General features: G+C 70.7%; 34 protein-coding genes and 1 pseudogene (2 of these 35 cut by a window edge). 25 read left to right on the top strand and 10 right to left on the bottom strand.

Going from position 1 to position 57,671, the window contains the following annotated elements:
- From ACFWRO_RS20500 to ACFWRO_RS20515, 4 genes are all read left to right on the top strand, one after another.
- On the top strand, positions 1 to 18,282 hold the 3' portion of the coding sequence (locus ACFWRO_RS20500) for a hypothetical protein (protein WP_384512166.1). Its footprint begins 3,108 nt before the window's first position; the window shows 18,282 of its 21,390 coding nt (coding positions 3,109–21,390); its start codon lies beyond the left edge, outside the window; its stop codon occupies positions 18,280 to 18,282.
- 84 nt (positions 18,283 to 18,366) lie between these two features.
- Positions 18,367 to 18,798 carry a hypothetical protein gene (locus tag ACFWRO_RS20505; protein WP_384512168.1) on the top strand — a complete coding sequence of 144 codons (432 nt, stop codon included), beginning with the start codon at positions 18,367 to 18,369 and terminating at the stop codon, positions 18,796 to 18,798.
- An 80-nt stretch (positions 18,799 to 18,878) separates the two neighbouring features.
- Positions 18,879 to 20,279: a hypothetical protein gene (locus ACFWRO_RS20510; RefSeq protein WP_384512170.1), complete on the top strand. Its 1,401-nt coding sequence runs from the start codon at positions 18,879 to 18,881 to the stop codon at positions 20,277 to 20,279.
- Between the two features lie 79 nt (positions 20,280 to 20,358).
- Complete coding sequence (locus ACFWRO_RS20515) at positions 20,359 to 23,826, top strand: right-handed parallel beta-helix repeat-containing protein (protein WP_384512172.1); 3,468 nt, start codon at positions 20,359 to 20,361, stop codon at positions 23,824 to 23,826.
- Here the strand turns inward: ACFWRO_RS20515 and ACFWRO_RS20520 are convergent.
- Positions 23,768 to 24,091 (bottom strand): hypothetical protein, encoded by a 324-nt coding sequence (locus ACFWRO_RS20520; RefSeq protein WP_384512174.1) that lies wholly within the window; start codon positions 24,089 to 24,091, stop codon positions 23,768 to 23,770. The two genes, ACFWRO_RS20515 and ACFWRO_RS20520, sit on opposite strands and share 59 nt — an antisense overlap.
- Before the next feature lie 25 nt (positions 24,092 to 24,116).
- On the opposite strand from ACFWRO_RS20520, the gene ACFWRO_RS20525 reads away from it, so the two are divergent.
- The 6 genes from ACFWRO_RS20525 to ACFWRO_RS20550 all read left to right on the top strand — a co-directional run bounded on the left by ACFWRO_RS20525 (position 24,117) and on the right by ACFWRO_RS20550 (position 32,453).
- Positions 24,117 to 25,163, top strand: a complete 1,047-nt coding sequence (locus tag ACFWRO_RS20525) for a S8 family serine peptidase (protein ID WP_384512176.1) — start codon at positions 24,117 to 24,119, stop codon at positions 25,161 to 25,163.
- 193 nt (positions 25,164 to 25,356) lie between these two features.
- The gene (locus tag ACFWRO_RS20530; protein WP_384512178.1) at positions 25,357 to 26,145 is read left to right on the top strand and encodes a sigma-70 family RNA polymerase sigma factor; all 789 of its coding nucleotides are present in this window, start codon (positions 25,357 to 25,359) and stop codon (positions 26,143 to 26,145) included.
- 13 nt (positions 26,146 to 26,158) lie between these two features.
- Positions 26,159 to 27,352, top strand: a complete 1,194-nt coding sequence (locus ACFWRO_RS20535) for an AAA family ATPase (protein WP_384512180.1) — start codon at positions 26,159 to 26,161, stop codon at positions 27,350 to 27,352.
- An 88-nt stretch (positions 27,353 to 27,440) separates the two neighbouring features.
- Positions 27,441 to 28,028: a hypothetical protein gene (locus tag ACFWRO_RS20540; protein WP_384512182.1), complete on the top strand. Its 588-nt coding sequence runs from the start codon at positions 27,441 to 27,443 to the stop codon at positions 28,026 to 28,028.
- A 336-nt stretch (positions 28,029 to 28,364) separates the two neighbouring features.
- Positions 28,365 to 31,148 carry a BTAD domain-containing putative transcriptional regulator gene (locus ACFWRO_RS20545; RefSeq protein ID WP_384512184.1) on the top strand — a complete coding sequence of 928 codons (2,784 nt, stop codon included), beginning with the start codon at positions 28,365 to 28,367 and terminating at the stop codon, positions 31,146 to 31,148.
- Positions 31,149 to 31,211: 63 nt separating this feature from the next.
- On the top strand, positions 31,212 to 32,453 hold the full coding sequence (locus ACFWRO_RS20550) for a cytochrome P450 (RefSeq protein ID WP_384512186.1): 1,242 nt from the start codon (positions 31,212 to 31,214) through the stop codon (positions 32,451 to 32,453).
- Between the two features lie 42 nt (positions 32,454 to 32,495).
- On the opposite strand, the gene ACFWRO_RS20555 is transcribed toward ACFWRO_RS20550, so the two are convergent.
- The 8 genes from ACFWRO_RS20555 to ACFWRO_RS20590 all read right to left on the bottom strand — a co-directional run bounded on the left by ACFWRO_RS20555 (position 32,496) and on the right by ACFWRO_RS20590 (position 43,241).
- Positions 32,496 to 34,058 carry a GMC family oxidoreductase gene (locus ACFWRO_RS20555; RefSeq protein ID WP_384512188.1) on the bottom strand — a complete coding sequence of 521 codons (1,563 nt, stop codon included), beginning with the start codon at positions 34,056 to 34,058 and terminating at the stop codon, positions 32,496 to 32,498.
- 68 nt (positions 34,059 to 34,126) lie between these two features.
- Positions 34,127 to 35,674, bottom strand: a complete 1,548-nt coding sequence (locus ACFWRO_RS20560; RefSeq protein WP_384512190.1) for an APC family permease — start codon at positions 35,672 to 35,674, stop codon at positions 34,127 to 34,129.
- Positions 35,671 to 37,140, bottom strand: a complete 1,470-nt coding sequence (locus tag ACFWRO_RS20565; RefSeq protein WP_384512192.1) for an aldehyde dehydrogenase family protein — start codon at positions 37,138 to 37,140, stop codon at positions 35,671 to 35,673. The genes ACFWRO_RS20560 and ACFWRO_RS20565 overlap by 4 nt, the downstream gene beginning before the upstream one ends.
- A gap of 623 nt (positions 37,141 to 37,763) precedes the next feature.
- Positions 37,764 to 39,014 carry a tyrosine-type recombinase/integrase gene (locus tag ACFWRO_RS20570; protein WP_384512194.1) on the bottom strand — a complete coding sequence of 417 codons (1,251 nt, stop codon included), beginning with the start codon at positions 39,012 to 39,014 and terminating at the stop codon, positions 37,764 to 37,766.
- Between the two features lie 84 nt (positions 39,015 to 39,098).
- Positions 39,099 to 39,278: a helix-turn-helix domain-containing protein gene (locus tag ACFWRO_RS20575; protein ID WP_384512196.1), complete on the bottom strand. Its 180-nt coding sequence runs from the start codon at positions 39,276 to 39,278 to the stop codon at positions 39,099 to 39,101.
- 544 nt (positions 39,279 to 39,822) lie between these two features.
- Positions 39,823 to 40,923 (bottom strand): AAA family ATPase, encoded by a 1,101-nt coding sequence (locus ACFWRO_RS20580; protein WP_384512271.1) that lies wholly within the window; start codon positions 40,921 to 40,923, stop codon positions 39,823 to 39,825.
- Between the two features lie 296 nt (positions 40,924 to 41,219).
- Positions 41,220 to 42,122, bottom strand: coding sequence for an aminoglycoside phosphotransferase family protein (locus ACFWRO_RS20585; protein WP_384512198.1), 903 nt, complete (start codon positions 42,120 to 42,122; stop codon positions 41,220 to 41,222).
- 33 nt (positions 42,123 to 42,155) lie between these two features.
- A complete protein-coding gene (locus ACFWRO_RS20590; RefSeq protein ID WP_384512200.1) occupies positions 42,156 to 43,241 on the bottom strand; it encodes an XRE family transcriptional regulator in 1,086 nt (361 codons plus the stop codon).
- A 580-nt stretch (positions 43,242 to 43,821) separates the two neighbouring features.
- Between ACFWRO_RS20590 and ACFWRO_RS20595 the strand changes: the two genes are divergently transcribed.
- From ACFWRO_RS20595 to ACFWRO_RS20640, 10 genes and pseudogenes are all read left to right on the top strand, one after another.
- Complete coding sequence (locus ACFWRO_RS20595; RefSeq protein ID WP_384512202.1) at positions 43,822 to 44,406, top strand: ATP-binding protein; 585 nt, start codon at positions 43,822 to 43,824, stop codon at positions 44,404 to 44,406.
- Positions 44,407 to 44,478: 72 nt separating this feature from the next.
- Positions 44,479 to 45,051, top strand: coding sequence for a GntR family transcriptional regulator (locus tag ACFWRO_RS20600; RefSeq protein WP_384512204.1), 573 nt, complete (start codon positions 44,479 to 44,481; stop codon positions 45,049 to 45,051).
- The gene (locus tag ACFWRO_RS20605) at positions 45,048 to 45,908 is read left to right on the top strand and encodes a helix-turn-helix transcriptional regulator (protein WP_384512206.1); all 861 of its coding nucleotides are present in this window, start codon (positions 45,048 to 45,050) and stop codon (positions 45,906 to 45,908) included. The genes ACFWRO_RS20600 and ACFWRO_RS20605 overlap by 4 nt, the downstream gene beginning before the upstream one ends.
- Positions 45,901 to 46,059 (top strand): DUF5999 family protein, encoded by a 159-nt coding sequence (locus tag ACFWRO_RS20610; protein WP_384512208.1) that lies wholly within the window; start codon positions 45,901 to 45,903, stop codon positions 46,057 to 46,059. Before ACFWRO_RS20605 ends, ACFWRO_RS20610 begins: the two co-directional genes overlap by 8 nt.
- Positions 46,056 to 47,258 (top strand): tyrosine-type recombinase/integrase, encoded by a 1,203-nt coding sequence (locus ACFWRO_RS20615; protein ID WP_384512210.1) that lies wholly within the window; start codon positions 46,056 to 46,058, stop codon positions 47,256 to 47,258. Before ACFWRO_RS20610 ends, ACFWRO_RS20615 begins: the two co-directional genes overlap by 4 nt.
- Entirely contained in the window at positions 47,251 to 49,710 is a 2,460-nt protein-coding gene (locus ACFWRO_RS20620; protein WP_384512212.1) for a tyrosine-type recombinase/integrase, read from the top strand. Before ACFWRO_RS20615 ends, ACFWRO_RS20620 begins: the two co-directional genes overlap by 8 nt.
- Positions 49,707 to 49,856 (top strand): DUF5999 family protein, encoded by a 150-nt coding sequence (locus ACFWRO_RS20625; protein ID WP_384512214.1) that lies wholly within the window; start codon positions 49,707 to 49,709, stop codon positions 49,854 to 49,856. Before ACFWRO_RS20620 ends, ACFWRO_RS20625 begins: the two co-directional genes overlap by 4 nt.
- Before the next feature lie 62 nt (positions 49,857 to 49,918).
- Positions 49,919 to 51,741: pseudogene (locus tag ACFWRO_RS20630) on the top strand (glycoside hydrolase family 15 protein).
- A gap of 53 nt (positions 51,742 to 51,794) precedes the next feature.
- On the top strand, positions 51,795 to 52,664 hold the full coding sequence (locus tag ACFWRO_RS20635) for a hypothetical protein (RefSeq protein ID WP_384512216.1): 870 nt from the start codon (positions 51,795 to 51,797) through the stop codon (positions 52,662 to 52,664).
- Positions 52,661 to 52,966 (top strand): hypothetical protein, encoded by a 306-nt coding sequence (locus ACFWRO_RS20640; RefSeq protein ID WP_384512218.1) that lies wholly within the window; start codon positions 52,661 to 52,663, stop codon positions 52,964 to 52,966. Before ACFWRO_RS20635 ends, ACFWRO_RS20640 begins: the two co-directional genes overlap by 4 nt.
- Before the next feature lie 329 nt (positions 52,967 to 53,295).
- Here ACFWRO_RS20640 and ACFWRO_RS20645 read toward each other — a convergent pair whose 3' ends face one another.
- On the bottom strand, positions 53,296 to 54,708 hold the full coding sequence (locus ACFWRO_RS20645) for a Twin-arginine translocation pathway signal (protein ID WP_384512220.1): 1,413 nt from the start codon (positions 54,706 to 54,708) through the stop codon (positions 53,296 to 53,298).
- Between the two features lie 296 nt (positions 54,709 to 55,004).
- Here ACFWRO_RS20645 and ACFWRO_RS20650 point away from each other — a divergent pair, with 296 nt between their 5' ends.
- The 5 genes in view from ACFWRO_RS20650 to ACFWRO_RS20670 are tightly spaced (at most 53 nt apart) and all read left to right on the top strand, a layout consistent with a single transcriptional unit that may run on beyond the window.
- Entirely contained in the window at positions 55,005 to 55,415 is a 411-nt protein-coding gene (locus tag ACFWRO_RS20650) for a 6-pyruvoyl tetrahydropterin synthase family protein (RefSeq protein ID WP_384512222.1), read from the top strand.
- Positions 55,412 to 56,143: a 7-carboxy-7-deazaguanine synthase QueE gene (locus ACFWRO_RS20655; protein WP_384512224.1), complete on the top strand. Its 732-nt coding sequence runs from the start codon at positions 55,412 to 55,414 to the stop codon at positions 56,141 to 56,143. Before ACFWRO_RS20650 ends, ACFWRO_RS20655 begins: the two co-directional genes overlap by 4 nt.
- A gap of 53 nt (positions 56,144 to 56,196) precedes the next feature.
- On the top strand, positions 56,197 to 56,820 hold the full coding sequence (gene folE / locus ACFWRO_RS20660; RefSeq protein ID WP_384512226.1) for a GTP cyclohydrolase I: 624 nt from the start codon (positions 56,197 to 56,199) through the stop codon (positions 56,818 to 56,820).
- Complete coding sequence (locus tag ACFWRO_RS20665; RefSeq protein ID WP_384512228.1) at positions 56,820 to 57,641, top strand: hypothetical protein; 822 nt, start codon at positions 56,820 to 56,822, stop codon at positions 57,639 to 57,641. Before folE ends, ACFWRO_RS20665 begins: the two co-directional genes overlap by 1 nt.
- On the top strand, positions 57,638 to 57,671 hold the beginning of the coding sequence (locus ACFWRO_RS20670; protein ID WP_384512229.1) for a hypothetical protein. 1,046 nt of this gene lie beyond the right edge of the window; 34 of the gene's 1,080 nt are visible here — the first part of the coding sequence; its start codon is at positions 57,638 to 57,640; its stop codon lies off the right edge, out of view. The genes ACFWRO_RS20665 and ACFWRO_RS20670 overlap by 4 nt, the downstream gene beginning before the upstream one ends.

Raw genomic sequence — 57,671 nt, forward strand, 5'->3', positions numbered from 1 at the left:
CCCCTCAAGGCCCTCGCCGCCAACGCGCCCGTCTGGTACGTCCCCACCACCGGCACGACCGCCGGCGCCGACGCCCCGACCGCCTCCAGCACCGGGGAACTCATCACGGCCCGGCACCTCGGCATCACCCCGGACGGCAAGCCCGCCGTCCTCACCGAGGACGCCGCCTGGCACGAGTACGCCGACGACGGCGACGCCGAGCACACCGCCGTCCACGAGGCCACGTTCACCGACGAACTCCCGGGCCACTTCGTCCCGCTGAACCTCGTCACCCCGGCCACCGAGAGCCCGTACCCCGGCTCGGTCAGGTTCGGCACGGGCCCGGACGACGGTGGCATCCGTAAGGACGCCGACTTCAGCTGGGACGACGTCAGCGACGGAGCGAGGTCCGACGCCGGGGAGTCCGATACCGGGGAGTCCGACGGCCCGGCCCCGGCCGTGCGCCGGGACGAGACGTTCGACTGGGACGCGCTCAGCGACACCTCCGAGGCGGCGCCGACGAGCCGTACGGAGGCAGCCGCCGTACCCGTCGACGAGAACGCCATCAACCCGCCGCCCGTCTGGCGCGAGGACGACGGACCGCTGTACCGCGTGGACGAACGGCTGCCCGAGCAGATCTTCACCGACGGCTTCGTGCCGCGCGACGCGACGTCCCTCGACCTGTTCGACTTCGTCGCCTTCGGAGCCGACGGCAACGCCTCGTACGGATTCGTCAGCACGACCCAGTCCCGTGACTGGGCGGTGGACTGGCGCTCCACCGGACACGTCTACGAGATCGAGGCCCCGCACGGCATCGACGTCGCCGAGACGCTGGCCCGATACAACACGCCGTACGAGTTCGGCGAGCAGGAGGAGATCGCCTTCCCCGGCGGTGTGGCCCCCGAGTACGTCAAGGGCGCCTGGCCGGTGGTCGCCGCGGAGCAGCCGGGCGATCCCAACTCCCTCGGCCCGTGGATCCCCAACCCCGACTTCGCAAACACCCGCGACCCCGGCGACACCACGGCCCGGCCGGACACGCCGCTCGGCACCATCCCGGCCGGTATCACCGTGGGCAGCCTGAACGACGCCCAGACCAAGGCCCTCCAGGCCCTCCCGACCCGACCCGGCGTCTTCGTCGTCGGCATGCACACCGGCCCCAACGGCACCCCCGACACCGCCACCACCCTCAAGGCCCTCACCGAAGCCCACGACATCGGCCGCCTAAACGGCATCACCCACATCCAGTTCACCGCCTGCGACCTCGCCACACCCATCAACGAGGCCACGGTCAAGACCGTGATGAGCGGCCTCTGGAAACACCGCACCGCCGACCAATCCACCAACACCCCCGACCCCCTCAAGGCCCTCGCCGCCAACGCCCCCGTCTGGTACGTCCCCACAACCGGTACGGACACCAACGACGGCCACCTCCTCACCGCCCACCACATCGGCATCACCCCCGACGGCAAACCCACCATCCTCACCACCGACAACGCCGCCTGGCACGAATACAGCGACGGCGGCAACACCGACCACACCCCGGTGCACTCCGACACCCGCCCCAACAACCTCCCCGACGACGTCTTCACCGCCGTCACCGAACCGGGCACGCCCCACCCGGGAGCCGTCAAGTTCGGAACCAACCCCACCGAAGCCGTCCCGCTGTCCCAGGTGCTGGCCAAGGAGTCCTGGGCGATGCTGCTGGACGGCCCGGACGAGGGGATGATCACCCTGCTCGGGGAGGTACTCGACGGGCAGGACGGCGCCCGGCGGACCCTGGACACCGAGGCGTACTTGGAGCTGCGGGCCCGGATCGCGGGGAACGAGGCCGTCGAACAGGCCGACGACTCGGTACGGGAACAGATCGGCGAGGCCCTCACCTTCTGCGACGCGTCCATCGACGCGACCGACAGCGACGCCACGCGGCTCAAGACCATCGGCGAGGCCGTCCAGCTGCTGCACACGATCGAGTCCCTGGAGCCCTCGCCCACCGCCGACGTACGGTTCGTGGCGCAGCGGCTCCTGCTGGACCACGGCTATCTGCCGGTGCTGCTCCCCGCCGAGCAACTCGACACGGACTTCTGGCAGGTCTTCGAGGACCGCTCGTACGAACTGGCCCTGGGCATGGCCACGTTCGTACGCGAGACCTCCTGGCGACCGCGGGGGACGGACGCGTCGGGAGGCCCCCTGTCGCGGGCGCTGCCGAAGGAGTCCTGGTCCCAGTTGCTTGACGGCCGCGACGAACAGCTGACGCCGCTGCTCGGTGAGGTGTTGAACGCGGAGCACACCCCGGGCGGCGACGACTGGCGGACGCTGGACGCCGACTCGTACCTGAGGCTGCGGGCCCGGATCGACGGGACCGAGCCGGCGGCGGACGCCGTGGACGGCGTACGGTCGCAACTCGACGCGATCTTCGAGACCTATCACCGGTCCGTGGGACGGGCTTCGGGAGAGCTGGAGCGGCTGGGGGCCGTGGCCAAGGCGGTCAAGGACCTGCAGAAGGTGCAGGGGCTCACGCCGTCGTCGGAGAGCCGGTACACGGCCGACGTACGGTTCGTGGCCCAGCGCATGATGCTGGACCAGGGCCACCTCCCGTCGAAGCTGCCGGACAGCGCCTTCGGCAAGGCCTTCTGGCAGCGGCGACGCGACGACCGGATCGCGCAGGAACTGGCCCTGGGCATGGCGCCGTTCATCCGCCGCGCGCCCGAGCCGTCCTCGACGGACGCGCCGTCCGAGGCGTCCACCGGCCCCGCCACGACGAGCTCCGAGGGACCCGGCCCCGGCGCCCCGGTCTCTCCGCCCGTGCCCACTCCGCCCGTGCCCGCTCCGGACACCGGCGCCGTACAGGAGTCGGAGCCGGAGACGCAGGGGCCCGACGACTGGCGGGCGGAGCTGGACGGCCTCGGTACCCGGACGCAGACGCCGACCACGGCCTATCTGGTGCTGCCGAACACGGCGCACCACACGGCGGGCCGCTCCGACGCGTTCCTGCGGACCGGGGACAAGCCGTGGGCCACGCTGACGACGGAGCGTCCGCAGCACGGACAGACCCTGCTGGAGGTGACCGTCGATGCGGGCCGCGCCGTCGACACGGGTGACGGCCGGCTGCTGGTCGGCAAGGACGATCTGGTCGGCGCGAACATCTCGGGTGTCTTCACCGAGGGCGACGGGCTGCAGCCGTGGCAGGCACAGATCGAGGCCGACCTGCTGGGCCGGCCGCTGACGCTGCTGACACGCCTTGGGCAGATGCTGGACGCCAATCCGGGCAGGGGTGCGGACAGCCCGGTCGGCCGGCTGGCCCTGCGGATGACCTACGCGGAGGCATCCCGCCTGGTCGAGCGCCCGCTGGGTGAGCACATCGCCCGCAACGAGAAGGTGAGGGAACAGATCCAGCGGCTGGTCAGGGCGATCTGGGACCGGGCCGACGAAGCTCAGCGGCTCACGCTGGGCACCCTCGCGAACTCCGGGAGCGGCTCCGTCGGCGTGCGCCTCGCCGATCTGGAACAGGTCGTCACCGAGGGGAACCTCCGCGAGCTGATGCACATGCTCGGCACCGCCGTGCACGGCCCTGCCCTCAAGGACTTGCTCAACTTCAAGAAGAGCAAGCCGCCGGTCCTCCAGGATGAGTGGAACCAGCAGGGCCCGCCCGAACCCGCCCGGCGGCGCGACGAGATCCAGAAGCTGCTCGACGCGATGGCAGACGGGCCCGACAAGGAAGCCCTGGAGGCCGAACAGAACGAGGTGATGCGGACCGATCTCCACGGGGACGACGTCGTCCCGCCGCTGAGTCCCCGCGAGCGCCGTCATTCACTGGACGGCGACCGGCTGACCTGGATCCCCGGTGAGAACCACCGCTCGATCCAGATGGTCAGCTGGGGCCAGGCACTGGCGCAGGAGACCGGCGGCCTCATGACCGCCGGGACGTCCAACACGACGTACTTCGTCCTTGAAGCCGTCCACAAGCTGAGCCGGCAGTGGGGCGTGGAGGTCGACTACCAGCTCGTACGCCTTGCCCTCCTCGCCGACATGCTCCCGGTCCACCACCATTCCCTCCACGAGATCATGCGGGCGGCCGCGGCGTTCGGGCGCAATGTCCTGCACGACGATTCGCTGGAGTACCACGACAACTGGTCCAAGTTCCGCTCGCTGCCGCCCCTGACCGAGAGCGAACTCCGCTCCGTCATGCCCGGGGGAAGGTTCCCCGACGAGGTCGCCCTCGGGATGGAGGCCCGGGAGACGATGCCGCACTCCGTCTCGCTGCTGAGCCCCGACCAGCACCCGAGGAACACCGGCCGCCGGCTCTCCGGCGTACTGCCGCAGCCGTCCTGGCCGATGCTCCTTGAGCACGTCACCACCCCGCGGGACCGGATGGTCCCGCTGCTCGGCGAGATCCTCGACCGGCAGCCGAGCGCCACCAGGGACTGGCGCCGGCTGCACGCCGACTCCTACCTGGAGCTGCGCCGCCGGATCGAGGACGGCCCGGAGCCGCAGGAGCCCGGGCCCGAGACCTGGACCGGCGACCCCGTTCCGGAGCCGGATCCGCTGCGGACGGAACTCGACTTCATCTTCGACCGTTACTACGACACCATCGCGGTGTCCGCCACGGACCGCGAGCGCCTGGTGGCCGTCGCCGATGTCGTCCAGCGGCTCCAGCGCATCGACGAACCGCAGCCGTGGTCCTCCGACCCCACGCTCACGGCCGAGCAGCGGGCCCAGTTGCTCCACAAACCGGAGCCGTGGTCGTCCGACACCTCGCTCACGGCCGGTTCCGGCGTCCTGGTCCAGCGCTTCCTACTGGACCAGGGCTACACCCCGGCGCTGCTGCCGGCCGACGCCCACACCGCGGACTTCTGGCAGCGGCCCCCGGACCAGATCGCGGCCGACCTGGTCACGGGCATGGAGGCGTTCGCCGAACGCAGGCCCGTGCGCGACATCCCGGCCGGCATCGCCGTCGGCGGCCTGAGCCCCGCACAGACCAGAGCACTGTCCGAACTGCCGCCCCGACCCGGCGTCTTCGTCGTCGGCATGCACACCGGCCCGGACGGCACTCCCGACACCGCTACCACCCTCAAAGCCCTCACCGACGCCCACGACACCGGCCGCCTCGACGGCATCACCCACATCCAGTTCACCGCCTGCGACCTGGCCTCGCCCGTCAATGAGGCCACGGTCAAGACCGTCATGAGCGGCCTGTGGAAACACCGCGCCACCGACCAACCCACAGGCACCCCCGACCCCCTCAAGGCCCTCGCCGCCAACGCCCCCGTCTGGTACGTCCCCACCACCAGTACGGACACCACCGCCGGCCACCTCCTCACCGCCCACCACATCGGCATCACCCCCGACGGCAGGCCCACGGTCCTCACCGACGGAGCCGCCTGGCACGAATACAGCGACACCGGCGACACCGACCACACGCCCCTGCACTCCGACACCCGCCCCGACAACCTCCCGGAAGGCACCCTCACTCCCGTCACCGAACCGGGCACGCCCCACCCCGACGCCGTCAAGTTCGGCGACGACGATGAAGCCGACGACGACGCGACCGGCGCGCCTCAGGACGCCGCGGACGCCGACTCCCTCTCTGTCTCCGTGTCGTTGGACGGCGAGCCGTTCAAGACGCATGAGCTGACGCTGTCGTTCGCGAAGGGCGCCAAGGTCGTCGATCCGAACGACGGCCCGCGCATCCACGGCTTCGCCCGGGACCTGGTCCCCGAACTCGCCCGTCGCCTGCGCCAGCAGGAGGACAAGCTCGTGATCACCGTGCACGCCGGTGGCAACAGCTGGTTCTCGGCAGACCGCACCGGTACCGAGCGGGCCGCGTCGATCGTCGAGGCGCTCCGGAGCAGCATCAGGTCTGCGGCGGACGCGGCGAACGTCCCGAAGGCCTCCGAGAAGGTCGACTTCGCCGTCGTACCGCGCGGCCGGTCGATCGACGAAAGCGAGGCGATGCGCGGGGAGGCCGGGTCCAAGGCCACGCTGCGGCGGCGGAGCACCATCTCCACGCAGTTGCGGATCCCCCAGATGCGCGACGAGTACGAGCCGTTCGTCAGCGACGCGCTGAGGGTGCACGCGCAGTTCCCGGACAACGACGTCAACCTCTCGGACCTGGCGATGGCGATCGGCCACGCCAAGGGCAACGAGAGCCTGCTCGAAGAGACCGCCGACCCCCACCACCCGACCACGGCGGCGGTCAAGAAGGGCCAGGAAGCGCTGCCCCGCTTCCAGCTGCCCGTGCGCAGCAGCGCCCTGCTCAACCTGGCGGAGCTGCGGTCGTTCCGGCAGCAGGCGGACAACCGGGGCGCCGAGCACAGCGCGCTGCCGCTGCGCGAGCTGATCGGGCAGGATGCGAAGTGGCGGCCCGCGACGGAGCACCGGTCCGGCGCCCTGCACAACGTGGTCTTCGAGGTGCTCCCGCTGAGCGCCCGTGACGCCCGCAGGTTCCTCGGCGAGGACCGGGTGGTCTTCGCGCCCGACGCCCGGTTCGAGGTCGTCTCGCTGGAGCGCGTGGAGTCCGGCCGGACCAAGGTCACCCTGCGCGAGGTGAACGTCCGGGCCCTCGCCGGTTCCAGCCAGGGCCCGTCCCTGCCCCCACAGGGGGACACACCGGTCATCGGCCTTCCCGGTGTCGTCTACCCGGGCCCGAACCGTCCGCTGGACTCGACGCTGGTGTACGACGCCGCCCAGCAGAAGTACGTCTTCCGGGGGCCGAAGTACATCCACCGCGGCGAGGTCGAGGTGGAGATGGTCGACGGGAAGCCGTTCGCGCGCTTCTACACGGCGGTGACCAACGAGACGGCGCTGACCGTCGACCCGCACACCCCCGGGCGGGCCGTCTCCGCGGCGTACAAGGACATCCAGCAGGACCCCGTCACCGGCAAGGTCGTCCTGAGCACCGGCGGGGTGAACGACTCCCTCATCTGGACCAGTGTCGGCACTCCGGGACGGGCGATCGCCTGGGCGATGAAGTACGGGGCGGAGAACCCGGGCGTCAACAAGCCGCTGATCAGGTCCTATCTCGTCCCGATGGACGTCTTCCACCGGATCACCTCGACCGCCGTCCCGGAGCAGGACGCCAACGCGCCCGGTGACGTCTTCCGCGGCTACGCGTCCCACGACGGCGTGCCCGAACCCGGCATCGCCCGGGACAAGGAGGCGTACGCCGAGAAGTACCGCGCGCAGACCGATGGATCGGCCCCGACGCCGGTCGAGGGGGGCCCGACCCCGCTGACAGGCCGCACCATCAACACCGACCAGCCGGGCGACCGCAACCAGTTCGGAATCCGCGGCGAGCACCTCGCCCTGCTGCGCGCGAGCATCCTGCCGGAATCGCTGATCACCTACTACCAGCACCCGGACGGCGCGAGCCAGGACGCCCCGGACGCGCAGTACTCCAAGCACGGCCGTGTCGTGCACGTGAACGAGCTGCGCCGCCGGCTCGACATCCCGGACGTCGAGAGCCGCCAACTGCTCCCCCGGTACAACCCGTGGCTGGACGGCGGCAGGCACCGCAACAACCCCGACCAGCTCAAGAAGATCTCCACCGAGCTGCGCCAGCACTACGTGACCTGGCAGCACTTCCAGCAGGAGCCCTCCGCACGCATGCCGCATCCCCTGCTTGAGGAGACGGTGGGCAAGTTCGACAAGCGACTCGACCAGCTGAAGACCTTCCTGCGGGAGCACGCCGAACAGTTCGCGGACGACGACACCCTCGCCGCCGACCTGCGGATCCTCGACCACGACATCGAGAGCCCGGAGCACGACAAGGAGTCCGTGGACCGCTTCATGACGGAGACGGTCCTGTCGTGGGCGTCGCACGCGGAGATCGCCCATCTGCTGGCCCGGCAGGCCGAAGAGGTGTCCGCCGACCGGAACCTGACGGATGCTCCGGTGCCTCACGACTTCCACGACATGCGTCACCAGCACGCCGACAACGTCCAGCTCCAGATCCGGGCGGGCGAGAAGATCACCGAGCTGTGGCGCAACGGCGCGCCACCGTACCGGATGATCGACCGCTTGATGCGGGACTACCCCGAACTGTCGATCCTGTACGGCCAGATCTGTGCCACCAGCGAGCGGTACAGCTTCTTCGAGCACGCGCAGATGGTCGTGGGCCAGTACCTCAAGCTCGCCTCCGTCGACGCCGACGCAGACCACCGCGTGGTCCCGGTCGACGCGGTCGTCAAGGCGATCCTCTTCCACGACATCGAGAAGCTGAACTCGAAGGTCATGTACGGCAAGGAGAAGGCGAAGCACGACGCCGAGCCCGAACACCGCGGCGCCGTCGAGCTGATGAAGCGGTACCGCTATCTGTGGGGCGATTCGGACGAGGCCAGGCGCGGGTTCGAGGCCGCGGTCATGATGGTCGACTCCGACCCCTTCGGCTTCTACTACCGCACCATGCACAGCGGTACGGAGGAGGCCAACCGGGACGCCACGTTCCTGTGGCTCGCGAAGGCCGCGCTGAAGCTGACCGGCAAGCCGGCGTTCGTCCACGACGGCACCCGGCGCGGCGTCGTCGAGCTGACGGACGCCGACACCGAGGTGATCGCGAAGCTCTTCCACGAGTTCCACCAGTACTACCTGGCCGACTATTCCTCGTACACGAACTACACCCAGTTCATCCGCCGGCGCGACCTGCCCTGGACCCCGTACGGCGATGTCCCCAAGGGTGTCGGGGAGCTGGCGCGGAGGAACGCGCTGCCCGTTCCCGACGACGCCGACGGCGCGTCGATCGTCTCCGAGCGCTCCAAGGAGTCGGAGGAGTCCAAGGAATCCGGCGAGTCCGGCGAGTCTCGCGCGACCAGCGCCGGAGAGCGCCGGCCGGGGGACGAGAAGCTCGACGCCAGGGCGACCCGGGGCAAGGCGACGTTCAACAAGAGCTTCCTGCCTCCCGGCGACCAGCAGGGGCCCGCCAAGAGCCCGTACCCCCTCGGCCCCGGACCGAAGCTGGCCGAGACCCAGTCGGGTGAACTCGAACGGCCGCTGCGGTTCGCGTTCCAGAACCACTACGAGCAGATGTACCGGCAGTTGGCGGAGATGTTCGCCTCGCCGGAGGTCATCCGGGAGAAGTTCAGGAGCATCGGCGAGGACGAGCTGAAGTCCGTGGTCCGCAACCTCGACCCCACCGTGGTCACGGGCGGCAGGAAGAAGCGGGAACAGCTCGACGTCGACGACATCCTCGGCGACATGTGGCTCCTGGACGAGGTCGCGACGAACGACCGGACTCCCGGCGTGGGGTCGGGTCCCGATCTCGGCCTTGGCCTTGGCCTCGGCCTCGGGGAGGACGGCTACTTCACGGTGCACACGACCTCCGGGTCCGAGGGCGGGTCTCCGAGTGGCGACGCACTGACGGGCATGTCCGGCAGCCAACAGTTCGGGGCTGAGGGCGGGGCCGACGAGGCCGGCGCGGCCACTCCGCCGGACGGATCGCCGGCCGACCAGGCCCGCCGGATCGACGAGATCGCCGAGGCGATCACCCGGTCCCGGCAGGAGAACGAGACCCACCACCTCATCGATCCGGGCACCGATCCCGCCGAGGCGGGCAAGCTCCGGGACACCATCGGCCGGTTCCCGCGCGACGACCGGTTCTTCACCCTGGCCAGTCATGTCGTCGGCACCGACGGCGCGCCCACCTGGCGCGGCCGACGGGTCTCCCCCGCCGAGCTCGCCGCCGTCCTGTCCCGCCTCGCCGGGAGCGGCGTCTGGGACACCGCCAAGCCGCTGCAGTTCGCCGCCTGCGACCTCGGCCGCGGCCTGGACCGGTCGTACGCCGCGAACACCCTGCGGGAACTGCGCGCCCTGCTCCCCGAGCTGCCGCTGACCGCCCTCGCGCCGCAGTCCACGCTGTGGTTCGTACCGCAGGTGACCGGGCCGTTCACCACCGATCCCACCGGACCCGGGCACACCGTCGCCGCGCACAAGGTCGGCTGGGACGCCAGTGGCAGGCCCCGGCTCGAACCGGACCACTGGGTCCGGCTGTCCCTCCCCGTCGGGGAGGGAGCCGTGGTCGAGGCCGAGGCCCTCGACGCCCACATGCCGCCGGACGGCACCCTGCCCGCCGACGCCGTACCGGTCACCGTCCCGGCCCCGCACGGCTACGTCACCTCCGGGCCCACCGACACCGAACCCCTTCCGGACGACGGCCCCCTTCCGGACGCGGTGCCGTTCGGCGGGAACGACAACGGCGAGGGCTCCTCCTCGCAACCGCCGCCGGTCGCCGCTCCCCAGGCCGCGGCCCCGCCGGTCATCGTCGTCACCCCACCCGCCACCGACCCCATCCCCCAGGTCCCCTGGCACGTCGCGGACGGGGCGCTCGGCGACGGGTACGTGACGTCCGTGCACCCCTGGGCCGACGCCGACAAGAAGGCGTGGCTGGCCTCGGCCGAGCGTTCGCTGGGCGAGCGCGGCCTGGACGCCAGGACCGTCACGAAGATCATGCACCGGCTCGGCCCCATGGTCACCGGCGACGACCCGAAGGCCTGGCAGCGGTTCCTCGAGAACGGCCTGGTCTTCCGGGCCAACGGCAAGCGGGTGACCCTCACCGCCTGGCCGGAGAACCTGAACCACCACGGACCGCAGCCGAAGGAGGAGTTGGCGGGCTTCGCCTCGCGCAACCAGCCCGTGAGCAACCGCACGGTGACCTCGGGCGGCAACCTTTCGGTCGCCGCCACGGCGGACTACGCCGTGAAGCTCCTTGACGCCGGCGCCCTGACCGGGGTGACCCCGTCCGTCAAGGTGACGGCGGGCACCACGACCGGCACGTCCCGGACGGCCACGGTGGACACCCAGGGGGCCGGCCGGACCGTGATCAAGGAGATGGTCGAGTTCAACGGGGACGTGGACGTCACCGTACGCGTCGAGGGCAAGGCCCCCGTCGTCCTGCGCGCTCAGGACCGGCTGCGCATGGCCTTCCCGGAGGCTTCCGTACCGGTGACCGGGACGGCCTGGACCGGTCCCCGGCCCGTGGTGAACCCGAACGGCCTGAAAGCGGTGCTCTCCACGGTCAACGCGGTCGCGTCGAAGCAGCTCGTGGCCGATCTCGCCGACCACCTGGCGGCGGCGAAGGTGGCGCCGCAGGTGGCCGCGAAGTTCCTCAACGAGGTCACCGAGGACCTCCTCAACGAGAAGACGCTCAAGGACAGCAACCAGTGGTGGACCAGCGGCAGTTGGACGTCCAAGGTGTTCACCGCCGACGCCCGCCCCGGCAGCCGCTCGCTGGCCGGCCACTTCCAGGTCGGCGCCCGGCTGACCAGCCTCGAACGCAAGGGTGACACCGGCGGCAAGCTGCGGGTGCGCGAGGACTTCGCGGACTCCTTCGGTGTGAAGGCGAGCGGTAAGCACAGCGGCAAGGCGGGCGTGACCGTCAGCACCTCGGCCGTGATCTCGCTCAGCCCGTACCTGGTCGTGCCGAGCGTGGACTTCGCGGTGAACACCGCCCGCGCCCACAACCTGGACGCCGGCGGCTCGGACAAGAGCAAGCAGAAGCTGAAGTTCGCGAGCGAGAAGCAGGCCGACTACCGGGCGGAGGCGGACTTCCGCGTGGAGTTCACCTCCCTGTCGAAGAACCCGATCCCGCCCTTCGAGTCCCGGCTCGTCCTGGCCGTGGGTGTACCGACGTCGCAGTCGTCCCGGTTCGAGGAGCTCATGCTGGGGCCCGCACCCTCGGACCCGGCGGCCACGTCCGTCCAGGCACCTCCGGTGCCCCCGCAGCCAGTCCCCGGCCCGGTGCCTGCTCCTGCCCCTGCTCCTGCTCCTGCTCCTGCCCCCACGCCGGTGTCCCGCTTCCGGGCCGCGACGCAGGCCATCCGCGGGCTGCTGCGCATCGCCCGCCAGGAGCCGGCCGCCAACTTCGACGTAGGCGTACGGCGCCCCTTCCCCAGCGGCGGGATGCCCAGCGCCGAGGGCCTGCTCAGGATCGTGAGACGGCAGCCGATCGAGATCGCCGTCCCGCGAGGCGGCGTACCCCGGACGGATGCCTGGGACCGGCTGCGGGCCCACCCCCACGTGACCCTGGTCGACGACGCCGACTCCTACTCCTTCCAGGGCCCGCAGCCGTCCCCGGACGACGCCCACGGGCCGTTCTTCCGCTACTTCGCGGACGACCAGGGCACCATCACCGCGGCCCAGCGCCTCGGTACCACGGACTTCACGGGGCTGTTCGGCCCCATGTCCAAGGCGCACGAGGGAGGCCTCGCCGAGCTCACCGCGTTCCTCGGCGCGCACTCCGAGATCTCGCTGGTGGTCGTACCGGACCCGCAGTTCGTCCTCGACCACCCGGAGGCGGCGGCGGACTTGCAGGACCTGACCGGTCATCCGCAGGTCTCCCCGCAGGCCGTGCCCGGTCGGCACCGCACGGTGGTGGTCACCGACATCACCGCCGACGGCACGATCGAGGTGCCCGGCACCTGGCGCCACGGGGTGGAGCAGGCGACCTTGAACCTCGCCGCCGCCACCGCCCAGACGCCCCCGGCGCAGTTCTCCCGCTCGCACGAGCCGCCGCGGATGCAGGAGCGCGGCGTGGCCGAACTGGAGGACTTCGCCACCCGGTACGGCCCGGTCGAGTTGCAGATCAGTCCCGAGTGGGCGCAGGCGCAGGAGCTCGCGGACTCGTTCCGGGACGACGGCCGGGTCCGTCTGCTGGACGTGACGGGTACGCGCGAAGCTCCGTCCCAGCCGGAGAGTTCGGCCGCGGCCCGTCCGGAGCCGCCGGCGACGTACCTCATGGTGGTCGACGGCAACGGCGCCCTCCTCGGCCCCTTCCCACCGCGCGAGTTCACCCTCGACCCCCGTGAACCGCTGTCCCTGGCCTCGCGCAAGGGCCTCGGCCCCGGCCTGGTCGGGGAGCTGCCCGGGGCGGAGAAGGTGCTGCCCGCGGCGCGCGACTGGCTGGACGCGCACCTGACGGCGGCCGGCCTGAAGAGGCAGCTCGGCGAGGAGGAGTACGGCCAGTTCCAGCGGGATCTCGCGGCCGCCTTCGGTACTCCGGGCATGCGAGCGCGCTTCTCCAAGCTGATGGGTTCGGGGGTGCCGGTCACCCTCAAGGCGGGCAGCCACGAGATCCGGCTGCACCTGCGCACCGACCTCAAGGAACTGCGGGAGACGTCCGAGGAGAGCGACGTCACGCTGGGCCGCTCCGCGCAGCGCAGCACCAATTACGGAGTCGGCCAGAGCGACCAGGTCTCGTTCTCGGTCAGCGGGGGCGCCACCCTGCGGATCGGCACGGGCGGCGGGGTCCGCGTCGAGGTGCCCGGGGTCAAGGTCACGGGCGGCGCGTCGCTCTCCAACGTCAAGGAGTCCGTGAGCTCCACGGTCAAGTCGTCCCACGGCGAGGAGTCCACCGGTACGCACACCTCGTTCACGTACGCCGCCGTCCACCGCCTGACCGCCACCGTGCACGACGGCGGCGGCACCCTCGTGTCCGGGACGTCCCTGGAGTTCGGCGGGGACGGCACCTCCGCCGTGGTGCGCGTGAGCAACGAGCACCTGGCGACCTCCCCGCACGACCCTGCGCGGTTGGTGACCGTGGGCACCACGACGGTCTTCGGGGGCCCGGACGAGCCGGGCTGGGTCGGCGACGGCCCGGGCCAGACCGCGGAGTCCGTCCTGCCGTCCTCCGGACTCGGCGGTCTGCACCCGGAGTTCCTCGGCACCAAGGAACTCGCTGCGGCCGCGGCCGCGTTCGTGGCCGAGCGCGGCGGCGGCACCCCGCCGACCGACCTCGACACCGCGTTCGGCGAGCGCTCGGGCGACACGGTCGGCGCGCTGCGCCGTGGCCTGACCCCGGAACTGGAGGAGATCTTCTCCCCCAACTTCCTGCGGTCCGAGTTCGAACAGCTCACAGGACCGGAGGGCGCGGTGTTCCCGCTCCCGCCGAACCCGGCCGGGCATCCGCAGGCCCTCGTGGTCAAGCTGAAGTTGGCGGGCCCGGAGCACGAGACGACGGGTACGGAGACGAGCCTGTCGCACAGCACGGAGACCGGCACCAAGGCGAGCGTGGCGGACACCTCCTCGCGCAACATCGGCGGCACGTTCAGCGCGGGTGTCACCGCCAACCTCAACGGCGACAACACCGGTGGTGCGACCTTCATCGCCGGCGGCTCGGTGGAGGGCACCCGTACGTTCACGGACGTGTCCACCCGGGTCTCGAACAGCACCATGTCGTCCACGCTGACGTACCAGGGCACGAGCCACCGCTTCCGCGCCGACGCCCACTTCGAGATCACCCATCACACCTGGGTGCCCGCCGGGAAGTTCAAGGCGGTCTCCGACACGGCGACCCTGTACGCGAAGGTGACCGGCGGCGTGGAGCTGGCCGTACCGGACCAGCAGGCGCGCGACCTGGGACTGCCGCTGCCCGCGGAGGCGGGCCCGAACCCGGGCGCGGGACCCCACCCCGAGCGCTCGTACGTCAACGCCCATCTGGCGAACGCCGTCTCCCACGTGGAGAAGCTGGACGCGGACCAGATGCTGCCCACGATCAAGAAGACGCTGCACGAGCTGAAGGTGATCCCGGACGCCCTGCGCGACACCCCGACGGAGCTGAACCGGGCCCTCGCCGCCGTGTTCTCCAAGGAGTCGCTGCGGGCCAACTTCGCCGGCCTCAGCACGACGTCGTTGCGCCAGCTGCTCAAGCTCCAGTTGCCGGGCGGCGGTACGCGCCTGATCGGCATCCGGGCCACCGCAGACGTGGGCGAGGCCACGTACGAACGCCCCCGGGGCGACGTCATCATGGCCGTGGGCGACTCGGCCACCACCTCGCTCGGATCCTCCAAGGGCACCTCCGACAAGATCGGCGGGCAGGCCAGCGTGGCGTTCAAGGGGAGCGCCGGCGCGAGCGGGCCGCGCGGTGGCGTGAAGGTCGGCGGCGGCCTGGAGTCCACCTCGGGGCGGACCGCGACCGAGACCACGAACGTGAAGGACCAGCACGGTCTGGAAGTCACCGGGCAGGCGCAGGAGTTCTCGCACCCGGTGCGGTACCGGGTGGAGGTCTTCGACGCCGGCGAGCCTCACCAGCTGGTACGGCTCGCGGGCACGGCGCTGACCGCCCCGGCGCAGCTGATCGACTGGGCCACGGACGGCCGGGCCGGCCGGTGGTTCACGGACCAGTGGGGTGCCCAGTGGGACGCCCTTGTCCCCTCGGGCCACAAGCCGAAGCGGACGCTAGACGTCCCGGGCGGCCAGGTCCGCCTGCTGGTCCCGGACCACCTGACACAGGAGGGCCCAGGCACGCACACCCCACCCGTACCCGTGTCCGGTCACGTCCGCCCCAACGGGCCGACGCCGCTCCCCGACCCGATCCAGAAGCTGACCAAGTCCCTGGCGCCGGCCGTACAGGCGCTAGGGATGCCCGGGTTGGACCGGGTGCTGCCGTGGCTGTCGGCGGCGGCTTCGCTCCCGCACCGGGTGGCCGCGGACGACACGACGCCGCCACGCCGACGGGACCTCGCCCCGACCACCCTGGCGGGTCTGCGGACGGACGTACTGACGACGGAGCGGAACCTACGGGCCAACATCGGCACGCTGCTGGGCGACGGCTACCCGGTGCCGGTGGCCGACGGCAAGAAGGTCACCGTACGTCTGGTGGTGCACCGGACCCGGCACCTGACGTCGGCGGAGTTCGACACCGGGATCGACACCGGCGTCGTGGAACGGGAGAAGGAGAGGGAACGGGAGAAGAACTCGGGAGCGTGGTCGGGTTCGGTCACCCCGGACTTCGGCAGCGGCCCGGCGAACACGAGCGCGCCGGTGTCGTTCGGCGGCGAGTGGGGCGGAAACGGCAGCGCGTCGCAGGGCGAGACGGTCGACGAACGGGAGAAGAAGAAGGGCGTCCAGCACTACTACGAGGCCGACGTGACCTGGGTACTCACAGGAAGCGACGGCACCACGGCCGAGGTCAAGGCCGACGGCGGCCTGATCGGCCTGATCCACGAGTCGTTCGTGGACGAGTTGACGACGTCCCACGCGGGGTTGTTCGGCCCGAAGCCGACTGTCGTGGGCTTGGCGAGTCCGGCGGCTCCGGAGGCCCCGGTGGGCCAGGGGGCGTCGGGGACGGCGGCGGCTCCGGTGGCCCAGGGAGCGACGCGGACGCCGGCGACTCCGTCGGATACGGCGGCTTCGGCGACCGCGGACGCTCCGACGACCCCGGCGGAAGCGGCGGCTTCGGTGGCCCCGGGGACGGCGGGAGCCCTGGGGACTCCGGGGGCACCACAGGTGCCGGCAACCCCGGACACCCCGACACCCCCGGCGGATACGGGGATTCCGACTCCCCCGGAGGCTCCGGCGACCTCGGCGGAAGCGGTGGCTTCGGTGGCTTCGGTGGCTTCGGTGGCCTCAACGACTGCGGGGGCTACGGACGCTCCAACGACCCCGGGGACGACCGGAAACCTGGCGGCTCCGGAGGTCCCGACGACTCTGGCGACCTCGGCGGATCTGGCAGCTCCGGTGACTCCGACGATACCGGGGAGGATCGGGAACCCGGCGACTCCCGTGGCCCCGAGGGCCCCGGCGACTCCGCTGTCTCAGCCGACTCAGCCGACTCCGGACGTTCCGACGACTCCGGCGGATACTGCGACTCCGGTGGCGCCAACGACCCCGACGTCTGCGGCGAACCCGCTGACGTCGGCAGCACTTAGTACCCCGACAACCCCAGAGGCGCCGGTAGCCCCCGAGGCCCTGACGGCGCCAACGACCACGACCGCCCCGACGCTCCCGGACGCTCCGAACCTTCCGGTGGCTCCGGTGGCTCCGGTGGCCCCGGTGGCCCCGGTGGCCCCAACGACGCCGGGTGCGCCAGCGGTCCCGGGCGCCCCGACGGATTCGGGAGCGCCCACGACCCCGACAGCAAGGGCGAACCCGCTGGTTCCGGTACCACCTACTAACCCGACAACCCCGCAGGCTCCGGCGGCCCCCGAGACCCCGACGGACACGGGAGCCCCCGCGACTCCGGCGACTGCGGCGAACCCGCTGACTCTGGCAACCCCGGGCGCCCCGACGGCTCCGACAACCACGGGGGTTCCGCCGACCCCGGCGGCTCCCTCGGTGGCGCCCGTCGTCTCCTCCGAGACGGGTTTGGACGCCACCGTTGTGGTGGAGCTGGACCCGGTGACCGGCGTCCAAGCCGACGTGGCCCCCGCCCCCGCCATCCCGCCGGATCCGACCCCGATGGGTCCGCCCGCGGAGACCGGGGACCCGGCTAGCCCGGTCCCGGCGCCCGACGACGTCCAGGTCCCCGGCCCGACGCTCGTCGTCACGCCGGAGAACTCCGACCGCGCGAACTCGGGCGGGGACTCCGGCGATCCGTCGGTCACCACCCCGGTGGAACCGGGCACGGAGAACGCCACCGTGGCGACCCAGGCGTCCGTCCCGACCGTCTCCGTGACCTCGCCCGACGGCGACGTCCAGCCGGAGCCGCCGGCGGGCGCGGCCGTGTCGGTCCCCGCACCGCCCGCGCCGCCGGTCATGCCGTACGACGTGAGCCGGTACGAGCGGGGCGGAACCAACCCGCCCCGCTTCCGGGAGCCGACGGTGCACATCGAGCCGTCCGCGGACGTGGACCCGTACGAGCTCGTGCTGAACGGCGGCCTGCCCAAGGACGCCGCGTCCTTCCCGGTCTACCGGCCCGTCAGGCCCGTGCACACGGTGGACCGACCCACGCTCACCGTGTCGGGCGACAACGGCTTCGCCCTGCCCCAGCACGACGGCCGGTCCCGGGAGTTCTACGCCACCCCGCAGGTCGTCCAGGAGGCCCAGGCCGGCCTGGCCGCGGCCGGCCGCACGTTCCGGCTGACGGTGGACGACACGTCGTACGTCCGCTTCGGCGGGCCCGGCGGCGAGCACACCCTCCGCCAGGTCACCGTCGAGGGCAGCGGGTCCGATGCCACCGGACCCGTCGTCCTGGTCGGCAGCCCCCAGGGCCACCACCTCACGCTGCGCAACGATTCCCGCGCCAACCAGCGGGAGGCGGACATGCGCGAGGCGGTGGAGACCAACCTTCGGCACTACGGCGACCAACTACCCACGATCGTCCAGCAGTTGCGCCAGCTCGAGCCGGACTCCGGCCGTACGGAGCTGGCCCGGGCCCTGGCCGACCTCCACCAGGCGCGCACGGAGCTCGCCGCTACGGACAGCGATCCGGCGGAGCGGGCCCGGCTTGAACAAGCCGAGGCAGCCGCCCTCGCCGCCGCGGTCCGCGCGCTGGCCGACTCCACCGGGGACGAGTACGGCACCTCGGACGAGGACTGGTACCTCCACCTCGCCCCGGGCTCTTCCCTCACCCTGCCCACCGTCGACTGGTCCCTCTGAACCGCGCCCGGCGGTCCGTACGTTCTCCCGGGAGCGTACGACCGCCGGGCCGTCCGCCCCGGCCCCCAAGGACAGGACCTCGCCATGACCGACCCGACCGCCCCGGAGTTCCGGCTCGCCGCCGTCTTCGACCACGTGGACCCGGAGACCGGGCCCGGCTTCGCCGTCGACCACCCGGCGGTCGAGGACCCGGAGCTGCTGGGCCTGCTCGTCGAGCGCCTCAACGCGGGCACGCCCGTGCTGGTGACTCCGGTGCTGATGGACGACGTACTGAACCCCGAGCGGCGCTCGGAGGTGCCGATGAACTTCCGGACGGACGGCACCTGGGTATGGACGGACACGGTCACGTACTACCTGGAGCAGTACGCCCTCGCACCGGAGCCGGGCCTCCTCGCGCACCTGAGCGGCCCGGACTACGTGATCCCGGGGCCGCTGGACCAGGAGGCCGTCGAGCGGGCCGTCGCCTTCGTGCTCACCCCGGCGCCGGAGGGCGAAACGGTTCACGTGCTGAGCTGACCGGCCCCGCTGAACCACGGGCCGGTGCCGGTCCGTTCGAACCGGTTGCGGGAGTACCGCGCAGACCGAGGGGAAACACGGTGGACAACAACGAACAGCGGCACGGGACCGCCGGCGGGGCGCCGGCGGCCATCGCCCTGCCTGCGGTCGCCTGGCAGGCGGCCGGCGAGGAGCCGGCGACGGCCACCGGCCCGGCGAGCCCACCCCTGCCCGTACCCGCGCCCGCGCCCGCCCCGGAACCCTCGGCTTCCGAAGCGGCGCACCCCGATCCCGAGCCCGATGCCGAGGCCAATCCCGAGCCCGAGCCCGCGACCGCTCCGGTCGCCGGGGCCGTAGCGGCGGTCCCCGAAGCCACCCTGTCCGGACAGCCGGACCAAGCGGCCGAGCCCTCAGCAGCTTCCGAGGAGACGGCCCAGGAAGCGGCCCAGGAAGCGGCCGCCGACACCCTGGCCGCCGCAGCCGTCGCGGCCCCCGCCACGCCCTCGCCCCCGCGCCCGACGCGGCGGATCTCGAAGCCGATGATCGCGGCGGCGGCCACCTCGGGCGTGGTGCTCATGGGCCTGCCCCTGCTGCTCTCCCAGCTCGGCGGCGACTCCACCCCCAGCCGCGTCCCGCCCCGGCCCACGGGCTTCAACCAGCCCGACGGCGCCCCCGACGGCTTCGTACCGGGGGCCGACGCGCCGGACAAGGGGTCGCTACTGCCCGGTGTCGCCGCCCCGGGCGCGGCCGCCGCTCCGACCAAGGGCACCTCCAACTCGAACACCCCCGTGACCAACACCGGCACCGGCACCGGCAAGGGCGGCAGCCCCAGCGGCAGCCCGGCTGCCGGCCCCCGTAACGCACCCGCCACCGGGCAGGGCTCCGGCCCGGCCGGATCCCCCACCACCGCGCCCGGCCAGAACAAGCAGCAGCCGGCCTCCGACCCGCGTACGACGGCCCCCTCGGCCCCGCCCAAGAAGGAGTACACCGCCGTGGCCGGCCCGGGGTGCACCGGCGCGGGCACCGGCTTCAGCCGCCGCGGCTGGTACACCGACGGCAAGGAGGGCTGGAAGCAGTTCGGAACCGGCGGCTACGGCAGCAGCGGCTGCAACGGCGACTTCTTCGCCATGCCGATGTCCGGCCACAACGGCTCGGACGCGAAGAACTCCATGCTGTGGACCTTCCGCACCGGCGCCGTCACCACCGGCACCTGCCAGGTCTCCGTACACATTCCGAACAACAGCGACATCAAGGCGGTCGGCGGGAAGCCGTCGTACTACACCGTGCACGCCGGTGACTCGGGCAGCAGCCCCTTCCTCGGCTCGTTCACCGTGAACCAGCCCTCCCAGCTGGGCCGTTGGGTCGGCGCGGGCACGTTCCGGATCACCGGCGGCCGGCTGGCCGTGAAGCTGCACGACCGGGGCCAGGACTGGTCGGGGTCGACCAAGACGTACGCCCATCACGGGGGCGACGCCGTGCGCGTCCAGTGCACCTCCTCCTGAACCGCCCCGAACCGGACTGCCCCTGACCGGACCGCCCCGAACCACCACCACCGGCCCACGACGAAGGGAACCACCAGCCATGTCGCGCCATGTGCTGACCGTGTGCGCGCAAGAGGCGCAGAGCGGCGGCGGCCCGTCCGGCTCCGGCGGGCCGAACGGCCCGTTCCGCACGATTGGAGCGGCGCTGGAGGCGGCGCGCAGCGGGGCGGTGATCTCGGTGCGGGCGGGCCGGTACGAGGAGAACCTCGTGATCACCAAGGTGGTGACGATCACCGCAGAGGACCCGCAGGGCACCGTACGGGTGGTCCCGCGCAAGGGCACGGTGGTCCAGGTGGTGGCCGAAGCCGTGCAGTTGACCGGTCTCGTCCTGCAGGGCCAGGACGAGGAACTGCCCGCGGTGGACGTGCCGCGCGGTCAGGCGGCGCTCCAGGACTGCGAGGTGGTGGGCAACGCCTGGACGGCCGTGCTCACCCGGCAGCAGGGCTCGCTGGCGATGCGCGGCTGCCGGGTGACCAATCCCGGCGGGGCGGGCATCGTGGAGACCTCCACGGGCACCAGCGTGATCGAGGACTCCATCGTGGAGCACCTGGGCACCTCGGCCGTGGTCATCGGGGAGCGCGCCAATCCGACGTTCCGCAACTGTGTGCTGCGCGACGCCCGCGGCAACGGCGTGGTCGCCAACGGCGAGGGCCGGGGGGTGATCGAGGACTGCGAGATCTCCGCCACCGACAAGCCCGCGATCGCCCTGGAGCAGAACTGCGCCACCCGAGTGGTGCGGACGTCCGTACGGGACTGCCTGCTGGGCGTGTACATCAGCTCGGCGGACCGGGTGGTGCTTGAGGAGTGTTCGGTGACCGGCACGAAGGTGCACGGCATCGCGCTCGCCGAGGGGACCGATCCGGTGCTGCGGCGGTGCCGGACCTCCCGTACGAAGGGCAACGGCATCCACGTCACCGGCCGGTCCCGGGGCACCTTCGAGGAGTGCGAGGTCAGCGCGGCGGAAGCCAACGGCATCTGGGTGGAGGAGAGTTCGGGTCCTTCGTTCAGCAGGTGCTCGGTCCGCGACGCCAAGGAGGCGGGGGTCCAGCTGACCGGGGACAGCTCGCCGGACTTCGACCGCCTTGAGGTCCGGGACTGCAGCGGGACTGGGGTGCGCGTCGCGGAGGGCGCGAACCCGATGCTGCGGCGCGTGACGGTGTCCGACGTACGCGGGTTCGGTGTGGAGGTGACCCGCGACGGGCGGGGCCGGCTGGAGGGTTCGGAGATCTACGGCACCGGACAGGCCGGCGTCCGGATCGCCGACGGCGGCAACGCGTACGTCGGCAACACGGCGGTTCGGGACACGGGCGCGGCCGCGATCACGATCGGCGACGGCGGTGTGGCCACGCTTCGGGACTGCGACGTGGCCGAGTCGCCGCAGGAGGGGGTGCTGGTCGAGGCGGGTGGTGAGCTGACCGCGACCCGTACCCGGGCCCGGTCCTCCCGGCGGCACGGCTTCCAGGTCGCGGCGGGCGGGCGAGCGACTCTGACCCGGTGCGAGGCCGTCGACAACACGGCCGACGGCATCCGGATCGACTCCACCGAAGCGGTACGGGTGCACGACTGCGCGGTCTCCGGCAACCGGGGCTCGGGGCTGCGCCAGTCGAAGCCCTCGACGCGCCTTGCGGTCGAGAACCTCACCAGCGTGGAGAACGGGTACCCGGACGCGCACGGCGAGCTCGGCGCCGGGACCTCCGGCGGCGGCTCCCGCCCGGGCGACCGGTCCGCCACGGACGGCCCCGAGGGAGGTGAGGGGGCCGAACGAGGTCTCGCCGACGAGGAGTCGGGGGCGGTCGGGGCGGCGGAGCCGGGGGCCCGCTCGGGCCCGGCCCAGCCGAAGGGCCCGTTGGAGGCCCTGCAGACGCTCGTCGGTCTGGACGGGGTGAAGGATCAGGTCGACACCCTGGTCAATCTCAACAAGCTGGCGCGGCGGCGCGAGTTGGCCGGCATGCCCGCCCTGCCGATGAGCCGCCATCTGATCTTCGCGGGGCCGCCCGGTACCGGTAAGACGACGGTGGCCCGGCTCTACGGCTCGATCCTCGCCGAGTTGGACGTCCTGCCGTCGGGCCACCTGGTCGAGGTGGCGCGCGCGGACCTGGTGGCGTCGATCATCGGCGGTACGGCGATCAAGACCACCGAGGTCTTCCAACGGGCGCTGGGCGGCGTGCTGTTCATCGACGAGGCGTACACGCTCTCGCAGGGCAGCGGCGGCACGGGCCCGGACTTCGGCCGGGAGGCCATCGACACGCTGGTCAAGCTGATGGAGGACCACCGCGACGAGGTGGTGGTCATCGTGGCCGGCTACTCGGAGCAGATGCAGGGCTTCCTCGACTCCAACCCCGGTCTCGCGTCCCGCTTCAGCCGGACGGTGGAGTTCGAGAACTACTCGGACGACGAGCTGACGACGATCGTGGCGATGTCCGCGGCCTCGCACGGCTACCAGCTCGGCGACGGTACCCGTGAGGCGCTGACGCTGCACTTCGAGACCGTGCAGAAGGGCGCCGACTTCGGCAACGGCCGGGCCGCGCGCAAGGTGTTCGAGGAGATGGTCGACCGCCAGGCGTCCCGCCTGGCCACCCTGCCGGAGATCGGCAACGCGGACCTGGCACTGCTGACACCCGAGGACGTCGGGCCGACGGCCGCCGCCGCGGCAGCCGCGGCCGGCACTCCGGCGGCCGAACGGAAGACGGAACTGCTGGACGAGCTGCGCGGGATGATCGGTCTGCCGGCCGCCAAGGAGCAGGTCGAGGACCTGGTGAACCTGATCAAGCAGGTCAACCGGCGCAAGGAGGCCGGGCTGCCCACCGCCACCATCAGCCACCACCTGGTGTTCTCGGGCCCGCCCGGTACGGGCAAGACGACGGTGGCCCGGCTCTACGGGCAACTGCTCGCGGAGCTGGGCGTCCTGCCGGGCGGGCAGTTGATCGAGACCGCCCGGGCCGATCTGGTCGGCCGATTCGTCGGCCACACCGCCCAGTTGACGAAGGAGGCGTTCGACAAGGCGCGCGGTGGCGTGCTGTTCATCGACGAGGCCTACACGCTGACCCCGCGCGGCGGCACGGGCAACGACTTCGGCCAGGAGGCCGTCGACACCCTGATGAAGCTGATGGAGGACCACCGCGACGAGGTGGTGGTCATCGTCGCCGGGTACGCCGACGAGATGCGGGGCTTCCTTGACTCCAACCCCGGTCTGGCGTCCCGGTTCTCGCGGTCGGTGTCGTTCGAGCACTACACGGACGACGAGTTGGTACGGATCGTGGAGGTACTGGCCGACAAGGCCGGGTACGTGTGCCCGCCCGAGACCCTGGCAGCGCTCGGGGAGATGTTCGGCGCTGTACCGCGCGACCGGACCTTCGGCAACGGCCGCTTCGCCCGGCAGACGCTGGAGTCGATGATCACCCGGCAGGCAGGGCGGCTCAGCAAGCTGGACATCGACGACCTGGCCGAGCTCAGCCTGCTGCTGCCGCAGGACATCCCGTGGGACCGGGTGCCGGAAGGCGCCGCATGACCCCGGGCGGGCGGGCCGCCGCCGTGACGGCGGCTCTGGTGTGCGGGGTGTTGGTCGCGACCCCGGCGGCGACGGCGGCGACGGCGATGCCCTTGGCGTCGGCCGCCACGGGTCCGGGCACGACGCCGTCGGCGGAGTCGGGATCGGGGTCGGGGTCGGGGTCGGGATCGGCGTCGGGGTCGGGGTCGGGATCGGCGTCGGGGTCGGAGCCGACCTCGTTGCCCGGGCTCTCGCAACGGCTCGTCGGCGGCGACGCGTGCCTCAAGGCGTCGGACCGTACCGTCACCCGGATGCCGTGGCCGCAGGCACACCTGCGCCCCGACACCATCTGGCCGTTGACCGAGGGCGCGGGGGTGACGGTCGCGGTGGTCGGCTCGGGCGTGGACGACGCATCCGGGCTGCTGGCCGGCCGGCTCAGCCGGAAGGCCCGCCTGTTCGACGGCGGCCCGGCGACCGACTGCGCGGGCCACGGCACCTTCACGGCGGGCCTGATCGCCGCGGCCCGCACGCCCGGTACGGGGTTCTCGGGGATCGCCCCCCGCGCCCGGATCCTCGACGTGCCCGTCACCGACCGGCGCGGAAACACGACTCCTGATCTGCTGGGCGCCGGGATCCGGGTGGCCGCCGACGGCGGCGCCCGCGTCATCGCCGTGGTGGCCGTGGCCGGCTCGGACAGCCCGTCCCTCTCGGGCGCCGTACGGTACGCCGTGGCCAAGGGCGCGGTCGTGATCGCCCCGGTCTCCGCCGACGCGGACACCAGGGGCCCGGCGTACCCGGCGGCCCATCCGCAGGTGCTGTCGGTCGCGGCGACGACCCCGGGCGGGGCTCCGGCCCGGCTGACACCGGTGGGCCGGGTGGACCTGACGGCGCCGGGCGAGGCCGTGATGGGACCGGGCCCGGGCGGCAAGGGCCAGTTCACCGCGTCGGGGCCGAGTTACGCCGCCGCCCTGGTGGCCGGTACCGCGGCGCTGGTGCTCGGCTACCGGCCGGACCTCGGCGGCGCGGCGCTCGCCCACCGGCTGCGGGCCACCGCGTCCGGCCCGGCCGGGGTGGACCCGGTGGCCGCCGTCACGGCGGTGCTCCCCGAGGAGCAGAAGGTCCCGGCACCGTCCCTGCCCTCCGGCACGAGGGCCACCGCCACGGGCGTGGCGATGCCGCCGGACCCCGGACCGTCGGCCGCGGGTCCCGCCTACCTGGTCTCGGCGGGGGCCTTGGCCGTGGCGCTGGGGGTGGCCGGTGCCGCCGTGGTGGTGCCGGGAGGGCGCCGACGCGGCTGGCGGCCGGGCCGGTATCAGGCCCCTGCGGCGGAGAGGAAGCACACGACGGAGGCGCTCTGACGGCATGTCGGCGGGGGCCGCGCCCGGGCTCGTCGGGTGCCGCTGGAGGTCGTTGGCGAATCGTTGGTGGGACGTTGGGCGGGGCTGGGACTCTCACACCAGTCAAGCCCGACACGCCGGAACAAGGCGGTCGGACGGTTGCCGTACGGCCCCACGACCAGGCCGGCGGTGCGATGCGGGAGGAACAGCCGTGATGGTGAACGAGCGGCAGAGCGCGCACCCGGACCCTGACCTGACGGCCGACCGGTCCGCCCGGGACGAGGCCCGCGACACGAACGCCAGGGACACGGGCTCGGGCACGCAGACGGATGTGGGCGCGGACGCGGAATCGGACACAGGCACAGGCACAGGCATGGACGCGGAATCGGACACGAGCACTGGCACAGCCGTCGCGACCGGCACGGCCGCGTGCAAGGCGGAGGGCCGGGGTGACGGCAACGGCGCGGCGCGCCGCCCGACGATGGATCGCGACACGCTCGCCGAGCTGTACCGGCTGCACTCCCCGTACCTGCTGCGCGCCCTGCTCCGCCTGACCAGCGGTGACCGAGGCAGGGCCGAGGACATGCTCCAAGAAACGTTCCTTCGCGCCTGGCAGAACCCGCAGGCGTTGACCCGCGGCCCGGAGCACGGCCGTCCGTGGCTCTACACCGTGGCGCGCCGGATCGCCATCGACCACTTCCGGATGCAGGCCGCCCGCGCCAAGGAACTCGGCGACGAGACCCCGGAGGACCGGCCGTCCACGCACGATCCGTACGACGAGATCCTGGTCGCCCACGACATCCACGGCGTACTCGCCGAACTGCCCCCGCACCACCGGCAGGTACTCGTCGAGCTGCACCTCAACGACCGCACCACCGTCGACGCAGCAGCCGTCCTCGGGGTCCCACCGGGCACCGTCAAGTCCCGGAACTTCTACGCCGTACGGGCCTTCCGCCCCCTGCTGGAACAACACGGCCTCGCCCCGGCATGGCCGGGACAGTGAAAGGGACCGCGAAGTGACGCTCGTCGTGGACAGGAACGACATGAACGACCCCGGCCACTGGACGGGCGCCCCCGACTACGGCCCGGCCCACTGGCCCGGCCCTGCCCCCGAGCCTGTCGAGGCCGTGGAGGCCAACGAGCCCGTGGAGACCGCCGAGCCCAAAGAGGCCGAGGAGACCGGCGAGCCTGCGGAGGCCACGGAGCCCGTGGAGCCCGCGGAGGCTGTCGTAGAGACCGTCCTCGTCGTCCAAACCGTGGAGGCGGTGCCGGCGGCGCCGGCGACGCCCGCCGCCGTCGCCGAAACGGCCGAAGGCCTAGTACCGGCAGCCCCGATGGGCCTCGCCGAGGCCACGGAACTGTCGGCCGAACACCTGGTACGCCGTACGCCCCGCGAGCGGTTCCGCGTCGGCCGGCGCCGGGCGCCGGGCGGGTTCTCGGAGGCCATCCGTACCCCGCTGTGGCGCAGCCGGCGCATCGCGGTGATCAGCCTCAAGGGCGGGGTCAGCAAGACCACGACCACGACCGCACTCGGCGCGGTCCTGGCCCGCGAACGGGCCGACCGGGTCGTCGCGGTCGACGCGGACCCGGACTCCGGCACGCTGGGCCGCCGCGTGCAGCGGCAGTCCGGCGCCACGGTCCGGGACCTGTTGGCGGTGCTGCCCGACCTGCACACGTACATGGACATCCGGAGGTTCACCTCCCAGGCGCCCAGCGGTCTGGAGATCCTCGCCAACGACACCGACCCGGCCGTCTCCCGGCAGTTCGGCGAGCAGGACTACCGCCGGGTCGTCGAACTGCTCAGCGGCCAGTACCCGATCGTCCTCACCGACTCCGGCACCGGACTGCTGCACGACGCCATGCGCGGCATCTTCGACCTGACGGACCAGCTGGTCGTCGTCGCCACCCCGAGCGTCGACGGGGCGAGCAGCGCCGACATCACCTTCGACTGGCTGAACGCCAACGGCCTCCAGGACAAGGCGCGCGACGCCGTGACCGTCGTCTCCGGCGTGCGGTCCTCCGGCCGGCTGATCCGGGTCGAAGACGTCGTCTCCCACTTCCGCCGCCGCTGCCGGGCCGTGGTGACGGTGCCGTACGACGAGCATCTCGCCCGCGGCGGGGAGATCGACCCGGAGCGGCTGCGCCACCGTACCCGGGCGGCGTACTACGAGCTGGCGGCCCTGGTGGCCCAGGAGTTCGGCCGCGACTGACCTCCCTCCCCACCTGACCTCCGCTCCCGCCCGACCTCCGTCCCCCGCCCGACCGCCCCGAACCCGAGACTCACCTGGAGGAACACCCATGGCCTGGTACGAGGGCCCCTGCCGGATCACCGTCGTCGCCGTGGACGCCGACTTCCCCCAGCGCGCCGTGGTCGTCGTGTCCGGCGTCGGCGGGGCCCGGATCGAGATTCCGGGCACGGTGGGCGCGGTCCGGCACATCGACGCCCCGAGCTGGCACCTGGAGGTGGAGCACCAGTACGAGGGCGTCTGGCGGCCCAATGTCCGGGCGGTCCGCGGCCGGTGGGAGACCGTCGACGGGGTCAGGACCCAGACGATCACCAGCAAGGACGTGGACTGGGCCCACGGGAACGCGCACGAGCGCAACCTGGTGCTGCGTCTGGAGCGGACGGGCGAGCCGACGGAGCGCGACCTCGACCTCGGCCACGGACAGGCCCGCGACCGTGGGCTCGACGCCCCCTCGCGTACAACCACCCAGTCCTCGTCCACCGGCCCCGCCAGTCGCACGTCTGCCGGCCCCGCCCGCTCGGTCACCCAGTCCTCGTCGGGCGGCACCGATTTCGCCGCGCCCACACCCGCCCCTCCCGCCGCTGCCCCCGGCCGCACCGGCTCCTCCCACGGCTCGACCACCAGCAGCAGCCCCTGGTAGCCCCCCCCCCCCCGGATGCCCGCACCACGGCGATTCATCTTCAAGATCATCTCGCGCCACCCGGAATTCCCCCCTCAGCCGCCGAAAAGCGGTGAAGTCTGCTGAACCGAAAGGCACGCCCATCCGTGCAACGGTCATGGGCTAACCTCGGACCTGCCTCAAGGCGGTTTGACTCCGTTTCAGCGGTTTTCAGCCACTGGTCTGGAATCCGCTGGAGCCGGTACGGTGACCGCTCCAGTCGCTGCTGCGAGCACCCTCCCGAAGCGCCCGTGACCGCACGCGCCGCGTGCCGGGTGGTTCCACGTGCTTCGCGCATCGGCCGGTGGGGTGGGAATCATGAAGTTACTGCTGTTGGGACCGTCAGAGCTGCGCTCCGACGAGGGTGACTGCGTACCCCTCGGGGGTGCCAGGCGCCGAGCCGTGCTCGCCGCCCTGGCGTTGAACCTGAACCGGGTCGTACCGGTGGAGCGGCTGCTCGACCTGGTCTGGGACGAAAGACCGCCGCCGAGTGCCAAGGCCGCGCTCCAGGGCCATGTCGCGAGCCTGCGCACCCGGCTCGACAGCACGCTGCACCTGGTGACGCGGGCCCCCGGGTACGCGCTGATGGCAGACCGGAACCTGGTCGACGCCCACCACATGGAGGACCTCGTGGCGGCGGCCCAGGAGGCGTCGGACGACGAGGCCGTCCGTCTGCTGGACTCGGCCCTCGACCTCTGGCGCGGGCCGGCCCTGGAGGACTGCGAGTCGCGCTCGCTGCGCTCCTGCGCCGAAGCCCGCCTGGAGCACACCCGGCTGCGGGCCCTGGAACTGCTGGGAGAGCGGCTCCTGCGGACCGGGCGCGCGGGCCTCGCCGTGCCCCGGCTGGCCGCCGCGGTGGAGGAGAACCCGCTGCGCGAGTCGCTGGTGCGGCTGCTGATGCTCTGCCACCAGCAGGAGGGTCGGCAGGCGGAGGCGCTGCGGATGTACCACGCGACGCGCGAACAGCTGAAGCTCGACCTCGGCGTCGCTCCCAGTCCGCAGCTCCAGGAGGCGTTCGCCGACCTGCTCGGCCGGATGCGTTCCGGGCCGCAGGTACCGGCCGCACGACGTGCCCCGCGTACCGTCATCGCGTCTCCCCAGGCACTGCGGCCCCCGACCGCCCCGGCGCCCCCTCCCGCCCCCTCCGGCCAGCGGATCCGTCCGGCCCAGCTCCCCCGCACGCCGGGCGGTTTCATCGGCCGGACCGACGAGTTCCGTTCCGTGGACCGGGCGCTGGCTCCGGACTCCTCAGGCGTCGCCCTGGTCGTCGGCCAGGCTGGGGTCGGCAAGACCTCGCTCGCCCTGCGCTGGGCCCACAGCCACGCCGGCGACTATCCGGACGGGCAGTTGTTCGCCGACCTGCACGGCTTCGACGGCTCGACCCCGGTGGAGCCCTCGGTGGTGATCAGCGGGTTCCTCTCGGCGCTCGGCGTACCGCAGGACCTGATACCCGACGACCCGGCCGCCGCGCAGGCCCTGTACCGCTCGATGCTGGCGCAGCGCCGGCTGCTGATCCTGCTGGACGACGCCCGCGAGTCGGCCCAGGTGCGGCCGCTCCTGACGGGCGGCGGCGGTTCGGCGACCATCGTCACCAGCCGGCTGCGCCTCGACGGGCTGCTGGCCCTCGACGGTGCGGCCCTGGTGCCGGTCGGGGTGCTGGACGAGGAGGAGGGCCTGGCGCTGCTGCGGGTCGCTCTCCGCGACGACCGGATCGAGCGGGAACCCGAGGCCGCGCGGGAGCTCGTACGGCTGTGCAGCGGGCTTCCGCTGGCCCTGCGGATCACGGCCGCACGGCTGGCGGCGCATCCCTGGTGGTCGTTGGCGTCGGTGGCGGACGAACTGGGCGACGAGCAGCAGCGGTTGGCGGCCCTGGCGATCGAGGACGCCGACATCACCGCCGCGCTGACGCTGAGCGTACGGGCGCTCAGCGGCGAGGCCCAGGCGGTCTTCTCGGCGCTCAGCGTCGTCCCGGGCGGTGACTTCACCGCCCACGCCATCGCGGCCGCGTGCCGGATGCCGCTGGCCGCCTCCCGCCGGGCGCTGGCCGCGCTGGCGGGTGCGCACCTGATCGAGCAGCGCTCGCTCGGCCGCTACTCCTGCCACGACCTGGTCCAGCTCTTCTCCCGTCAGTACGGTGCGGAGGGGCGCGGCGACCGGCTGCGCGGTCTGCTCGACTTCTACGTGCACACGGCGTATGCGGCCTCCCGGGTCTACGACCCCGAGGGCCGGCCCTGCTGCGATCTGCCCGGCTGGTGCGAGCGGCCGCAGGACATCCCCGTGCTCACCGACCGGCGTGCGGTACTCGACTGGTACGAGACGGAGTCGGCCAATCTCTGCGCGGCGATCGAGGCCGCCGCGCGCGCCGGTGAGGCGGGCCGGGCCTGGCGCCTGACGGTGCTGGTGTGGCCGCTGATGACGTGGCAGAGCCATCGTGACTGGACCCCGGTGGTGGCCCACGCCCTGCGGGCCGCCCGGGCGACCGGTGATCCGTGCGCGGAGACCCGGGTGGCGAACCTGCTGGGCTGGGCCACCGTGGAGGCGGGCCGGGCCGAGGACGCGATCCCGCTGTTGGAGCGCTCCCGGGAGCTGGCCGTACGGACGGGCGACGACTGTGATCTGGCCCAGGCCCTGATCAACCTCGGCCTCGCGCATGCCGCGTGCGGCTCGTACGAGGCCGCGGTCGCGGTGTACGAGGAGGCGGCCCGGGTCGCGGAGGAGATCCGGGACTACGGCACGGCGGCCATCGCCCTGCACCACGTGGCCCGGCTGTACCTGGACCGGGGCCGGGCCGACCGGGCCCTGATCCACGCCGAACGGGCGCGGCTGATGCCCGGTGCGCGGGGGCTGGTGGGGGTGCTGCTGTGCGACGTACAGGGCGTCGCGCTGTGCCGGACGGGGGACCCGTGGGCGGCACTTCAGCAGCTTGAGGAGGGGCTGGCCGAGGCCCGCGCGGAGAAGTTCATCACGGGTGAGGTCAAGGTGCTCGAACACCTGGTGGAGGTGACCGAACGGCTGGGGCTGCGCGCGGAGAACGAGGACTACCGCAGCGCCGCGACCCACCTGAGGGGCCGTATGCAGGAGGGTGCCCGGGCGCCGTTGTGAGCGCAGCGCTGTTTCCCCCATGGGCGGCGAACCCCGATGGCACGGAGGCACGTTCCCCATGCCATGAGGAGCCTTCCCCCTGAGGGATTCAACCCGTTCGCGCCGGGCGTCATGGACGACCCGTATCCCGCGTACCGGGAGCTGCGCGAGAGCTGCCCCGTCCATTTCAGCCCGCAGACCGGGCTGTTCTTCCTGTCCCGGTACGAGGACATCGCGGTGCTCGGCCGCGACCGGAACAGGCTGGTGCGGGGCAGCTCGCTCACGGGCCAGTTCGAGGAGTTCCGCGGCACCGCGCTGCACCGGATCCTCGGGCCCAATCTGTTCGGCCTCGACGACCCGGACCACGGCCGGCTCAAGCGGCTGATCGTCCGCACGTTCACCCGGGGCCGGGTGGCGGAGCTGGTCCCCCGGATCGAGGAGGTCTGCGCCGGGCTGCTCGACGAGGCGGCGCTGGACCCGTCGGGCGGTGTGCTCGATCTCGTACCGGTATTGGGTCACCCCCTCCCCTTCCTCGTCATCTGCGAGTTCCTGGGGATCGAGCCGCGGGACCGGTCCCCCTTCCTCGGCTGGACCCATCAGGTGCTGCCGATCGCCGACCCTTTCCCCACGGACGAGGAGAAGAGGCTGGCGGTCGAAGGCGGCGCCGCCTTCGAGGGGTTCTTCGCCGCCCTGATCGCCGAACGCCGCGGCCTCCTGCGCCGGTGCCTGCCCCTGCCGCCCGGTCTGATCAGCGATCTCGTGAAGATCGCCGAGGAGGACGGCGAACGACTCACCGAGGACGAGCTGCTCTCGCTGGCGTTCACCCTGCTCGTGGCCGGCTTCGAGAACGTCACCAATCTGATCGGCAACGCCATGCGGGCCCTGTGCGAGAACCCGGACCAGCAACAGGCCCTGCGGGCCGAACCCGAACTGCTGGACAACCTCGCCGACGAGGCCCTGCGCTACTACAGCACCACGCAGTACAACCTGCGGGAGGCAGCCGAGGACATCGAACTGCACGGGGTGCGGATTCCGGCCGGCTCGCGGGTGGTGCTGCTGCGGGGCGCGGCCAACCGGGACCCCCGGCAGTTCCCGGACCCCGACCGGTTCGACCTCCGGCGCCGCAACAGCGCCACCAACGTGGGCTTCGGCGAGGGCGCCACCCACTGCACGGGCGCGGCGCTGGCCCGCCTGGAGGTACGGATCGCCTTCCGCGAACTGCTGCGGCGCTGCGGCACGTTCGAGATCGATCGCTTCCGTACCGGCCCCACGAAGCTGTTCTGGGGACCGCGCGTGCTGTCGGCGGCGTACGGCCCCCACAGCTGAGCCGTACCGGCAGAGCTCGTACCGGCAGAGCCTACGTTGCGGTCACCGTTCGGCCCGGATCATGTCCGAGCACTTCTCGCCGATCATCATCGTGGTGATGCACGGATTGACCGCGGGCAGGAACGGCATGATCGAGGCGTCCGCCACCCGCAGCCCCTGCACCCCCTTGACCCGCAGCTGCGGGTCGAGGGGGGAGTCCGAGTCGGCCTCGGCGCCCATCCGCACGGTGCCCGCCGGGTGGTAGACCGTGTTGTGCGTCTGGCGGATGTAGGAGAAGAGTTCCTCGTCGGTCGTGGCGTCCGGTCCGGGCGCCAGCTCCGCACCCTTCCAGTCGGCGAGCGGCGCCTGCGCCGCGATCTCCCGTGCCAGCCGCAGCCCGTGGGTCATCACGCGGATGTCGTGCTCGTGGGTGAAGTAGCGCGGGTCGACCTTCGGCTTGTCCCGGAAGTCACGGCTGCGCAGCCGGACCGTGCCCTGTGAGCGGGCGCGGGTGACGTTCGGCGTGAGGCAGAAGGCGTTGTCGGTGGTCGGATAGCCGCGACGGTAGGTGTTCATGTCGAACGGGACCGAGCCGTAGTGGAACATCAGATCCGGCCGGTCAAGACCCGGTTGGGTGTCCGCGAAGATCCCGATCTCCCACCACTGCGTGGACGAGGTGACCATGGGCTGCTTCGCCTCCCACATGATCACCCCCTCGGGATGGTCCTGGAGGTGCGAGCCGACGCCGGGCGAGTCCACCCGTACGTCCACGCCGTTGTCGCGCAGATGGGCGGCGGGCCCGATTCCCGACAGCATCAGCAGCTTCGGCGAGTCGATCGCCCCGCAGGAGACGATCACCTCGCGCCGCGCCCGTACGGAGTCGACATGCACGGCGTCCGGCTGCAGATACTCCACACCCGAGCAGCGCGCGCCGTCGAAGAGCAGCCGCCTCGCCTGCACCCCGGTGCGTACCTCAAGATTGGGCCGCTTCCCCATCACGGGGTGCAGGTACGACACCGAGGCGGACGAACGGGTCCCGTCCTCGCGGCAGTTGATCTGGAACCAGTTCGCGCCGCGCACCACCGTGCGGCCGGAGTTGAACGGCACCGTCGGGATGTCGCTCGCCGCGCAGGCCGCCAACAGCGCCCGGCCGCACGGGTCCCTGGGCGGCACCGAGCGGATCGTCACGGGACCGGAGCGGCCGTGGTGGTCGCCGGGGCCGTCGTTGGTCTCAAGGCGCCTGTACAACGGGAAGCAGTCGGCCGCGCTCCAGCCCGAGCAGCCCATCGCGCCCCACTCGTCGAGGTCCTCGGCCGGCGACCAGAAGGCGATGCACGAGTTGTGCGAGGAGCAGCCGCCGAGCACCTTGGCACGGGCGTGGCGCATGAAGCTGTTGCCGTTCTCCTGCGGCTCCACCGGGTAGTCCCAGTCGTAGCCGGACTCCAGCAGCGCCATCCACCGGTCGAGGCGCAGGATGCTCTCGTCGCCCTCGTCGGACGGGCCCGCCTCCAGCACGCAGACGCTGACAGCGGGATCCTCCGACAGGCGGGCCGCGACGACGGCCCCGGCGGTGCCGCCGCCGACCACGACGTAGTCGAACTCGGCTGCGGAGGGCTGTGCGGACATGGTCTCTCCAGTACGAGATGTCCCCGTGGCGGGGAGGGAGGGAGCGTGGCGCGGGGAGGGAGCGTGGATCAGGGGGCGTCCGCGCGGTGTTCGGCCAGCACGCCCGTACGGTGCCGTTGTACGAACCAGTAGTAGGCGAAGCCGCCGAGCGCCACGATGCCGATGAACAGGAACGCGCCCCAGCGCAGGTACCAGTGCTGGGCCCCGGTCGCGTTGTAGACCTCGGCACGGGGCCAGGCCAGGTTCAGGGACATGGCGGCGCCCCACAGCACCGCCAGGATGTTGATCGGCAGTCCGAAACGGCCGAGCGAGAAGTCTCCCTCGCGGGGGTGCCAGTTCCCGCGCAGCCGCTGGATCAGCATCGGGGTGGTGACCATCAGGTACGCCAGATAGATCATGATGACCGCGATGCTGGTGATCACCGAGAAGATCTGCGGCTGGTTGATGTTGATGACCAGGATGACCACTCCCACCACGCCGATCACGACGGCGGGAATCACCGGGGTCCGGAAGCGCGGGCTCACCTTGGCGAGCACCGATCCGGCGGGCAGGTTGTTGTCCCGTGCCATCGCGAACATCAGCCGGATGCCCGCCGCTTGGACGGCAAGGACGCACACGGTGATCGCGACGACCACGCACCACAGGAAGATCTCACCGATCGTCGACCCGAGCGTCTCAAGGACCACGTACTGCAGGCCACCCGTGCTCAGCTCCTCCGCCTGCAGATTCGGCACGGCCATCAGCGCGAACAGCAGGATGAGACCACCGATGAGGAAGGACGCGACGAGCGCCCGCAGGATCGCGCGCGGCGCGTTCCGGCCCGGGTTGTGGGACTCCTCGCCGAGCGAGGACGCCGTGTCGAAGCCGTACATCACGTACGCCGACGCGAGTGAAGCGGTGAGGAAGGCCCCGAAGTAGCCGAGCGTCTCCCCGCTGCCCAGGCCGTACGTGTCGGTGAGCACCGTGCTGGGTCCACGGGTGATGTGCGCCGCGAGGAAGATGATCAGACCCACGGCGGCGATCAGCTCGATGAAGACACCCGCCGAGTTGATCCGCGCCATCAGCTGTACGCCGAAGGCGTTGACCAGCGTGGCGAAGAGGATCAGCACCGTGCCGAGGAGGACCGCGTTGGCCGCGGCGTCGTTCGCGCCGCTGCCGTCGCCGACGAACTGGAACCAGGGGTCGATCTGCGGCAGCGTGATCTGGTACGCCAGGGCCACGGCCGACAGGGTCACCATGGTGGCCGTCATCATCATCCAGCCGCCGAGCCAGCCCACGTGCGGGCCGCCCATCTTCTTCGCCCAGTTGTAGACCGAGCCCGCGACCGGGTAGCGCGCCGCCAGCTCGCAGAAGCACAGGGCCACCATCAGCTGGCCCACGAAGACCATCGGCCACGACCACCAGTAGGCCGGGCCGCCGAAGGCGACTCCGAAGTAGAACAGCTGGAACGTGCCGGTCAGGATCGAGATGTAGCTGATCCCCGCGGCGAAGGTGTGGAAGTTGCCCAGCGTGCGCTTCAGTTCGGGCCGGTAGCCGAGCTCGGTCACCGAGTCGTCGTCGTGCGGGGCTCCGTCGCCGGCACCGGGCCGGTCCTGGCCTGTCGGCTGTGCGGTCACTCGAACCACCTCTGCGCCTTGGGGGCGAGATTGCGCCAGATGTGCTTGGTCTCCTGGTATTCGGCGAGTCCCGCCGGCCCCAGTTCACGGCCGAAACCGGATTGCTTCATGCCGCCCCATTCGGCCTGCGGCACATAGGGATGGAAGTCGTTGATCCACACGGTGCCCGCCCGGAGCAGGGAGGCGACCCGGTGTGCGCGGCCGGTGTCCTGCGACCAGACCGCACCCGCGAGGCCGTACATGGTGTCGTTGGCGACCGCGACGGCCTCGGCCTCGCTGTCGAACCGCTCGACCGTGAGCACCGGGCCGAACGACTCGTCCCGGACCACCGACATCCCGGGCGTGCAGTCGTCGAGGACGGTCGGCGGATAGTAGTAGCCGTGGGCGAGTTCCGGGTCCGTCGGCCGTGCCCCGCCACAGCGCAGCACCGCGCCCTCGGCCAGGCCCGCGGCCACGTAGGCCTCCACCTTGTCGCGGTGTGCCGCCGAGATCAGTGGCCCGGTCCGCGCGTTCTCGTCGAACGGGCCGCCCATCGGGATGGCTCGCGCGCGGGTCACGAGCTCGTCGACGAAGGCGTCGTGCAGAGAGTCCTCCACGAGGAGCCGGGCGCCTGCCGAGCAGACCTGTCCGGAGTGCAGGAAGACGGCCATCAGCGCATGGTCGACGGCCGCCTCGAAGTCCGCGTCCGCGAAGACGATGTTCGGGTTCTTGCCACCGAGCTCCAGGGCGACCTTCTTCACCGTGGGCGCCGCCGCCGCCATGATCCGGCGTCCGGTGGCCAGGCCGCCGGTGAACGACACCAGGTCCACGCGGGGATCCTCGGTGAGCGGCGCGCCGGCCTCGGCGCCCGTGCCCAGGATCAGATTTCCGGCTCCTGGCGGCAGCCCCGCCTCGGTGAGCAGCCGCATCAGCAGGATCGCGGTGTGCGGGGTCAGTTCGCTCGGCTTGAGTACGAACGTGTTGCCCGCCCCGAGCGCCGGGGCGACCTTCCACGCGGTCTGCAGCAGCGGATAGTTCCATGGGGTGATCAGGGCGCACACTCCGACCGGTTCGTGCACCACCCGGCTGTCCGCATCCGGGTTGCCGGTGGCGATGATCCGGTCGTTGCCGCCCGCCGCGGTGAGATTGCCGAAGTAGCGGAAGCAGGCCGCGATGTCGTCCATGTCGTACTCGGACTCGACGAGCCGCTTGCCGGTGTCCAGGGACTCCGCCCGGGCGAAGGCCGCCTTGTCACGTTCCAGCAGATCGGCGACGCGCACCAGCAGCCGTCCGCGCTCCGCGGCGGGCGTGGCGGGCCACGGCCCGCTGTCGAACGCCTCGCGGGCGGCGGCGACGGCCGCTGCCGCGTCCTTGGGCCCGGCCTCGTCCACAGTGGCGACCAGGGTGCCGTCCGCCGGGCAGCGGATCTCCCGCGTACGACCGTCGGCAGCGGCGGCCCACGTGCCTCCGATGAACAGCTCCGGCATCAGGCACCTCCGGGTCGATGGGCCGGGCACTGTCTGTGTGCTCCATGCCAAGACACTAGGCAGCCTCGGCCGACCCCGCAGAACGAAACGCGGGCGGGCGATGCCCCGATCGGCCCTTCAGGGCTCCGTCGAGGCCGTCGCGGAGACCCTGGCACCGCCCCCATGGTTGTCACGCGCACTCTGTCCGCTAGAACTATGGTGTCCCACCACATACGACGGTGACCTGCATGTTTCTACGGTGTGGCGACACGTCAACGTCCCCGTTCATCGCCTGGAAGTGGTGCACATGGCCTCCCCCGCAGCGGCTCCACCGGCCGAATCGAACCTCAAGCGCATCGTCGCCGCGAGCCTGATCGGCACCACCATCGAGTGGTACGACAACTCATCGGACTAGAGCTACGACCTGCGCTTTCTCCTTCATGGGCCCCCTGAAGTCAGCACCGAACCAGCACGGAAGAATCGCGTGCCAGCCAGGGCACTGGGAGAAGCTCGCCCGCGCAGACCACGGATCGACAAACGAACCCGAGAGCGATCACTGTCAGTAGCGCCCGTGACGGTCCCGGAATGCGTGATGCCCACAGCCGAGAAGCACGGCTGAGGGCATCACGCGGTCATAGATCGAGTCAGGCCGCCTCGACCACCGCCTCGAACTCAAGCGGCAGGTTGAGCTCCGTTTTCATCGTGAAGACGGCATCCATCAGCGACCGCAACCGGTCGGGAGCATCGGGCATCACATGCGCGTAGGTCTGATGGGTGATCTTCGGGTCACGGTGCCCCAGCCACTCGGCCATGTCCGTCACCGGCACTCCCTTCGACAGGCCGGCGGAGGCGAAGAAGTGGCGCAGCCAGTGCGGTGTGATCCTGCGCGTAATGCCCGCCGCATTCTTGGCGTTGCGCCAGAGCCGGTCCACGAGGGAGTACATGAGAATGTTGGTGCGCCCGATATTGGCGAAGAGGTAGTCCCCCTCCAGGCGGTTGAGTCCCTCCTCCACTCGGAAGGTGCCGTGAAGCCGGATGTGCTCCTCCACCTTCGTCATGATGGTGGGCGGCACGGGTATCGCTCTGCCCTCATCAAGGTCGCGCCACTTGAGATGGCGGATGCAATGGGCCCGCCCCCGCCCCTTGGTGATGGCTCTCTGGACCGCAGACTTCGGCTCCTCGTTCTCGCCGTCCTGCGACACCTGCCGGTCGACATGGAGCATGGAGCCCTCGAAGTCGAACTGCTGAAGGGTCACGGCACACGCCTCGCCGATACGCAGCCCGCACCCAGCCATGAGCCACACCAGCAGCTTGTAGGGGCCGGGAAGATTCCGCTCGATCGCTTCGATCTCCGCCAAGGTAGGCAGGCGGATCGTCTTCTTGACTCGGCGTTTCACCCGCTGCCGACCGGTGCGAACGTGTTGGCACGGATTTCTTGTTATGTACTCGTTGGCCACGGCGAAGCTGAAGACGCCAGCGAGTGTCTCGTAGCGGTTGATGGCCGTGCTGTCTTCATAGCCACGATCTTCCACCATCCACTTCAGCCATGCATTGAGATGCTTCGCCTTAACAGCCCCGATGGCCGTGGCCCCGAAGTACGGCTCAACATGAAGGCGAAGGCTCGTCTCGTACTGGTAGCGCGTCCCGTTGACCCTGCTACCCGAGTCGATGAATTCGCGGTACACAGCCGCAAGGGGCACGAGCAGGCCCGTGGGGGCAATATAGGTGCCGAGATCCTTCTCACGCTCGACCTTGGCGGCGAAGGAATCCGCCGGCCCCTTCTTCTGGAATGACTTCTCACGCTGACGCCCACCCCGCCCACCGGGCTCCCGATAGCGCACCGTCCAAGGGTGGCCGCAGCGGACAACACCGCACAGGTAGTGCACGCTCTTCACGTCTTCCTTGCACTTCTGGAATACTCGCGCCAAACTATCGAACCCCCTCCAACTTCAAAGGAATATCTCTGACTGTGTCCCGACCTAGCCGTACTTCTCTTCCAGGTAGGCGATCACATCGCGCTCACGAAACCTGAGTAGGCGACCGACCTTCTGAGGCTTCAAGCCCCACATTCGATATTTGTTCTTGATCGTCAATTCGCTCACCTTCAACCAATCGGCCACTTCGGCCGACGTCAGAAGACGATAGCTTCCACCATGCATGAAGATTCCTTCCAAACTCAGATAAATACACCTGCGCCGACTCCCGCAGAGGTCGGCACGAACCGAATCCATGGTCCATGAAATCCCCGGTTAGGCTAACCGGGGATTGCGGTGTATGTTCCGGCACGGTTGACTCGATCAACGTTCGATCCTGCGCTTTCACCACCAAAGGCCTGCAGCAGGCGGGGCCGTGTTTCTCGGGATGCTGTACGTTGACATGCTTCGGGGAGAGCTTCCAGCCCTGGTCAGCACATACACGTCTGCCGTGGGCGAATCCCCTCCCACGTGTTGTCCGGCAAACGATCACGCCCTACCCTCCATGGGCGGGCCGTCCTGGTGTTCCTGGCGTCGGCTGGAGTGTCCGACACCAGGGCCGACCGGAGGTGATGACTCGGCTGTGTGGGGAGCACGCAGCCGACCCCCGACTCCCGACCCTTGCCGGCGCCTTTTGGGGCGGCCGACACCTGTTGCAACAACAGTCGGCAATACCCGGAAGGCCGCTACCTCAGGCAGATGGCCGAATACAGCAACACCAAGGCCGCGTCTAACCGGTCGTGCGCCCCTCCCATTCAGCCATGAGGTCCTCCGCGCTCAGACGCCCCTCAAGGAGTGCGTCTATGTCCGCTGCATCCTGAGAGATTCTGGACCTGTGTGGCCCATCCGGCATCAGCAGTGTCGCGGTCCATCCTCGTTTGGCCCACGCGAAGGCCTGGGGGCTATGCGTTGCAATAATCGTCTGGAAGGACAGAGCGGGCGAATCAAAGACGTTCATGACCTCTCGAACCGCCAGAGGGTGCAGATGGTCGAAAGGGTCGTCGAGGACGAGGATCGTCGGTTCAGCGCGGGCCTGAAGTTCGGCGAGTACAGCCAGGGCACGGAAGGGGAACAGCATCCAACGCCAGGAGGCTGGCTCTTGCTCCTCCCGCTCCACATAGGTGACCTCAATGTCGTCCCCTGTCACAAGAACATGGGAAAAGACGTCCGGCATGACCTCCGGCATACCGGAAACAACGTTCCCGGCCGTCCACTCATCGACGCCGAGGAAATCCGCCAGCCATCCCATCCCAGGTTGATGCGGACGCGGCCATGACGGGTGCACGTCCAGTACCCGATACGGGTGAGGAGGAAGCGGCACCCGCTTCCCGTCGATCTCATACTCCAGCGACCTTCCGACGACCCCGACCTTCGCCGTCCGCCGGTCCGGATCGAACCAACTGATGGTGCAGGACAGCTTCTTGGAGCCGTCCATAAGAGGCTGCGGCGCCGTCATCGACCGAAGCAGCTGAAGCAACTGAGTCTTTCCGGTGGCGTTCATGCCGCCGAGGAGGTTGCCTCGGGACAGCCGCATCGCTCCTGGCCGGATGACGAAATGTTCGTGGATCTCGATCGCCTGGACCCAGCCAGCGGGGCGGCCATACCCTCCCTGTTCCAGGCGCGTCCGGTACTCGTGGAGGTCCCTCCAACTGCGGAGGAGCGAGGCGGGGTAGGCGTTGCCCTCATTGGTGTCCACCAGCCGGCCGCATTTGGCGCACAACCAGATTCCGTTGCCGATGGCGGAGAGCTGCTCCTGCGTCAGCCCGCCGGTGCCCCTCGGGCCTCCAGAAGCTGCTGCGTAGATGTGCGCCGCCGTACCGGTGTAGGCCACATCCTCCAAACCAGCCCCCGGGCCAACCGTCAGAGCACCGCACTGGGGGTTGGAGCAGCGGAAGGCCGCTCTACGGGCCAGTCGATCCCGTATCCGGGCACTGAAGTCAGCCCTGCCGGCACCGTTGCTGCTCGCTGACCCCATGAACCGCCGCCCCCTACTGATGGTTTCGATGCCCGCGCTATTACCTCAGGCGGGCACACCGACACTTCCGGAAGGTGCCACGGTGGTGAGTGGCTCCGACCAGCCGCGCCGAGCCACCCGCCCAGCCACTTCGCCGCAGCAGGAAGGGACACCTAGAGGATGTTCCAGCGAAGTTGCCTGTCTCGCCTCCGGAGTCCGTCAACCCGGCGCTGGATCTCACTCAGGGACTCGGGGGCATGCCGAACCTTCCGGGCGTTTGTCGTGACCATGCGCATTTCGCGAATATCACGCAGAACCGAATAGCCAGTGCTCTTCCTGATGTCCCACCCGTAGGCGTCCACGAACGCTTGGTAGTGGGCTTGGCCGTACCCGAACCGGCGGCAGTGGACTTCGACAGTGACGAGGTCCCACTCCGGCTGGCCTTGGGCGATCGTGTCCCAGTCACACAACACCGCAGCTCCATCGGCAGTATGTAGCGCGTTTCGGTGCTGAGGGTCGCCCTGAATCAGTCCGGGGGCCAGGGCGAACGGGATGCCTTCCAACGCCTCTTCGAGTCGGTCCACCTCCTCCTCCATGCACCGGACGCACGCGGCAGGGAGGCATGTGATCGCCGCCAGTGAGCGGCGGATCGCACGGATGTTGTCGTGCTCGGCGAGGACGATCGGGGGTTGAGGCAGGGTGTGGAGTGCCTTGAGGGGCCCTGCCAGCTGCCAGGCCGCCACCGGGCTCTCGGGCTGTGGCAGGTATGTCCAGAAGGTGACAGCGTGTCCGTCGATGATCAGCGGCTGATCGAAGGGGTGAAGAGAGACTGTGGGGAAGTCTGCTTCGATGAGCCAGCGTACGAAGGAAACCGTGCGCACGACGCTGTCGACGTCCGTCCCCTTCCGGGCAATCTTGGCTACCACCTGCTCCTTCTCCAGGAGGAGAACCGCATTGGTGTGGCCGCGGAGGAGACGCGCGTCGCGGCTGTCGAGGCCGGCCTTAGCGCAGGCCCGCTCCAGCACCTGGTACATCTCGAACTCGTCGAACCCACCGGGGGCCGGCGTGATTGTCATGCCACACAGGCTTACCGACGAAGGCCCGTCCTGTCACATCCGGCCGGGCGGAAGCTCGATGATCTCAAGAAGCTCGCGTGCCGCTCGGCCTGTGCGTATCGCCGGCGGAAGGACCTCTACGACCTCACGGGCCCTTTCCTCCACGATGGGCGTACGGTGAGCGGGGTCCATGCGCAGGAAGGTGGTGCCGGCCAGCTGGCAGGCTTCGTCAGGACTGCGATCCCGCGCAAAGCAGATCGCGGCCTCAAGCCGGAGGAGCGCCGGATCGATTCCGCTCTTGTCCCGGTAGAGGGCAAGAGCCTCTTCTTGGACCACGCGTGCCTCGCGGGTGTGGCCCAGTGCTGTCAACGTGCCGCTCTTGTAGAGCAGGTAGCGGCGCTCCGGGAAGGCGAAGGCGTCGTTGGACGAGTCCCCTCCGAAGTGTTCGAACGCCTTGGCCGCGTACCGCAGCGCCTCCTCGGCCTCGGTCCGGGCCCCGAGCTTGGCCTGAGCCCGCGCTTCCGCTGCTGCCGCGAAGGCATGCGTGGCGGAGGCCCGTACTCTGCTGCTGATCACCCTGGCCTCTCGACAGAGGCTCACCGCGCTGGTGATCGGACCGTAGTAGAAGGGCAACATCGCGGCCTGTGCCCTGACACGGCCGCGAAGCTCGACGTTCCCGCTGTCATCCGCGGCGGTGCGCGCCGTGGCGTACCAAGATCTTGACCGCGCCAGGTCGCCGAGCTTCATGAGCGCGTCCGCTGTCAACGTGGAGATCATGGCGGTCAGTTCAGAGAGGCGGACCTGAACGGCGGCCGGCTGCCGGGACACGGCTAGCCCCTGGACCTCCGCCAGCAGGTCCAGAAGACGGCTGAGCATCAAGGCCGGCGGCGTGGAGACGTACTCCTGGCTAGCCCAGAGGACCATCTCCTCAATGTGGTCCAGCTGGGTGGGGGTGACCGTAGCCGAGGCAAGGGTGCGGTCCACCGCTCGGCGTACGAGATCGGCCCTATCGGCGAGGGATCCAGCAGCAGCAGCCGGAGCGCGCCCGGAAATATCGGGCACGCTGTGCTGCTCGGCGCGAGGCATGTGCGGGGCCCGTACCTGAAGAACGATTCCCGCGACGGCCTCGGTGTCGTCCAAGTCCAAGTCGCCTGGTGAGCAGGCGTAGAAGGCGGCCAGCACGAGCACTGTCGAGTGAAGTGGCCGGTGTTTTCCTGTCTCCCAAAGGCGTAGCTGCTCCACGGTGACCCGCGGGGCTCCGTCCTGCTCGGAGACAAGACCGCGCATCTGCTCCGCAGCGTCGACAAGGGTGAGGCCCCTGGCCAGACGCTGCGCACGCAGGCGAGAGACCGAGCAATGTGCATGAATCGAGTGGGCGATTTCGCCGATTGAGCGTCCTCGCTCGGCGCCGCTCTCGCGTAACCGGCGTGCGCAGGACGGGCCGTGAGATTCAAGGCCACTCATGAAGACGATCCCCTTCCAACTCGCTCGCCAGCGTACTGACCTGCTGACCGGCCAGTGGGGGAAAACGTGACTCCGTCGACCAAGGACCCGGAAATACGTGAAGGGTCACGTACGCCCGTCACGTTTACGTGCACCGTCGCGGTTGCTGCTCCTGGGCCCGGAGAGCGAACGTTGCCCTCCCCGCGGTCCCGAGCTCACACGCTGCTCGTCGGCCCGGCCATTCGACGGTCCCTTCTCCCAACTCGGGAGGCACATCGTGTCCCAGGCACCACCCCCGAGCGACAGCCTCACGCTGGCGACCACGCCGAACGCCGTGCGCTGGGCAAGGCTCCACACCACCGACATCCTCTCTCGCTGGCAGGTGCCGGCCAAAGTCATCGAGACGGTGGAACTCATCGTCTCCGAGTTGACCACGAACGCGGTACAGCACCCCGAGAAGGGCGAGCAGGTCTCGCCGTACTCCTCTCTGTCGACCCTGAGGACCTTCGAGCTGGTGCTTCAGATCGGCAACGGGGCGGTCCGGGTGTCGGTGTGCGACAACGACGAGCAGGCGCCCGTCCTGAAGCAGCCCGGGGTCGACTCCACGAGCGGCCGGGGGATCCTCCTCGTCGCTGCCATGAGCAGCAAGTGGGGGCACTACCCCGTCCGCAACCGCGACAAGACCGGGAAGGTCGTGTGGGCCGAGGTCAGCCTCGCGCCTGCGGCCGAACCCCGGAGACACGAACGGGCACATTCGCGCCCCGGTCAGCCTTCGGAGACCGGGCGCAGTGCGCTGCACCGTACGAGTGAGGTCGCCCCCCGTCTCCTCGGCCGAGTGCTTGTCGGCGTAAGGGGTCTTTGAACCGTGTACGAGACCGCCTCCCTCCTGATCGGCCGCCGTCCTCCGGCAACCCCTGCCGCACAGACCGCAAGCATGCTGAAGCGGGACATCAACAGGCTGCAGTCACTCAAGGTCCGACGCACCGTGGTGCCGGCCAGGTCCGTCGAGGACGCATACCACCTCGTGTACTCCTCCACCCAGCCGTGGCTCGGCCAAGCCCGAACACTGCGCACCGCGAGCGACTCCCCGGCAGACCAGGTCCGATGGGATGTGTGGATCGCGGCCCTCACCCCGTCTCCCCACGGTGTCCGGGGCACCTGGGCCCAGGTGTGCCTCCTCGCCGGCCAGGGCCGCGACATGTTTCGGGCCTTGAGCGAGGCCCTCTTGCCCGGCCTCTCGGTCGGCTCCGTCTCGCAGGAGATCCAGCAGCGCATCACGAGCGGGGCCCTGGCCCCGTCTTCCCTGATCCGCGAACGGAAGCTGGCGAGGGCTCTGCGGGTACCGGCCTCGTACGTCCGCCTGGCGCTCGCGGACCTCGCCACGACCGGGCTGGTGGAGGTCCGCGCCAACGGGTACTTCGCCGTCGTGGCCGTCAGTGCACACGTGAGTCAGCGCGGCCAGCAACAGCAGATCACCATATGCGCGACCGAGACGCGTGCCGCATGAGCGCCCGCGTACCCGCCCTCTCCGAGGCGCCGCTGCCGCACCTGGAGCGACAGGTCCTGGAGCTCGTCGCCGAGGGCCACGAGGATCCGGAGATCGCGTCCCGGCTCGGCCTGAGCGCCGACAGGCACGTGCAATACCGGCTGGCCCGGATCGCGCGCCGCTTTCGGCTCAACGCCGTCGTCCGGCCTCAGCTCGTGGACCACGCCTACACCCACGGCGCCTTGGTCGCCCCCGCCGTTCTCCATCCACTGCTTCTGGAGGCGAACGCGTACGGCCTAGTCCGCACGCTCGCCGCCGGCAGGCCGGTCAACGCCTATGCACGGCTTCTGGGTCTGAAGCCCTACCAGGCCCAGTACCTGCTGAAGAAGACCCGGGCCAGGCTGGATGCCACGTCGCGGGCCTCGATGATCCGGCGGGCCTGGCAGCGGCAGGTCCTGGGCCCGACGCAGTTCGCCGTGGACCTGGCCGGCCTGCACGACGAAGGCCCCCAGCCGCCGGAAGCGGGGCGCTGGGTCATCGTGCCGCTCCTGAGCGGCTACCGCCTCGCCGCCCCGGCCGGCGGCCCCCAGCCCACCAGGCACCTCTACGTCCCCGACCAGGAGGCGGCCGACGCCGCCAGCCGGTTCATCTCCGGCCGTCTGGGCTTCGCCCCGCTGTGGATCACCCAGCCCTCGAACCCCGGCGACCCGGTCCGCGTCAGCTGGGGCCGACCACGCTCGGCACTCCGCTCGTGGCCCAGCGTCGGGCCCGTCCGGCCGTCGCAGGACGCGGCCTCCATCTCACCCAGCGCGCCTAACCGACGCGCGTCCGCATCCCTTCCCCCCGTCCATTTCCAGCAAGGACTCCACCATGTGTGAGCACCCGATCCCCTGCCCGGGCGCAGACTCCCCCTACCGGGAGGCGGCCAAGCCGACCGCCTCTCATTACGAGCAGGGGTGGTCTGTTAGCTGCACCTTCTTGAAGTCGTTGGGCAATGCGATGTCCGGCTGCCCAAGGAGTTCTGCGTGACGTCGCATCTGCACAACCAGCTGATGGAGGGGCGGGCTGTCCTGCCTCGCGTCGGCTCGGTCGTTCGGCTGGAGACCCAGCACCCGGTGTACGCCGTACTCGACCCGGCTGGAAGCCCGGTCGAGTCGGTGACGCCCTACCTGCGGGACCTCGCCCTGAACGACAACAGTCCTGCAACCAGCCGTAGTTACGCCAATGACCTGCTGCGGTGGTTCCGGTTTCTGTGGCTCTTGAACGTGACCTGGGACAAGGCAACGGAAGGGGAGGTGGCAGTGATAGTGGGATGGCTTCGTACGGCACCGAATCCGCAGCGCCGCCGCACCCGGCCCGACGCGCCGCAGCCCGGCTCGGTCAACCCGCGGACCGGCAAGCGGTACCTGAAGGCCGGGTACGCCCCGGCGACGATCAACCACGCCCTGACGGTCGTCGCCAGCTTCTATGACTTCCACCGCCACCTGGGCCGCGGTCCGCTGATCAACCCGGTCCCGCTCTCCGAGGCCCGGCGCCGCGCGCTGGCTCACCGCAGCTCGGCGGAGGCCATGCCGGCCTTCCGCCGCTCCCGCCTCCGCCAGCGCGTCCCGGTCACACAGCCGCGGGCGATCCCGGACGCGATGTGGGACGAGTTCTTCGCCACGATGAACCACGACCGTGACCGCGCCGCGGTGCTGCTCTACGTCTCCAGCGGCGCCCGTGCTTCCGAGCTGCTCAGGGTCACCCCGGCCGACGTCGACTGGCCGGCCCAGATCGTTCACGTCATCTCCAAGGGCACGAAGCTGCGCGAGCCCATCCCGGTCAGCCCGCAGGCCCTGGTGGTGCTGGCCGCCTACCTCGACGCGATCGGCCTGCCTGCCCCGCACGAGCCGGTCTTCCGCACGCGCCGCGGACCGGACAAGCCCCTCACCTACTGGGCGATGCGGCGCGTGATCCAGCGCGCCAACGACCGACTGGGCACGAACTGGAGCCTGCACGACCTGCGGCACACGGCGGCCGAGAGGATGGCGAACGACCCGGCCCTGACCCTGGTCGAGGTCCGGGCCATCCTGCGGCACGCGGACCTGGCCACCACCGGCCGCTACCTGCACGCCCGTGTCGAGGACCTCTTCGACGCCCTCCAGGCCCACTACCAGCGGCCTCGCCTCCAGCCCGCCATCGCCCCCGGCTACGACCCGGACGACTTCAAGGCGGTGTTCGGTGGCTGACATCCAGACCTTCACCACCCGCAACCGGCGCACCGACTACAGCAGCGACGAAGTATTCATTCCCGCTCCCATCACGCGGTTCGCCGGCGCGGAGCTGAAGGCGGCACCGGCGTCGCTGCCCAGCACACCGCCCGGCCCCTTCGGGGACCTCTCCCGGGCCCCGGTCTCCGAGATCCTGCGCATCGTCGAGCGAGTCACCAAGGGCCACCCCAACCCGGGGCGCCGCCGGGCGGCCATCCGTAGGGTCTTCGCCGTCCTTTCGGAGGTGCCCGGCAACACCTGGCAGGAAAGGTGGCAGGCCAGCGGCTTCGACGACGAAGGTGCTGAACCGGTCCGCGTCCTCGCGGCACAAGGTGACCGCGTGGACAGCGCCGACCTGACGGCTGGCCTCAAGCTGGCCTTCTGCCTGCGGGCCATCCGGCCGTCGATCTCCGGCTTCCGCGCCAACAAGTTCGTGGACTACCCACAGAGATTCCGCGAACTCCAGCCCGATCCACTGCTAGAGAAGTTCTTCGCCGCGGCCGATGCCTTCGACGCCCACCACCTGCACCGCGGCCGAGCGAACTTCGACCTGACAGCCGCCCTCACCACGGGTGGCATCGCCTTGGAGGGCCTGACGCCGTCGGCGCTGCTGCACTTCGGCATGGAGTCCAAACGGCTCGGAGTGACCCACGGCAGCAAGGCCGGCGCGACCCGCTTCGCGGGCCTTGGCGCCTGGCAGGTGCTGCACCAAATGGGCCACTTCCCGCCCGGCACCCCGCCGACCTTGCGGGCCTACGTCTACCGAGGCCAGCTCACCGTCACCCAGCTCATCGACCGCTATCCCATCCAGCATCAGGGCGTCCGCCAGCTGCTGATCGACTACCTGACCCGGCGCCGGGCCGGAACCGACTACACCACCATCACGGCCCTGGCCCGCCAGCTCGCGAAGACATTCTGGACCAAGATCGAGAAGATCAACCCGGGACAGCAAGACCTGGCCCTGAGCCTGGAGGTCTACGGCCAATGGCGCGAGGCGATCAAGCGGTGGGACCGCGACGAGCGCCGGACCCGCGCAGACGATTCCGGCATCCTCCTGGCCGTCCGCTCCCTCTACCTCGACCTGCACAGCTGGGCCATTGACGAGCCCGAACGGTGGGCTCAATGGGTCGTGCCCTGCCCGATCCGGCCCAAGGAGCTCAAGGGGTTCACCAAGCGCAAGCGGGAGGTCTACCAGCGGATGTCCGACCGCATCCGGGTCCGCCAGCCACTGCTGCCTACCCTCGTCGCGCACGTCGAAGGCCGCTACGAGCACTTAACAAGCCTGCTCAAGAAGGCCCGCACCGTCGAACTCGGAGCGGTCTTCGAGCACGACGGGCACTCCTACCAGCGCACGGACAGCAACCGTGATCGGACCTGGGCCAAGAACCAGGACGAGCCGCCCGTCCGCGTCGCCGACGAGGACGGGCAGGTCCTCAACCTCACACTCACCGAGGACACCGCGTTCTGGGAATGGGCCGGCCTGGAAATCCTTCGGCACAGCGGCATCCGAGTCGAGGAGCTCTGCGAGCTCACCCACCTCGGTATCCGCCAGTACCGACGGCCGAACAACGAGGTCATCGCCCTGCTCGTCATCGCCCCGTCCAAGAGCGAGCGCGAGCGCGTCATCCCGATGTCCGCGGACCTGTTCCACACGATCGCCCAGATCATCCGCCGCCTCACCCCCGACGGCCGGCCGGTCCACCTGCTCAACCGCTACGACCCGCACGAGAAGACCTGGTCAGAACCCATGCCGTTCCTCATGCAGCGACAGAGCGGCACACAACGATCGGTGATCTCCCCGACCACGTTCATCCACATGTTCGCCCGAAGCTGCGAGGAGCTCGCCGAGACCCACCGCGCCTTCGCCGACATGACCTTCACGCCACACGACTTCCGGAGGCTCTTCGCCACCGAGATCGTCAACGGCGGTCTGCCCATCCACATCGGTGCTGCCCTGCTCGGCCACCTGAACCTCCAGACCCTCCAGGGTTACGTTGCGGTCTTCGCCGAGGACGTCGTCGCCAACTACCAGCGGTTCCTGAACCACCGCCGATCCCTCCGACCGGAGATCGAGTACCCCGAGGTCACGCCCGAGGAGTGGGCCGACTTCGAGGATCACTTCGACCGGCGCAAGGTCGAACTCGGGAACTGCGCCCGCCCCTACGGCACCCCCTGCAACCACGAACACGCCTGCATCCGCTGCCCAATGCTCCAGGTCAACCCCAAGATGCTCTTCCGCCTCGCGGAGATCGAGAAGGACCTCCTCCTCCGCCGCAAGCGAGCCCAGGAAGAGCACTGGCTCGGCGAGGTCGAAGGCATCGACTCGACCCTGACCTTCCTCCGCGCCAAACAGGCCGAAGCCGCTCGCCTCTCCAAGAGGCCCACCACCAACCTCGGCATCCCACGCCCTCGCCCCGAGGAGACCCAGTGATCCCCAACGAACCCCGATCGAGTGAAGTGCAGAGAAGGACCCTCCTGTGCAACGGGGTCCTGCTCTTCGAGGACACAGGTGAGCTGCTGCCCGACGGCCAGATCATCGCCCCGCACCGCCCCACCCCCGCGGCGGTGGCAGCGTGAGCGCCCTCCCCGCCATCACTCAGCAGCACGCGGCCGACCACGCACCCGTCGCCGGCCCGTGGATCGAGGACCACGGATACGTGGGCGACCAGAGGGGCAGTGCTCTGGTCCGCCGCGACGGCTGCATTCCCTGGCTGTGCCTGCCGCGGTTCGACTCCGCCGCCGTCTTCACCAGCCTCCTGGGTACCGAGCAGCACGGGTTCTGGCAGATCGCGCCCACGATGCTCATGGACGGCACCGCCGGACCCGCCTCCGGCCGCCAGTACGCGGGCAACTCGCTCATCCTGCAGACCACGTGGAGTTGCGCCGACGACAGCGCGGTCGTCTGCGACTTCATGGTGCCCGGCGGTGGTGCCCCGCGCCTGGTGCGGGTCGTGACCGGGCTTTCGGGCACGATGACCATGCGGTCGCTGCTGCGGGCCCGACCCGACTACGGAAGCACCGTGCCCCGGATCGCCGAGGTCGACCAACTCCACGCGATCGACCTCCCTGAGGGCGACGGCGGCAGGCTGTGGCTCGACGCCGACACCCCCGTGCACGTCGAACGGGCCGACCTCGTCTCGGACTTCACCGTTACCGCCGGACAGACGGTCGCCTTCGGCCTCACCTGGCGGGAAGGCGTGGACAGCCCACCTCCCGGGCCGATCGACGACGGTCTGCTGAAGTTCACCCTGGACTTCTGGGAGGCATGGGCGGCCCGCTGCACCTACACCGGCCCGGACCGCGAGGCGGTCGTCCGCTCCCTGCTCACCCTGGGCGCCCTCATCTACGCACCGACGGGCGCCATCGTGGCCGCGCCGACCACCTCCCTGCCCGAAGAGATCGGCGGCATCCGCAACTACGACTACCGCTATGCCTGGCTCAGGGACGGCGCCCTCACCGCCGGCGTCCTGCGCAAGTACGGATACCTGCCCGAGGCGCTCGCCTGGGCGTGCTGGGCGCTGCAGGCTAGCCACAGCGAGACCGGCCGGCGGCAGATCATGTACGGAGTCGGCGGCGAAACCGAGCTCTCGGAGATGGAGCTGGGCTGGCTGCCCGGATACGAGCGGTCGGCTCCGGTCCGCATCGGCAACGCCGCCGCAGACCAGCTCCAGGTCGACATCTACGGCGAACTCGCCATCGAGTTCTACAACCTCACCCAGGCGGCTAGCAGCTGGGCCCGGCGGCTCGGTCCGGTCATCGTCGCGCTCGCCGAGGAGCTGGAGCAGGTCTGGGATCAGCCCGACTCGGGCATCTGGGAGATTCGAGGGCCCGCGCGTCACTTCACCCACTCCAAGATCATGGGCTGGGCCACCATCGACCGGGCCATCCGCACCATCGAGGCCGGCCACGCCGACGGGCCGCTGGAGCGGTGGCGGACGCTGCGCGCCACCATCCACGCCGAGGTGTGCGAGAACGCCTTCGACGACGACCTCAACTCCTTCACCCAGTCCTACGGGTCGAAGGAGCTCGACGCCTCCCTCCTCCACGCCCTGCCCCCGGATTCCTCGACGCCGACGACAAGCGGGTCATCGGCACCGTCGAGGCCATCCAGCGAGGGCTCACCACCGACGACGGGCTCGTCCTGCGATACCGCACCGCCGGTGACGACATCGGGCTCGACGGGTTCCCGGGCGACGAAGGACGGTTCCTCATCTGCACCGGGTGGCTGGCCGAGGCCCTCGCCTTGATCGGACGTCCCGACGATGCCCGCACCGTCCTCGACAGCCTCCTCGCCATCCGCACCGGCCTCGGCCTTCTCGCCGAGGAGTACGACCCGCGAACCGGCCGTCAGCTCGGAAACTTCCCGCAGGCGTTCAGCCACATCGGCCACCTGGGCGCGACAGCCGCAATCGCGAGCCTCAACGCCTTCAGCACGCCCCGCCTGGCGGGAGCGAAATCGTGACGGCCAGGACACACACTCGTTCGCTCCCGGGCGGTTGGGACACGCCGCACTGGATGCCGACCAACGGCGAAACCGTCCGCCGCGCGTGCGGTGAGGACTTCGACGCCGTCCGCGTCACTGCCGACCTGGCCGCGCCGGCGCTGGCCGCCCTCGGACCACGCACGGGACCGGTCCTCGCCAACCACACGACGCGGACCTGGGTCTTCCTGGTACCGCCGGACTCCGCACCGCCCGGGCGCTGGACCTTGGGAGTGCGGGTCATGCCATGTGGCGCGGCCATAGGTATCCCTCCGATCGGAGCGACCGGCGGCCGGGACATCCACTGGGCCGTACCCCCGGGCCGGGGCGTCACCTACGCCGACTACCTGAAGAGGATCCTGACCGGCCCCCTCCCCCCGGCCGCTGGCGCCCCCAGGGTCGACGGACAAACCTCCACCACCACCCCGGCCTCAGCCCGCCGCGCCGCCCCGGTTCGCCCGCGTCCGCTGTCCCCGGCCCTGCTGAAGGTCGGCGAACTCCTTCTCGCGGGTCACTCGGACGCACAGATCTCCAAGGAGCTGTCCCGGTCCGTCCTCACGGTCCGGACGCACCTGCGGCAGATCGGCAATCTCTTCCACGCCCCCAACCAGGCTCTGAAGGCCGCCGCTCTGCTCGCCGGCGGTCATCTGCCCCCGCCGACAGTCCAGATACACGCCCCCGACCTCGCCCCGGTCGACATCGCCGTCCTGCGCGTCCTCGCTGGCATCAGCCGTGACGCCGAACTTCCCGTCGAACTGCGTCCTACCGGCCCGTTCCTCGACCACGTCGACGGACTCCGTGAGCGGTGCGCCGCCCGGACCGACGCCCACCTCATCGCCCTGGCAGCCACCTGGGGCCTCCTGCCCACCCTCACCAGCCTCGCCACCGCAAAGGAGCAGCCGTGATCCGCAAGGCACGCTTACCCGCCCCCTTCAGACTCGGGCGGTTCGACCCCGATTCCATCCCCGGCCTCATGCTCCTCGGCATGAACGCGACCGGTCTCGTCCTGACCGGAACTCTGGTCACCGACGAGTTCGACAGTACCCGCGGACTCGCCGCCCTCTCCGTTCCGGACTTGGACCAGCACGCCGAAGAGCAGCCGCACGACGCAGCCAACGCCACGGCGAGCACCCACACCTACCGCTACACGCTCCATGCAACTGACCCGGCCCAGACCGCCCTGCTGACCGGTCGCAGCTACCGCTAGGAGGTCTGGTCGTGACCCCCGAGACGTTCGCCCCGTACATCGGCGACCGGCCGCCCACCCTGGAGGAGCGGGAGCTGGGCAAGATTGCCGCCGAGCACCCGCAGGTCTGCGCGCTACGCGAGATCGGCCGCGCCCGCGCCGGCCGCCCCATGACCATGTTGTCCATCCCCGGCGGCCACAAGCACCTGCTCGTCATCGACGCCCCGCACCCGAACGAACCGCTTGGCCTCGCGGGGGCGCTCCCCCGTCTGTCGCCTGCCGACTATGAACGAGGGAGCCTTTTGGGGGGCAACGCCCCTTGGCGGTGGAGGGTTTCGCCGGTCGGATGCCTACGCGGCGGTGCCGTCCGTGCGGATCGGCGCGGGCAGAACGCGCAAACGCTCGACCAGCTCGGCGCCCGCTCCATTCGCCGCCTGGTCGAGACGGAAGGCAAGACGAGCGAGACGGGTGCGTGCCGTGGCGCGGAGTCGTGCGGGCGGGATGAGGTCCAGGACGCCCAGCGCACGGTCGGCTGCCTGCTCGGGGGCATCGCGGGCCTCGGCGAGGGCGAGAACGAGGGTGGCGGCCACCCATCCCGGTGTGTGTTCGGGTGCTGCGGCGATGGAGGTACGGGCGACTTCGGCGGCGCGGTCGTAGCGCTCAAGGGTCAAGTGGGCCTCGGCGACGTGGAGGCGGTGTTCGGCTCGGTCGTATCCGAAGCGTCCGGGCAGTTCGGCGGCGGCCTGCATGATTTCGTCGCTCTCGCTGACGACATCGTCCGCCCGGGAGGCGTGTCCGAGGGCGGCGAGCGTGGGCAGCAGGGCCCAGCCCAGGAGCTGGGCGCGGCGCAGGCCGGCGGGGGCGTGTTGGAGGCCGTGTTCGGCGTGTCCGCGGGCGTGGTCCCAGTCCTGGCGGGCGGTGGCGACCATGGCCAGGGCGCCGCTGGACCAGGCGGTGAGGGCGGCTTCTCCGGTGGAGTCGCCGATGGCTCCGGCCAGGGTGAGGTGGGCGCGGGCGCCGGCGCGGTCGTCGAGGTGGAAGGCGAGGTTTCCGAGGAGCGCGGAGAGCCAGCCGACCTGTCGGCGCAGGTCGCGTGCGGTGGCGCGGTCAGCAGCGGGCACCACTGTGGAGAGCAGGTTGCGGGTCGCACGCACCTCGTCGTGCAAGCTGGCTGGGGGGTGCTTGCTGTAGTTGAGGGCGTAGTGCTCCACTGCCGCCTCAGCGAGGGCGACGAGCGACGGCGAGCCCTCGGGCGCGTCTTGGACGGCCCACTGCACGGATTCACGGATGGCGGGCAGTCCGCTCGCGGTCGTCATGGATGCCTTTCGTTCGATGCCCTGTTCCTCGCGCTGCCGCCGACCGTAGTCGACGGGCAGCGGGGCCGCGCACGTACTGCACCAGAGGTGGGTCGTGGCGAGCCCGAGTTGCTCGGGGTCTGCCCCGTACGCCCGGCAGATCATGATCCTGTACTCATCGCCGGGTTGCGCCTGCCCGTGCTCGTACCGGCACAGCAGGGCCTGCGACAGGGCCGGCGGCAGCAGGCCGTCAGCCAGGTAGACCTGGGCGACCTCGCGGATCGCCTGCGCTCGGGACCATCCCAGAGCCAGGCGCCAAGCCTCCAGCGCCGTCAGCTCGGGAAGCGCCGCCCGGAGCACACTGACGGTCCGCTCCTGGCTGTCGCCGGCCCGCTGGCACTGAGCCCGCAGCCGGGTCGCTTCACGCTGGATCTCCGCACGGCGAGCTCGCGTAACCTTCGCCACCATCCGCCCCTCCGTCGCTCTGCCACGTCCTCAGCCCTTGGAAGGCGGACGGTCATTGACCGCGGCAGTCAATGTTCCTACAGCACACGGTCAATGACGCTGCTTCAGCGCGAGGCGCATCGTAGGAGCCAGCGCTCCAACCGCCCTGAGCGACACCATTTCGCCGAACCAGCCCATGGCGGAGGGCGGATCGTGCTGGCCGCGCGGAGCCCGCCGGCGCCCCAGGAATCCGTACAGAGCAAGGCGTCAGAGAGGGCCGCAGGTGCCCTCGCCCCCTCCGTCACGAGAAAGGGACTCCCGTGGAGACTGCCCCTGTTCCGCTGCCTTCCGGCAGGTTCACCATCGGCAAGACGTTCGACTTCGAGGCTGGTCACCGCCTCGCCAGCCTCCCGCCCGAGCACAAGTGCTCCCGCCAGCACGGCCACACCTACCAGGTCGAGGTCGTGCTCTCGGCAGCTTCCCTCCAAGGGCCGGGATTCGTGACGGACTTCGGCGACCTCAGCCCGTTCAAGCGGTACCTCGACAGCGAGCTCGACCACCACAACCTGCATGAGGTCTTCACCTTCGAGCCGACGTCCGAGCTGCTGGCGCAGTACTTGGCGGGCTGGTTCATCGCGAACATGCCGCCGGGGATCGCCGGGCAGCTGGCCGCCGTCCGCGTCCGCGAGACACAGCGGAGCTGGGCCCGGTTCGATGTGGCCGCCACGTGACCGGCACCGCAGCAACCACGCGCGGGCCTTTGGGGCAGCTGATCGTCGCCGAGCGCTTCGGTGTCGAGGTGCCCACGTTCCAGGGCGAGGGTCCGAGCTGTGGCCACCCGGCGATCTTTATCCGGCTGTCCCGCTGCAACCTCATCTGCACGGCGTGCGACACGAAGGAGACGTGGGACTGGAGCCAGTTCAACCCTCAGGAGGTCTCGACGCGCGAGTCCGTATCGGATCTCGTGGCGTGGGTGCTCCAGTCTCCGGTCGAGCTCGTGGTCATCACGGGCGGAGAGCCGCTGCTCCAGCAGAGGAACCTGGTCCCCCTGGTGCGGCGGTTGCTGGAGGAGGGCCGGCGGGTCGAGTTCGAGACCAACGGCACGGTCATGCCCGACGCCGCGCTGCTGGTCGACGGTGTCCGGTTCAACGTATCGCCGAAGCTGGCGAGCTTCGGGATGGACGAGGCCAAGAGCATCGTGCCGTCCGTGCTCCGGGCGTTCGCCTCCTCCGGACGGGCCGCGTTCAAGTTCGTCGCCTCCTCCGTCGCCGACGTCGACTGGATCGCCGAGCTGGTGGACCGGCACGGTCTCGCGCCGGTGTGGGTGATGCCGGAGGGCATCACCGCGGAGGCGATCACGTCGACGACCCGTGTCCTCGCGGACGCGGTCGTCTCCAGGCACTGGCACCTCACCACCAGGCTCCACGTCCTGGCCTTCGCCGATCCCAAGGGTCGCTGACCGGGCAGCCTGCCGCCCCGGCCCCCTCCGCTACTGCGAAAGCGAGATCCCACATGACGAGTACTACCGTCACCCCGCCGACGCCGACCGTGCCCCGCCAGACCCGGCCCGGCATCGACACCGACCGGGTCGCCGGTCTCATCAGCCAGCTGCTGGTCGAGCTGGGCGAGGACCCGCAGCGCGAGGGCCTGGCCGAGACGCCGAAGCGGGTCGCGGCCTGGTGGAACGATTTCCTCTCCCCGAGCAGTGCGCCGACGGCCACCCGCTTCACCGAATCCCAGCTGGCCGGCCAGCTGGTCGTGGTGAGTGGCATGAGTATCTGGTCGCTCTGCGAGCACCACATGATCCCCATGAACCTGCAGGTCGCTGTCGGCTACCTGGCAGAGGGTGAGGTGGTGGGGCTGTCCAAGTTCGGCCGCGTCGCCCGGCACCTCGCCGGACGGCTCCAGGTCCAGGAGCGCTACACCCGCGAAGTCGCCGAGCACATCGCCGGGGTGATCGGCAGCGAGGACGTCGCGGTCACCGTGCGCGGGGTGCACCTGTGCATGAGCATGCGCGGAGTGCGGATGGAGGACGCCCGCACCACCACGGTGCACAAGGACGGCCGGTTCCGGACCGACCCGGTCCTCTCCCAGGCGTTCCTCACCATCGCCGCCGGGCAGTGGGGAGCACGGTGATGGCCAAGAGCATCGACTTCTCCGTGATCGCCCCGCCCGCCTACCTGCATGCCTTCGTCGCTCAGGAGCCCGCCCGGGTCCACCACGTCGCCGCCCAGCGGGTCCTGGCGGACCCCTCGTACCGGGACTTCTTCGCCCGGGAGGCCGTACGCGGCGCCGAGATCATCGTCGACAACGGACTCTTCGACCTCGGCTACGCCCTGCCCGCCGCCGACCTGGTCCAGGCCGCGCTCGCGGTGTCCGCGCGGGAGATCATCCTGCCGGACGTCATGCGGGACGGGGCTGCCACCCTTAAGGCCGGCGAGCAGGCCGCGCGTGAGATCCGAGAGCTGTCCGGCGACACCTTCCGGCTGTGCGCAGTCCTGCACGCCGCGGACGACGAGGAGTGGCGGCGTACCTACGACGCGTTCGTGAACAGCGGCTGGGCCGGGGCTATCGCCCTGCCGGCTTCGCGTCGTCCGGATCCGGACGGGCAGCTGTGCCGCAACCGCTGGCTGGCGACCGCCTACCTGGAAGAGCACGGTCTGGTCGATGACCTGATCGTCTACCGGCTGCTGGGTCTGGGCCGGACCGGGCACATGGAGCTGGTCGAGCAGCGCGAGCACGAGTGGATCTCCTCCGTGGACGGCGCGGCGCCGGTCATCCTCGGCGCGATGGGCATCGCCCTGCGGCCCGAAGGCCCGTACAAGAAGCCCTCCACGCCGCCCGTCGAGAAGCTCGGCCCGATCCCCCCGGACCGGTTCGATCTGATCCGGCGGAACATCGCCGTCGTCCGTGCCGCGGCCGGCAGCGGCGTCACGATCGCCGAGGAGAGCCGATGACCTCCCTGATCACCGAGCCAGCGCCCGGCC

Origin of the sequence: Streptomyces sp. NPDC058579 (assembly GCF_042718575.1) — a bacterium.
Lineage (GTDB): Bacteria > Actinomycetota > Actinomycetes > Streptomycetales > Streptomycetaceae > Streptomyces.

What these genes read in the sequence shown, in the direction of transcription:
- ACFWRO_RS20550 (WP_384512186.1), top strand. Translation starts at nt 31,212, where the DNA reads ATGAGGAGCCTTCCCCCTGAGGGATTCAACCCGTTCGCGCCGGGCGTC.
- ACFWRO_RS20530 (WP_384512178.1), top strand. Translation starts at nt 25,357, where the DNA reads ATGGTGAACGAGCGGCAGAGCGCGCACCCGGACCCTGACCTGACGGCC.
- ACFWRO_RS20575 (WP_384512196.1), bottom strand. Translation starts at nt 39,278, where the DNA reads ATGCATGGTGGAAGCTATCGTCTTCTGACGTCGGCCGAAGTGGCCGAT.
- ACFWRO_RS20645 (WP_384512220.1), bottom strand. Translation starts at nt 54,708, where the DNA reads ATGGTGGCGAAGGTTACGCGAGCTCGCCGTGCGGAGATCCAGCGTGAA.
- folE (WP_384512226.1), top strand. Translation starts at nt 56,197, where the DNA reads ATGACGAGTACTACCGTCACCCCGCCGACGCCGACCGTGCCCCGCCAG.
- ACFWRO_RS20565 (WP_384512192.1), bottom strand. Translation starts at nt 37,140, where the DNA reads ATGCCGGAGCTGTTCATCGGAGGCACGTGGGCCGCCGCTGCCGACGGT.
- ACFWRO_RS20585 (WP_384512198.1), bottom strand. Translation starts at nt 42,122, where the DNA reads ATGACAATCACGCCGGCCCCCGGTGGGTTCGACGAGTTCGAGATGTAC.
- ACFWRO_RS20545 (WP_384512184.1), top strand. Translation starts at nt 28,365, where the DNA reads ATGAAGTTACTGCTGTTGGGACCGTCAGAGCTGCGCTCCGACGAGGGT.
- ACFWRO_RS20525 (WP_384512176.1), top strand. Translation starts at nt 24,117, where the DNA reads ATGCCGTGGCCGCAGGCACACCTGCGCCCCGACACCATCTGGCCGTTG.
- ACFWRO_RS20605 (WP_384512206.1), top strand. Translation starts at nt 45,048, where the DNA reads ATGAGCGCCCGCGTACCCGCCCTCTCCGAGGCGCCGCTGCCGCACCTG.
- ACFWRO_RS20555 (WP_384512188.1), bottom strand. Translation starts at nt 34,058, where the DNA reads ATGTCCGCACAGCCCTCCGCAGCCGAGTTCGACTACGTCGTGGTCGGC.
- ACFWRO_RS20665 (WP_384512228.1), top strand. Translation starts at nt 56,820, where the DNA reads ATGGCCAAGAGCATCGACTTCTCCGTGATCGCCCCGCCCGCCTACCTG.
- ACFWRO_RS20610 (WP_384512208.1), top strand. Translation starts at nt 45,901, where the DNA reads ATGTGTGAGCACCCGATCCCCTGCCCGGGCGCAGACTCCCCCTACCGG.
- ACFWRO_RS20600 (WP_384512204.1), top strand. Translation starts at nt 44,479, where the DNA reads ATGCTGAAGCGGGACATCAACAGGCTGCAGTCACTCAAGGTCCGACGC.
- ACFWRO_RS20515 (WP_384512172.1), top strand. Translation starts at nt 20,359, where the DNA reads ATGTCGCGCCATGTGCTGACCGTGTGCGCGCAAGAGGCGCAGAGCGGC.
- ACFWRO_RS20540 (WP_384512182.1), top strand. Translation starts at nt 27,441, where the DNA reads ATGGCCTGGTACGAGGGCCCCTGCCGGATCACCGTCGTCGCCGTGGAC.
- ACFWRO_RS20505 (WP_384512168.1), top strand. Translation starts at nt 18,367, where the DNA reads ATGACCGACCCGACCGCCCCGGAGTTCCGGCTCGCCGCCGTCTTCGAC.
- ACFWRO_RS20635 (WP_384512216.1), top strand. Translation starts at nt 51,795, where the DNA reads ATGCCGACCAACGGCGAAACCGTCCGCCGCGCGTGCGGTGAGGACTTC.